This window comes from Streptosporangium sp. NPDC000509 (assembly GCF_042898365.1).
Lineage (GTDB): Bacteria > Actinomycetota > Actinomycetes > Streptosporangiales > Streptosporangiaceae > Streptosporangium.
The window spans coordinates 1-57,671 of sequence record NZ_JBIAYX010000027.1 but is presented as its reverse complement, the minus strand read 5'-3'; the positions used below and the strand labels follow the sequence as shown (position 1 = coordinate 57,671).

The following is a 57,671-nucleotide window of genomic DNA, read 5'->3' as shown; positions in this document are numbered from 1 at the left end:
TCCAGGGGGTTGGCGAGGAGCTCGGAGAAGGCGAGTTCGGCCGCGCCGACCAGGGTGGCGTCGTCCCCGAGAGCCGAGACGCGCAGCCGCACCCTCTCCCGGGAGATCACCAGTACGTTCGCCTCCACCCGCCTGTGCACCTGGGCCGCCGCGCCCGGGTAGACCTCGCGCAACATCCCGCCGAAGATCACCAAGCCGGGGTTGAAGAGGTTGATCAGGTTCGCCACCCCGATGCCGAGCCAGTCGCCGATCCGGAGCAGCGCCTCCGTGGCCGCGGGATCCCCTCGGTCGGCGGCCTCCACCACCGCCCGTACGCCCTCGCGGCCGGTGAGCTCGGAGGAGCGGCCGGCGGCGTCGATCAGGGCCTGCTCGCCGACCTCCGCCTCAAGACAGCCGCGCGAGCCGCACCCGCAGGGCCGCCCGTTGTACGGGTTCACCATCATGTGCCCGAGCTCGCAGCCGTACCCGCCGTCACCGTCGAGCAGCTTGCCGCCGACGATGATCCCGCCGCCCACGCCGACGTCCCCGTGCAGGTAGACCAGGTTCTGGAAGCCGACGCCCACCCCGCGTTCGAGCTCGGCCAGCGCGCCCAGGTGAGCCTCGTTGCCGACCGCCACCGGGAGCCCGAGTCCCAGCCTGAGACCGAGTTCGGTGCCGAAGGCCTGGTCCACCCAGCCCATGTTCGGCCCGAAACGCACCATCCCGTCACCGGGCCTGATCATGCCGCAGTAGGCGGCGCCGACCCCGACGCACACCGAGTCCGAGGGTGCCTCGCGGTCCATCTCGCGGGCGAAGGCGGCGAGGGTGCCGACCACGTCGTCGAGGTCGGCCCCGGCGCGGGGCCGGACCGCCTCCCTGCGGTCCAGGATCGTTCCGCCCAGCCCGACCCTGGCGGCGACCAGCCGGTCCACGCGCACGTCGAAGGCCATCACGTGGAACCGGCCGGACTCCGGGCGGACCACCAGCGACGGCCGGCCCGCCTTGCCGGTGTCCTTGGGGAGTTCCTCGCGGACCAGGCCCGCCGAGGCGAGGTCCCCGGTCAGCCCCATGATCGTGCTGCGGTTCAGGCCCATCCGGTCGGCCAGTGCCGTGCGGGAGAGCGGGCCGCCCAGGTGGACGTGCCGGAGCAGAACGCCAAGGTTGTGCCGGCGAATCTCCTCCTGGGAGCGACCGGCTTTCAGCATCGTGGGAATCCTGACGACTGAGGGCTTGCCAACGTGGTGCGCCACGACGGCGGGGCGGGGCCGCCACACCGACCTGTAGCACTGCGATAGATCCTGTCACACCGGGGGAACACCGGCCGATGGCCGCGGAAGCGTTTTCCTGTCCCACCCGGACGACGTCTCGGGCTCGCCGCTCGGAAGGTGCGGTGGCCTCGTGAGCACATATTATGAATCTACATTGTAAAGGTCGCGGCTGAACACATCCATGATCAGTGCAACGAAAAGCATCAACAGGGCGGGAATGACCGACACCTGGCGGTTACACGCTCGGGCAAGCGCGATTATCACTATCCATGTGTTCATTTGAACATGAGGCGTGTGTGCTTGGCAAGCGTGTGAGCCGCCCGGCCTCTCTCCCGTCGCTCCTGCGGGCAGGTGCACGGATGAGAGGTGAGGGGCGGGCCGAGGAGAAGGCCTCCGCTCGCACGCTCTGTCGCGACATGGAGGTTGTCGTCGACCGGGGGCCATGTCGTCAGGGATCCGCCGGGGCCTCTCCGGGCAGATCGAAGGGCCGGATAAGGTCCGTCTTTCACCGCATTTCTTTGTCTTTGCGGCCTGCTGCTGATAACGGATCGGTAAGACCGTACTGTCATGGGCCGCATACAGTGTGTGATTTCGCCAGGCTGGGAGGGCGATACGCGACAGCAGGAGGCGAGATGCACGGTGAGCACGATCGGACTCACAGCCACGGCCTCACGGTGAGACCGCGAGGACGCATGCCGTACGGCGATCCGCCGCCCCGGCAGCCGTCGTCGTCCGCAGGGCGGTCGCCCTCCGAACTCTCGCACGCTCCCGAAGCGCCGCGTGCCACCGGACTCTCGAAGCCCTCTGAGCCGTCGGATCTCCCTGAGCCGCCGGAGCCGGCCCAGCCTCCGCGCCCCGTGCGGCCTCCAGGGTCCCGGGCGCCCATAGGGCCGCCCTCTCCTCCTGAGCCGCCGGAGTGGCCGGAGTGGGAAGAGGCGATGGTGCCGCGCGGGCCCGCGCGGCACCGCAAGGACGAGTGGGACGGGGAGAGCGGTGGCCTCGTCCCCCGTTCGCCGGTCCGCGACTCCCGGTCATACCTCGACAGCAGGCCGTTCTCGATGCCCCCGCCTCCCGGTCCGTGGCGGCGGCCGTGGTCGCGTCTGTCGCGCGACCACCTCCTGAGGCCCGCGCTGATCGCGGGATTCCTCGCCGCGGCGGGGGTCGGTGTCTGGTCGTCGGGATGGTCCCCGTGGGACGGCGTTCCCACCGCGGGCACGTCGCCCGCGTCTTCCGGGGAGGGCGTTCTCCTGGGGCACGACATGGTGATCACCGCCTCGCGAGCCCCCGGAGTGGACGCGAAAACCCCGCCGGGGGCTCGCGAGGGCGACGAGGGAGGGGACGCGAAGGTCCCGAGAGGGAGAGCCTCCGAGGGAGGGGCGAGACCGGACACGAAGGGCCCGCGGGGTGGGGATCGCCGGGAAGGGAAGAGGCCGGGCCATGAGAGGGCCGGCGCGGCAGGCGGTGGGAATGGGAAGGTCTCCGCCCCCGCCCCGGTGGGGGTGCTCCCGGTGGACCGCGCCTCCTCCGCCAGGGACGCCAGAAACGAGTGGGTCGAGCGGGTGGAGCGGGCAGGAGCCGCCAAGAAGCCGGCCGAGCGGCACGCACGGCACCGCGAGGGCGATTCCGCGCGGGCCGCCGCCGGGGCGGAGACGGGGCGGGCGAAAGAAGGCGCGGGGCAGGAGAGCGGGCGCGGGGCCGCGTCGAAGGCCGGTGCGGGACGGGGGAACGCGAGCGGCGGGCGAGGGGACGGAAGCGCCGGGCGCCGAGCGGGGAACGCGAGGGACGCCGGGGAGACGGCGGGACGGTCGCGCTCCGGTGCGCGGGAGGACGGGGCACAGCCCCGGGCGGGCCGGACGGGGGCACCGGCCACCGGGTCGCCGCCGCCCTCGGCCTCCAGAAGCAGGCCGTCGCCCGGGGGCGGCATCAGCGCCGGCTACGCCTGCCGTCATCTGGCCTCCACGGACTGGCGCCACGCCTACTGCGTACAGGTATGGAACGACTACAGAAACAGAAAAGGCCTGCGTTGACCCGCTTTCCGCGGGTGACTTCGGTTGACGCGGAGTGATGATTAACCGCCGGGCCGGGTCGGACAAGAACGCTGACCCGCGACGATGCGGCACGCGAGGAAAACGGGCGTGAATATTTTTTCATCCTGAGCGCCGGGTGATCGTCACGTCGGTTCGCAGCCCCGATCTCATCGAAGGATCCGCCGCATAGAGGGGGGGAGGTTCGGGCGTTTCCGCGTTGGTGTGCCTGACCTGGGAAGCCTTGACAGGGGGTTTACAGGCAATTTCCGGCGTGTTAAAAATCTGTAACTCGTGCAGCGGGTCGCGAAAAACCAGATTGTTGGTTGTCGCGACATCGTTGGTTTTCACGGTTCCGTTCTCGGAGACGGCACCCTCCGAGAACGCGCGCACCACCGCACGAACCCGGTATCACCGCACCACCGCACGAACCCTGGTATCACCGGCAGCGCATGACAACGCCGCCGGCGGCATAAGCGCGGCGGCGCGCGCCTTGCCTGACTGTCCCCCCAAGTCAGGAAAGGACCCTCCATGTCCCCACGCCCTCGGCCGTGGGCCAGGCTGCTGACCGCAGTCCTGCTCATCACCACCGGCGTCGCGGCCACCGGATCGACGGCCCAGGCGGTCACCGGATCGGCCACCGGCGCGGCGGCCCGCGCGATGATCGACATCCCGGCCTCCGACTATCAGCAGGTCGCCCTGGCCAGGGGCTCCGGCTCGCTGGGCGAGGCGATGTCGCTGACGGTGCTGCCCGACAGGTCGGTCCTGCACACGGCGCGCGACGGCACGATCCGCCGTACGACCGCGGCCGGGAGCACCACCACGGCCGGCAAGCTCAACGTCTACACGCACGACGAGGAGGGGCTGCAGGGCATCGCGGCCGACCCCGCCTTCGCCACCAACCGCTACGTGTACGTGTACTACTCGCCCAGGCTGAGCACCCCGAACGGCGACGCGCCCACCACCGGCAGCGCGGCGACCTTCGACCAGTGGAAGGGGCACCTGAATCTCTCCAGGTTCACCCTCAAGTCCGACAACACCCTGGACATGGCGAGCGAGAAGGTCGTCCTGCAGGTGGCGAACGACCGCGGTCAGTGCTGCCACGTGGGCGGTGACATCGACTTCGACGCGGCGGGCAACCTGTACCTGACCACGGGCGACGACACCAACCCGTTCGAGTCGAACTCCTACGCCCCCATCGACGAGCGCACCGACCGCAACCCGCAGTTCGACGCCCAGCGCTCCTCGGCCAACACCAACGACCTGCGCGGCAAGGTGCTGCGCATCAAGCCGCAGGCCGACGGGACCTACACCATCCCCAGCGGAAACCTGTTCCCCCCGGGCACGGCCAAGACCCGTCCCGAGATCTACGCGATGGGCCTGCGCAACCCGTTCCGCATGTCGGTCGACAAGGCCACCGGCATCGTCTACCTGGGCGACTACGGGCCGGACGCCGGCAGCAGCAACTCCAGTCGCGGCCCGTCCGGCCAGGTGGAGTTCAACCGCATCACCGCCCCGGGCAACTACGGCTGGCCGTACTGCACCGGCACCAACACCACCGCCGAGACCTACAACGAGTACACCTTCCCGTCCGGCCCCTCCCAGGCGAAGTACAACTGCACCGGAGGCCCGACGAACAACTCGTTCCGCAACACCGGTCTGACCACCCTGCCCGCGGCCAAGCCCAGCTGGATCCGCTACGGCGGCGACGCCGGATCGCCGCCGGAGTTCGGCAGCGGCTCCGAGTCGCCGATGGGCGGCCCGGTCTACCGCTACGACGCGAACCTGAACTCAAGCGTCAAGTTCCCCCAGACGCTCAACGGACGGTTCTTCGCCGGTGAGTACGGCCGCCGCTGGATCAAGGCGATCGAGGTCACCTCCTCGGGGGCGCCCGGCGAGATCTCCGCCTTCCCGTGGACCGGCACCCAGGTCATGGACATGTCCTTCGGCCCCGACGGCGCCCTGTACGTGCTCGACTACGGCACCGGCTCGGGCAACCAGGCCCTCTACCGCATCGAGTACATCGGGGGCGGCAACCGCAGCCCGATCGCGAGGGCCGCCGCGAACAAGACCTCCGGGGCCGCGCCGCTCGCCGTCACCTTCTCCTCGGCCGGCAGCTCCGACCCCGAGGGCGGCGCGCTCACCTACTCGTGGAACTTCGGCAACGGGGCCACCTCCACCGCGGCCAACCCCACCTACACCTACACGACCAACGGCACCTACACCGCCACACTGACCGTGCGGGACCCCGGCGGGCTGACCGGCACCGCCAACGTCACCATCACGGTCGGCAACACCGCGCCCACGGTGAACTTCGCCCAGCCCGTCAACGGGCAGCTGTTCTCCTTCGGTGACACGGTGCCCTTCCAGGTCAACGTGAGCGACCCCGAGGACGGGACCATCGACTGCAGCAAGGTCACGGTCACCTACCTGCTCGGCCACGACAGCCACGCGCACCAGATCACCAGCAGGAACGGCTGCTCGGGAAGCATCGTGGTCCCCACCGACGGTGAGCACGACAGCGCCGCGAACATCTACGGCGTCTTCGTCGCCAGCTACACCGACAAGGCCGGCCTGACCACCGAGAGCACGCGCACCCTGCAGCCTCGCCACCGTCAGGCCGAGCACTTCGGCGCCCAGTCCGGCGTCCAGCTCGCCGACCACGCCACGGCCGAGGGCGGCAAGACCGCGGGGTTCATCGACAACGGCGACTGGATCTCCTTCACGCCGTACGCGCTCGGCAACGCGACCTCCATCACCGCCCGCGTCTCCTCCGGCGGTGCCGGCGGAACACTCGAGGTGAGGGCGGGATCGGCCACCGGCACGCTCCTGGGCACGGTCACCGTGCCGGTCACCGGCGGCTGGGACACCTTCAGGGACGTCTCGGCCAACCTGAGCAACGTTCCCTCGGGCACCACCACGCTGTTCCTCGTCTTCAAGGGCGCGACGGGCCAGGGCAACCTCTTCGACCTGGACGCCTTCACCCTGAACACCGGTAGCAGCGGTACCAGCACCACGGTGGAGGGGGAGGCCTACACCTCCAGCTCCGGCGTGCAGTCGGTCGCCCACGCCGGAGCCAGTGGTGGAAACACGATGGGCCACATCGAAAACGGCGACTGGGCCGGCTACAGCACGCTGAGCGCGTCCGGGGCGAAGACCTTCACCGCGCGCATCTCCTCGGCGGGTTCGGGCGGCACCATCCAGATCCGCGCCGGTTCGCAGACCGGGACGATCCTCGGCTCGGTGGCGGTACCGGTCACCGGCGGCTGGGAGACCTACCAGAACGTCACCACCACCCTCACCGGGACGGGCTCAGGGGCGATCTTCCTCACCTTCACCGGTGGCTCCGGCTCACTGTTCGACGTCGACACCATCACGATCACCAAGTGACGAATCCCCGGCGCGGCGCTTCGCCGCGCCGGGGATTCTAACGTACCCGAAAGGACAGCGATGCGTAGTCTCATCGCACGCGGGCTCGCGGTAGCCGCGGCGGCCCTCACGGCGGCAGCGACCGTGCTCGTCCCCGGCGCGGCCCAGGCCGCCGCCCCGTTCGACGTGCTGGTCTTCTCCAAGACGGCCGGATTCCGGCACGACTCCATCCCGACCGGCATCCAGACCATCAGGGATCTGGGTACGGCTAACGGCTTCACCGTCACCGCGACCGAGGACGCGGGAGCCTTCACCACGGCCAACCTGGCCACGTACGAGGCCGTGATCTTCCTCAGCACCACCGGTGACGTCCTCAACAACACCCAGCAGAGCGCGTTCGAGAGCTACATCAACGGCGGCGGCGGCTACCTCGGCATCCACGCGGCGGCCGACACCGAGTACGGCTGGGCCTACTACGGCCAGCTGGTGGGCGCCTGGTTCAGCAGCCACCCCGCGATCCAGCAGGCCACCGTGAGGACCGAGGACAACACGCACCCGGCCACCTCCCACCTCGGCGCCACCTGGAGCCGCAGCGACGAGTGGTACAACTACGGCACCAACCCCCGTTCCAACGTGCGCGTCCTGCAGAACCTCGACGAGGGCAGCTACAGCGGCGGCAGCATGGGCGGCGACCACCCCATCACCTGGTGCCGCACGCAGGGTTCGGGCCGCTCGTTCTACACGGGCCTGGGGCACACCATCCAGTCCTACGCGGAATCGGCCTTCCGCAGCCTGCTGCTCGGCGGCATCAGGTACGTGGCCGGGCAGGTGACGGCCGACTGCAGCCCGAGGACCTCCGGCACCAGCATCACGGTCGAGGGGGAGTCCTACACCTCCAACTTCGGCGTGCAGCCGGCGAACCACGGCACGGCGAGCGGCGGCAGGACGGTGGGCTACATCGAAAACGGTGACTGGGTCGGATACTCGTCGGTCAACGTCTCCGGGGCGAAGACCTTCAGCGCCCGCGTCTCCTCGGCCGGTGCCGGTGGCACCATCCGGGTGCGCGCGGGCTCGCAGACCGGGACGGTGCTCGGCACGGTGACCGTGCCGAACACCGGCAGCTGGGACACCTTCAGGACCGTCTCCACCACCCTCACCGCGACGGGTTCGGGGCCGCTGTTCCTCACCTTCAGCGGCGGCTCAGGTTCGCTGTTCGACGTCGACACCATCACGATCACCAAGTAGTGCCCGGCGGTCGGCGGGTGCCTCACACGACCGTGATCGGCTTGATCGGCTGCTCGCGGAAGTGGTCGCACCCGTCGGCCACGCCCGGCGGGACGTCGGGGCCGCGCTCCTCGCGGCACGCCGTCTCCGGCACCTCCCGCCCCGCGGGAGTGATCCCGCCGAGCGCGCTCCGCCGGTCGCGCTCGGCGGTGCCGCGCGCCACGTGACCGGCCGCCGCCGACCGTCGCGCCCCGCGGGAGCATGACACCGCGCCCGCCCCCGCGGGCGGACGCGGCGGGCACGGGGCCGTCTAGATGACGACGACGCCGGTCCAGAAGGCTTCGGCCTTCCGATAGACCTGGCACAACTCGGTGTCGAAGTACGGCGAGACGCCGGTGTCGTACCGGTTGTCGCCGTCGGTGTCGGAAACACTGATCGTGACGCCGTTGAGGTAGCCGGTACGGCTGTCGTCCGTGTAGCCGGTCAGCCACGAGGAACCGAGAGAACCCTCACCGGTGAACTGGGAGTCCACGCCGACGGGCCGGTCCATGGGGAGACCGGTGACGTTCATCGTGAGCGTCGGCCCGGTCGAGCGTTCGAGTGTCTCGCCCGTGTGGGGCCGGTCACCGTCGGGGTGGGGGCCGGCGGGGTATCCGAAGACGTCGGCCGCGGGCGCGAGCGGCTGGTTGAACAGGATTCCCTGGGCGCCGACGTTGTCGGCCAGCGACCCGACATTGGTCAGCACGTCCGGGGAAGGAGAGGCAACACCGCGGTACACGTTGACGAAGGCGAGGTCGCGGTCGTAGTCGCGGACGTCGTCGAAGTCCTGGTGAACGAAGCCGACCTTCCCGACGTACAGCCCGAACGGGGCGGTGCCCTCGGAGTAGGCCGGGACGAAGACCCAGTTGGCGAGCGTACCGGCTGGGGCCTCGGTGTCCAGCAGGCAGTGACCCGCCGTCGCGACGGCGTTCCGATACCTTGTGTGCACGACCGTGCCGGTGCACCAGTGCGGCTGGAGGTCGCTCCCGACGAAGAACACCTTGCCCGAGGTGGTGGGCATTCCCCCTTCCGGCGAGGCCGGTCCCTCCAGCGGCGGGATGGAGTACCGGGGGCCGTCCGGGACGATGTCCGTGCTCAGGCGTTCCCCGTCGGCCGCGGTCCGCACGGCGTACGGTGTGGCGTTCCTCAGGTTGGCGGCCCCGTCGGCGAACCAGAATCTCGCGACCTGCTGGGCCTCCGTCGTGGTGGGGGCCAGCCGGACCATCACCACGCTCGCGGCCTGCGCCGGTGTGACGACGGTGGAACCCAGCACGCTCAGACCGACACCCAATGCGATCAGTGCACGTCTCAAGCTTGATCTCCGATCCAGTCATGGGCGTCTTCGCGCCCTGTAGGTGTGGAGAACCGGCCGGTCGGCCCGGCCGGTGAACAGCAAGATCGTAACTTTGACCGCGACCTGTTTCCAGAAGTTTTAGATCACATGTTCGATACGGGGAGGGGGGTGGGTCGTCGTCGCACGGCTTCGGAAACTCCGACCACGGCCCCGGCGCGCCGGCCGGGATCAGCGTGTGGCTGAGCGCGGCCGAGGACACCCCCTGACGACCGTCCTCGCTCGCTCGGGGCGTTTCATGAGGGTATGTGGGCAGGGTTTTTTCAAATAGTGGACTGTTGTTTGGCGTCTCGTCTCAACCCTCGGTACCCTTGATCTCAAGGTCGAGAGGCGCTGCAACGGGCTCGGGTCCGCCACGCTCGGCCCTGATCTTCCGGTAAGGGCGCCTCCCACAACAGGGAGGTGGACCGATGAACGGATCCTTGAAGCACGTCGGCGAGCACGAGGGTGACTCCGCCTCGCACACATCCGGTGACGGCGCGCGTTCCGCGGACGGCGTCCAGGGAGCCGAGGCCCGCGCGCGGGCACTGCGCGAGCTTCTCGGGCAAAGAATCCTGGTGCTCGACGGAGCCTGGGGCACGATGCTGCAGGGGGCCTCGCTCACCCCGGCCGACTACCGCGACGATCGCTTACTCGACCATCCGCGTGACGTGACCGGCGACCCGGACCTGCTGAACCTGACGCGCCCCGACGTCATCCTGGACATTCACCGCCAGTACCTCGCGGCCGGCGCGGACATCACCACCACCAACACCTTCACCGCCACCAGCATCGGCCAGGCCGACTACGGGCTGGAGTCGCTGGTGCGGGAGATGAACCTGCGCGGCGCCCAGCTGGCCCGCCAGGCCGCCGACGAGGCGGGCGGACGCTTCGTGGCCGGTTCGATCGGCCCGCTGAACGTCACGCTGTCGCTCTCCCCGCGCGTCGAGGATCCCGCCTACCGGGCGGTCTCGTTCGACGAGGTCCGCGCCGCCTACGCCGAGCAGATCAGCGCGCTCGCCGAGGGCGGGGTCGACCTGCTCCTGATCGAGACGATCTTCGACACGCTCAACGTGAAGGCCGCGATCACCGCCGCGCGCGAGGTCGCCCCGCACCTGCCGCTGTGGATCTCGGTGACGATCGTCGACCTGAGCGGGCGCACGCTGTCGGGACAGACCGTCGAGGCGTTCTGGAGTTCGATCCGGCACGCCGAACCGCTCCTGGTCGGTGTGAACTGCTCGCTGGGCGCCGAGGAGATGCGCCCGCACGTCGCCGAGCTCGCGCGCCTCGCCGACACCTACGTCGCCTGCCACCCCAACGCGGGCCTGCCCAACGCGTTCGGCGGCTACGACCAGACCCCGGACGAGACCGCGGCGCTGCTCGACGAGTTCGCCAAGGCGGGAATGGTCAACGTCGTCGGCGGCTGCTGCGGGACCTCACCCGCGCACATCGCGAAGATCGCGTCCGCCGTGTCCGGCCTGCCGCCCCGCCAGGTGGCCGAACCCGCGGCCCGCACCCGCTTCAGCGGCCTGGAGCCCTTCGAGATCGGCCCGGACACCGGGTTCGTCATGATCGGCGAGCGCACCAACGTCACCGGCTCGGCGCGCTTCCGTCGCCTCATCGAGGCCGACGACCACCAGGGCGCCGTCGACGTCGCACTGGAGCAGGTACGCGGCGGCGCCAACCTGCTCGACGTCAACATGGACGCCGACCTGCTCGACAGCGAGCAGGCGATGACCACCTTCCTGAACCTGATCGCGACCGAGCCCGAGGTCGCCCGCATCCCGGTCATGATCGACAGCTCGCGGTGGAGCGTGCTGGAGGCCGGTCTCAAGTGCGTGCAGGGCAAGGGCGTCGTCAACTCGATCAGCCTGAAGGAGGGCGAGGAGGCGTTCCTGCGGCAGGCGCGGATCATCCGCGACTACGGCGCCGGCGTGGTGGTCATGGCCTTCGACGAGCAGGGACAGGCCGACACCGTCGAGCGCAAGGTGTCGATCTGCGCCCGCGCCTACGACCTGCTGACGCAGAAGGCCGGGTTCGCCGCCGAGGACATCGTGTTCGACCCCAACGTGCTCGCCGTCGCCACCGGCATCAGCGAGCACAACGGGTACGCCAAGGCGTTCATCGAGGCTCTGCCGCTGATCAAGGAGCGCTGCCCCGGAGCGCTGACCAGCGGCGGCATCTCCAACCTCTCGTTCTCCTTCCGAGGCAACGACATCGTGCGCGAGGCGATGCACTCGGCGTTCCTGCTGCACGCGGTGCGCGCCGGCCTCGACATGGGCATCGTGAACGCCGGGCAGCTCGCGGTCTACCAGGACATCCCCGCCGACCTGCTCGAACTCGTCGAAGACGTGATCTTCGACCGGCGCGAGGACGCCACCGACCGGCTCGTCGCCTTCGCCGACACGGTGAGCGGGTCCGGCACCCGCCGCGTCGTGGACCTCGCCTGGCGCGAGGCCCCGGTGGAGGAGCGCCTGTCGTACGCCCTCGTACACGGCATCGTCGACTTCATCGAGGCCGACACCGAAGAGGCCAGGCAGCAGCGGGCACGCCCCCTGGAGGTGATCGAGGGGCCGCTCATGGACGGAATGAAGATCGTGGGCGACCTGTTCGGGTCGGGCAAGATGTTCCTGCCGCAGGTGGTCAAGAGCGCGCGGGTGATGAAGCGCTCGGTCGCCTACCTCGAGCCCTTCATGGAGGCGGAGAAGGAGCAGGCGCGGCTGGAAGGACGCCTCGACACCAGCCGGGGTCAGGGGAAGGTGGTGCTCGCCACCGTCAAGGGCGACGTCCACGACATCGGCAAGAACATCGTCGGCGTCGTGCTCGGCTGCAACAACTACGAGGTCGTCGACCTCGGGGTGATGGTCCCCGCCTCGGTCATCCTGGACACCGCCGTCGCCGAGGGAGCCGACGTCGTCGGACTCTCCGGCCTCATCACCCCGTCACTGGACGAGATGGTCACCGTCGCCGAGGAGATGCGCCGCCGCGGGCTGAAGCTGCCCCTGCTGGTCGGCGGCGCCACGACCTCGCGCCAGCACACCGCGGTCCGCATCGCCCCCGCCTACGACCACCCCACGGTTCACGTGCTCGACGCCTCCCGCGTCGTCGGCGTCGTCTCCGACCTGCTGGACGCCGACCGTGCCGAGGCACTGGACGCGAGCAACCGCGCCGACCAGGAGCGCCTGCGCGAGCAGTACGCGAACAAGCAGCGCACCCCGCTGCTGAGCGTCGAGCGGGCCCGCGCGAACCCCGAGAAGGTCTCCTTCGAGGACCTGCCCGTCCCCGACTTCACCGGCATCCGCGTCGTGGAGCCGGAACTGGCCGTGCTGCGGGAGATGATCGACTGGCAGTTCCTCTTCCTCGCCTGGGAGCTGAAGGGCAAGTATCCGGCGATCCTCGACCAGCCGGTGGCCCGCGAGCTCTTCGACGACGCCAACACCATGCTCGACCAGATCATCGCCGAGGGGAGTTTCCAGGCCAAGGGCGCCTACGGCTACTGGCCCGCCCACTCCGAGGGCGACGACATCGTGCTCGAACACGGCCTTCGCCTGCCGATGCTGCGCCAGCAGACGGCCAAGCCCGACGGCCGACCCAACCGCTGCCTGGCCGACTACATCGCCCCGGCCGGAGACCACCTCGGCGGGTTCGCCGTGGCGATCCACGGCGCCGAGGAGCTCGCGGCCCGCTACGAGGCCCAGAACGACGACTACCGGTCGATCATGGTGAAGGCCCTCGCCGACCGCCTCGCCGAGGCGTTCGCCGAGCACATCCACCTGCAGGCACGGCGGGGCTGGTTCGAGCCGGACGCCGACCCCCTCATCGAGGACCTGCACGCCGAACGCTTCCGCGGCATCCGCCCCGCGCTCGGCTACCCCGCGAGCCCGGACCACAGCGAGAAGCGGGAGCTGTTCGACCTGCTGGACGCCGACCGCCTCGGCATGGGCCTGACCGAGTCCTTCGCGATGACCCCGGCCGCGAGCGTGAGCGGGCTCATCTTCGCCCATGAGTCGTCGCGGTACTTCACCGTGGGGCGGCTTGGCAAGGATCAGGTCGAGGACTACGCCGTGCGCCGCGGCCTGGACCTCGCAGAGGTGGAGCGCTGGCTGCGGCCCAACTTGGCCTACGACCCGGAGTGATCTGATCCGTCGGCCGGTGCCGTGGGGCGTTTACGGCCCCGGCCGACAGGATTCACCTCTAAAGCCAGGGAGGCTCTCCGGGACGGTTCCTGGCTGGAGCGGAGCCCAGTGCACGGGGGGCAGGCTTCAGCGGGGATCAGGGTGTCCCGGCTGCTGCTGAAGCAAGGGGGTATCGGGCGAGGGGAGGGGATTTTTTGGTCGTCCTTCCAGGTGTCTCGCTCGCCGTCGAGAGTGCCTGGGACGTCGTGGTCACCTGCCTGCTGCCTGGGTTGGTTGCGGGCCACGATGAACCGGAGGTCTGACCTTCGCAGTGGTCAGGTCTCGGAGAGTTGGAACCAGACCACCCGGCCGGTCGGGGTCTCGTACCAGCCCCAGGAGGCGGACAGTTCCTGAACCAGCCAGAGGCCGCGTCCGCTGCCGCTGTCGGGGTCGACGTCGGAGCAGATGCGGGGCGTCTGTCCTGTTGACCCGGCGTCGATGACATCGATGTGGAGCGTTCCATCTTGGTTGGTGACGGCGACGGAGACCCGGCCGTCGGGGTGGCGGCCGGAGTCGGAGTGGCGTACCGCGTTGGTGAAGAGTTCGCTGACCAGCAGTAGCGCGTCGTCGGTCTGTTTGTGGTCGATGCGGTCGAGCAGGTCGCGGACGTAGCGGCGGGCCAGGGGAACGGACTCCACCTCGGCAGGGAGGTCGGCCCGGCCCAGCGGCTCCGGCATCCTCATCGCGCCACCTCCAGGAGTCGCTCCGCCGCCATCCGCATCCTGCTCCGGCCCTGCCGGTCACGGTTCGCGCGGGCGGAGATCCGCTCCCAAGTGAACACCGAGGTACGGCCCCGCTGTGCGGTGACGACCCTCGACCGCCCTGGCGGCATGAAGATCTCCACACTCGGCCGACGGCCGGGCGAGAGCCGGACCACGGAGTCGAACCCGAGATCGTTCAACTCCCAGGCCAACTCCAGCAACTCACCACCCCACCCTTGAAGATCACGAATCTTCATCTTCCTGTCATCCCTCCGTCGGTCCTGAAGCCGCTCGGCGTTGGACGTGATGGGCCTGCGGCTTGCGCGGAACGGGCTACAAAGCCTGCGATTGCGACGTACTATCACTCTCGGTGAGCGAGCACGTGCTAAATCTGCACCTGCAAATCTGAACCTGCAAGCACTTTCGCACAACCAGTTAAAGATTCATTACGATGTGTGATCAAACAGGTGTCTTGGGAGGGAGACCCATGGCCAGCTTCTCGCCGACCGTCCGCCATCGACGACTGCTGCAGGAGTTGCGACAACTCCGCACCGCGGCCGGCCTCAAGCAGGAGGAAGTGGCTGATCATCTGAACTGGTCGACGTCGAGGATGACCAAAGTGGAAGGCGGGACGCTGCGGATCTCCGTCAACGACGTCCGGGCCATGTTGCAGCTCTACGGACTCCGTGAGGGCGCTGAGTACGACGCGCTCGTCCAGTTGGCGAAACAGGCGAAGGAGCGAGGGTGGTGGCATGCCTACAGCGATGTGATCCCGCAGTGGTTCCAGGTCTACGTAGGGCTGGAAGCGGAGGCGTCGTCACTTCGTAACTACGAACCCGAACTCGTTCACGGACTCTTCCAGACCGAAGATTACGCTCGCGCGATCTACCGGGCGGCACGGGTGACCGACGCACCCGACGAGATAGAGCGGCACGTCAGCCTGCGCATGGCTCGACAGAGTGTCATCACCCGATCCGAGCAGCCCATGAATTTCTGGGCGATCGTGAACGAGGCCGCTCTGCGTCGCCGCGTCGGTGGCGCCCGTGTCATGAAAGAGCAGCTCCAGCACCTCGCGGACATTTCGGCTCAGCCGAATGTGACCATCCAGGTCTTGCCCTATGTCATCGGCGCTCATGCGGCGATGCTCGGATCGTTCGCCATCCTGTCCTTCTCCGATGGAGCGAGTGAAGTCACCTACCTGGAGTACATAACCGGCAGTCTCTATCTGGAGAAGCCCGAAGAGATTCGGGCATATACGCTGGCATATGACCATCTGCGTGCTTCGGCTCTCGATCCTCGAGATTCAATCGATATGATCGCGAAGCTCGCAAAAGAAGATCTATAAACGCTGAAAGGGGCAAAGTGTCCCACGAAGAAATGGCTCTGGCGGTCTGGCGAAAGAGCAGCCTTAGTGGTGGGAACGGCGGCAGTTGCGTCGAAGTGGCCTCTTTGAACGGAGGACGTATAGGTGTTCGTGACAGCAAGGACCGGAGCGGGCCGGCGCTGACTTTCACCTCCACTGAGTGGCGAACCTTCATCAGCGGCATCAAGGACGGCTCCCTTGAGGATCCGGCCGCTTGACGGTCTATCCGAGGGATCAGCCACGGTCGCGGATTGGGCTGTCGAAGTGCTGTCTGTCGGCCGCGCCGTTGTGAAGAGTGCCGTTCCTGAGAGGGGGCGGCAACATGCCTGTGGCAGGCTTCGGGGCGTGCGTTATCGACTGGCAGGCTCGGGTGAGCGTCGGTGTCCTGAGGGTGACATCCGTGCTCCGCTGGAAGTTTCTGAAACGGCGGAGGCGAAGCAGCATAGTGCCTGACCTGCCAGGCGAGATTTGCGATGATGTCTCGGGCAGGGCTCGGATCACGGAGTGGGGGAGGGGTGAGGTGATGGCGTTCGACTCGAAGTTGGCGGCGGCGCTGTCGGGTGCCACGCTCCGTCAGCTCGCCCACTGGCGCAAGGCCGGAGTCAACCGTGGCGCGGTGCTGATCCCGGAGATTTCCAGCACCCGGCCCGTTCTCTATTCCTTCCGCGATGTCGTGGCGTTACGGACCTGCGTCAAGCTGCGCAATGACGCCTCGCTGCAGAAGATCAGGCGGGCGCTCGACACCCTCCGCGGCGACTTGCAGGAGCACGATCACCTTTCGTCATACACGCTGGTCGCCGACGGCAGCAGCATCTACCTGGCCGAGTCCGACCAGGCGGTCGACCTGGTCCGCAGGAAAGCCAACGTGGTCATCCACGAGATGGTCGATGTCCTGCAGCCGTTCTACCGCGACGGCAGACACATCCCGCCGCTGTTAAGGCCCCGTGCGCATGTGACGGTGAATCCGGCGGTTCGCGGCGGGGTGCCGGTGATCGAGGGCACTCGCGTCCCTTATGACGAGGTCGCCGCTCTCCTTCGAGATGGGCTCCCCCCGGAGCGGATCTCTGAGTACTACCCGAGCGTCACCCCTACGGCGGCTCTGGATGCCGCCGACTTCGCCGACTACGTCAATAGCTACGATCCCCCCAAGGAATCACGTGAGGCTGCTGCTGGATGAGAACGTGTCCCGGCCGCTTCACCAGGCCATCAACGCCTTCGTTCTGGGGCATGAGGTCGTCCATCTGCTGGATCTCGACCGCTGGTCCGGGACTCGGGACGAAAACCTCTACCCCCGAGCGGTGGCCGAGGGATTCCACGTCATCCTGACCAACGACGCCCGGCAGATGCAGCGCCCCCGAGAGGTCGAGGCGATCGCTACCTCCGGGCTGCACCGGGTCGAATACCCGCACAAGCACCCCGGCATGATCGGAATCGGCCTGGCGATCGCTACTGTCGCCGCCGGACTGCCCGCTGCCTTGAATCTCCTCACCGAGGCGGACGGGCAGCGCTTGGTGACCTTACGCGGCATCGACCCGGCCCCGGCCAGTCGCCTACGCGTCGTCGATCCCGCTGCCACTCCGCCCAAGTATTGGCCGAAGCTGTCGCAGGAATAACACTCTGATCGAATGGACCGATCCATGGCGGAATGCGCATTTGTCATTGGGGCTATTCCCGCGTGCGCGGGGAACACGTCCCCGGTCTACGAGTTCGTCGAGATTCCCTATGGAGCATCCCCACGTGGGGATGCTCCATAGGGAGGATGGGCTTTCTCACGACTTCAAGGTGCTCACCGCGCACGTGGGGATGCTCCGGATGATGGCGCCGCAGTCCGACCCGCGACCGCGCCGATGGCGACGGTGTCGTTCAAGGAGATGTGGTGAGACTCGGAAGCGTAAGCACCAGGGCATTGCTCTCGTTCACCGGTAGCAGCGGGAGTATGGTTCCAGAACTGCGTGAACGTGCCGCCCTGGTGGCGTTGTTGCGGTGTCCCGGGGCCAAGTGGCAGGACATCGGGCTTGAAGTGTTGGAAACCGGTAGTGCGGTGACGGCGCTCGAATCCCGGCGCAGGCTGCAGGAGACCCTGTTTCCCGCGTCCGATCCCGTGGTGTCCGCGATCACGGATGCGGCGGAGTCAGTGGAGAGTTGGGAAGAAGCGGGTATCGGGGTTCACGCCTGCTTTGACCTTGACTACCCGAGCAGGCTGCGCAGCATTCACCAGATGCCTCCGCTGCTGTTCTCGCGAGGCGATCTCGTTGAGGATCAGCGGGCGATCGCCGTCGTCGGCACTCGCCAGGCGAGTGAGCGAGGTTTGCGGATCGCCTCATCGGTGGCGAGGGAGCTGGCTCTGAACGGTGTGACCGTGGTCGGTGGGCTCGCCAGGGGCATCGACACCGCCGCGCACCAGGCGGCGCTCGAAGCCCATGGCCGTACGGTGGCCGTGATCGGAACCGGAATCAACCGGTTCTATCCGAACGAGAACCGCGCACTGCAGGAGCGAATCGCTCACGAAGGCGCGGTGATCAGCCAGTTTTGGCCGGACGCGCCGCCCAGCAAGCAGAGCTTTCCGATGCGCAACGCCGTGATGAGCGGTTACGCGGCGGCCACGGTGGTGATCGAGGCGCCATGGAAGAGCGGGGCGCGGATCCAGGCTCGGCTGGCCCTTGAGCACGGCCGCCCCGTGGTGATGCCCGACCAACTGCTGGAACACGACTGGGCCCGGGAGTACGCGAAGAAGCCCGGAGTTCATGTGGTCTCCAGCCTTGAGCAGTTACTGTCGGTGGTCGAGCAAGTGATCTCCGATCTCCAAGCCGGCCCTGATGCTCTTCCGGAGGCCCCCACCTTGTCTGGAGCAGTTGATCCCTGGGATGCCGTCCGCGCACGTGTCGCCCAGCAAGTCCACTACCTTCGCAATCCCCTCAAGCCCGCGCCTTCGATCTGTTACGTCTGCTGCGGTCCCGTCACCGGTCCATGGAGCCGTTGTTATCCCTGCGAACAGCACCTGAAGGCCGCTCAGTCCGGCGTCGCCGATGTCGTGGTCCCCATTTCCTACGCGGTCAAGGGAGCCCAGCACGCGCACGGCCTGGCCGCGTACAAAGCGGTGAGGGTTCCGCCGCTGGAGATCCGGGAAAACCTGCTTGATCTGCGCTGGTTCGTGGGTCCAATGTGCACGGGGTGAGCCTGGTGGGGGATTGGCTGGCGGAGGGATACTGCTCGCTTCCGGCCTCCAAGCTTCGAGAGCTGCCGCCGGGGGCGACGCAGGAGGCGATCCGGGCGGCGGTGGACGAGGACTACGCGCATGGCTCGTACAACGACCGGTTGAAGAAGACCGCCGAGTTCCACGCTTTCCTGTCGCGGATGCGCGAGGACGATCTGGTGCTCAGCAACGACGGGGGAAAGGTCTACCTCGGCTGGATAAAAGGTGGCCCGGCGTTCCGGGCGAGTGTGGAGAACCGGGCCAACCTGCAGCGGCCGGTCGAATGGTCGAACCCGCAGGCACCGCTCGACTTCGCCGACGACCTGCCGGATGCGATTTCGGCGAAGCTGGCTACGCAGCACGACGTGCTTGACCTGACGGAGTTCGCCGAGGAACTGGAGGCGCTGGTCGGGTCCGAGACGGCCAAGACGACGGTCGTCCGGGACCTGGTGCTGCCGGATGTCGATGCCGAGCTGGCCGAGGAGTTGCTCGTCGACCGAGACTGGTTGCAGGAGTGCGTGGAACTGCTCCGCGACCGCCCGCAGCTGATCTTCTATGGGCCGCCGGGGACCGGGAAGACCTACCTCGCGCAGCATCTCGCCCAGTTCCTGGTGGGTGGGAAACCGGAGAACGTCAAGCTTGTGCAGTTCCACCCGGTCTACTTCTACGAGGACTTCTTCGAGGGCTTCCGGCCGGTGCAGACCGCGGATGGGCAGGGCGTGACGTTCAAGCCGCTGCCCGGTCCGCTGCTGCGCCTGGTAGATGCCGCGCGGCAGCACCCCGAAGAGCCGTATGTCCTGATCATCGATGAGATCAACCGGGGCAACCTCGCGAAGATCTTCGGTGAGCTGTACTTCCTGCTGGAGTACCGGGATAAGGCGGTCGACCTGCTGTACTCCTCGGCGGAGGGGACCGGTCAGGCGTTCACGCTGCCGGAGAACCTGGTCATCATCGGCACGATGAACACCGCCGACCGCGCGCTCCGGCGGGGAGTGTTGCAGGGGTATCGGGAGGTGGAGGAGGCGCTGCCGGTCCTCCGGGGCCGGATCAGAGAGGCCGACCAGATCCGCCGACGGTACGGGCTGCCGTTGCCCGTCGAAGTCCGCTACGACGACTACACCGTCGACATCGCGGAGAACCGGCTGCTGCTGCCCGGCTTGGCCGTACCGACCCGCAGGACGCTGCGGCACGTCATCGCCAGGCTGGCGGGCGTCAGTGCGGCGGCGCCGGGGCCTGACATCCCACCCGGATCAACGCGCGCTACCAGACCGCCCTCGGCTTGGCGGAACTCGTGCTCCGCGGCGCCTCCTACGAGCTGGACGACGGTACGTCGATCCGGGTGAACGGGCTGCTGGTGGAGATGTGGCGGGTGTTCGAGGACTTCGTCACCGTGGCCCTGGCCGAGGCGTTTCGCCCGTACGGCGGACGCACCGAATCCCAGGACCGGCGTCACCACCTGGACCACGGCCGCCGAGTGCCACTGCGGCCCGACCTGATCCGCTACGTCATCGACTCCACCGGCAGGGAGATCCCGGCCACGGTGCTGGACAGCAAGTACAAGGTCTCCGCTGACAGTGCCGACCTCTACCAGATGCTGGCGTACTGCACAGCACTCGGCCTCGATCGCGGCCATCTGGTGTACGCCACGGGGGAACCGCACCGGCACGTGGTACGCGGCACGAGGACCGAGATCACCCAGGACACCATCGACTTGACCTTGTCCCCTAACGAACTGCTCGGTTCCGTAGAGCGTCTCGCCAAATCCATCGTCGGTCTTGGCCTCCCTGACCCGACTCATCAGCCCGTCGTTCCCAGCTGCTGACCGTCGGCCCGCATGCGTGCGTCTAGACCGACGCGCTGACGTAGAAGGTGCGTGAGAGAGGCCGGGACGATGAACGTGCACGCCTTGGCGCAGGGGACTTCTACTCAAAGCGGTGGCGAAAGACCGACTGGTGGGCGGGGCCAAGCCTAGCCCTCAGCGGCGCCGAAAAGGTTGCGTCCTGGCTCGTCTACTCATTCCCGCCACCACCGCTGTCGACCATGTGCTGTCCTGGTTGCATTTCCGACTCGTTCATCAGAGCCGGGCATTGATCAGCCACTACCGCAGCCGAGGCGACCCCCTACCTCAAGATCTGCGAATGTAGTGCCGGCGTTCCCCGGGAGGTTCGGCTCGATCGAAGACGCCCGTGTCTTCTGCGAACAGTTCTTTGATTATTACAGCAATGAGCATCGTCATTCGGGCATCGCGATGCATGGCCCGGCGTCCGTGCACGACGGCACCGCCGTCAAGATCCACGCCAAGCGGATCGCCACGCTGAACGCGGCCTTCCTGGCCCGCCCCGAACGGTTCCGTGGTCGACGCCCCTACCCGCCGTCGCTGCCCGCCAGGGTATGGATCAATAGGTCACTCACGACCCTTCAGGCCAATACCTCACCACAAACCACAAAAGTAAACTGATGTCTCATTGGGTTTGACAGGCACCGCGGACCACGCAAGGGAAAAAGCGCCCTTCCTGAACGGCAAACCATGAGCCATGATGTCAATGGCGCGCTCGAACGGTCGGGCCAGTAAAGGGGACCAGTAAAGGGGATTCGTCACATGAACCCGCTCGATGACGCCCAACCCGCCCTCGAATCCGAGCTATTTGATCTCGGTAGAGTTTCACTGACGGTACTGCGAGGAATGCCCCTTGCCGCACTCGGACCGACCCTGCCACATGTCGTTGAGGAAGCCGAGGACCCAACCAGAAGCAAGACCTCCTGCTCGAACGCAACCGGAGTTGGCTGACCCTCGGCTCGCCGCAGTCGATCACGCAGGAAGGCTTGCCATGCAGGCAGAATATCCTTTTGATGACCTGGACTTCCGAACGCACAAGGTTCCCCGGCGCGACTTCGATCAACTGGCGCACGGGCAGGCGACGCCTCGCGTAGTCCGCGGGATTCGGCAGGCCGAACACAGCCGGCGCCTGCTGCGTGCGGTTGACGAGAAAGTCAAGAAGCGGCCGGACCTCATGGGTCCTCTGCCGCATCGGGACCGCGCCTGGGAGCTACCCGACCGGGTGGAGCAGGTTTCCCGCCGCACCCTCGATCTGGTGCTCGCCCATCCGTACACCGGAGCGTGGGCCGACTACACGACCCGGCTGTTGCGGGCCCCACCGCCCCTTTGACGGACCGCGACGATGGGGAGGACCGTCGGATCTGCCGGGCGACCACGGGACTGTCCGCCAAAACGCGGAATTTTCCACCTCGTGTCCATCAAGTCGAAAAGGCTTCGTGTTATGCATTTCAGGATCCTTGGTTCGCTCGATGTTTCACTTGATCGAATTGCTCTGCAATTTCCGCACGGCCGCCAGCGAACCATATTAGCGATGCTACTCATGCAGGTAGGAAATCTCGTATCGCTCAACCGGATCACTGAGGGGATATGGGGAGAGGATCCACCCGTCACCGCCAAGGGCCAGATCCAGACCTGCATATCCGCCTTGCGGCGTCAGCTGCGGAAATTCGGCGAAGATCATGTGATCGTCACCAATCTGGTAGGCTATACCATCCATATTCCCGCCGAGTCGCTCGACTCTGCTGTATTCCGCCGGATGATCAACTCCGGCCGGGAGCTGGCTGCTGCCGGGAAGGTTAGGGATGCAGCAGCCGAGCTTCGTGCCGCTCTCGCGCTGTGGCGCGGCACGGCGGTCGCCTCGGACGTCGAGAGCGGGGTGGTCAGAACGATGGCGATTCGGCTTGAAGAGGAACGAATCAGGACCACCGAAGAGTGTATCGAGCTTGAGCTCAAACTCGATCGGCATCACGAACTCGTAGCCGAGCTGAGTGAGCTCGTCAGAGCTTACCCACTGCGCGAGCCGCTGAGAGCGTTGCACATGCTCGCCCTGTACAGGTCAGCCCGGCAAGCAGACGCCCTTGAATCATTCCAGGAAATCCGGGCCATCCTCAGAGAGGAACTTGGCCTGGAGCCATCCGACCATCTTGATAGGATACACAAGTCCATTCTGAAACGGGAAAATTCGCTTACAACCGCGCCCTGGAATGGTCTCGGATCGGAATCCACAGGCAAGGTTGGCACCATTATCCCCCGACAGCTTCCCAAGGCCGTTACGTTCTCGGCCGGTGAGACTGCTGCGTCCCTGGGGCGGGTGACCCAGTAAGGGCGCCCCAGTACGGAGATGACAAACGCGACCCCTGATGATCGTCGGTTGTCTAAGCCAGTCGATCAAGAACAGGGGCCGCGTTCGCGTGCCATCATCCCCGATCGACGTGCTCTCCAGCCACCTGGAGCACGTCGCCCTCCCCGCCCCAGCCGCTGACCTGCATACGCCGGCCGAGGTCCTCGATTCCGTGCCCGACCCGCGCAGCCGCCGGGGACGCCGCTACAGGCTCGGCCCGCTGCCGGCGTCAGCCCTGCTCGCTGTGCTCAGCGGGGATGCCCGCGCCCCTTCCCGTCCCTGCACTTGCCCCTGCCGGCCAACCGATGGGGTCGTCAACGCCGACCGAAACCGCCTCGCATATAACGTAATAGCGCGGCGTCATCGCTGACGGGTGTGCGGATAGCATGGCCATGCACCGTGCGTGAGCTTGTTCCGGCGTGCGGACGGAATCGGAAGCCTCGACGTACGCCACAAGCGGTTCGCCGGCTACCTGTGAAAAAATCCGCGCCTTGGCTGGTGCGAACGCGTCATCGAGAAGTCTCTGGATTTCAGTCAGCTCAACCCACTGGGCATCGGCCTTCACCCAGTTCGAGTCCCGGCGGACTGGCTCCATCTGAAGGACATCGATTATACCCTCGTGATCGAGGTTGCCGCCGGCTGCTGCTACCAGGAGGCGCTCAATGGCCTGCAGCAACGATATCAGGTGTTCCGTCGGCACTCGGCCGATGTCGGAACTCCAGCCACAGAGTTCCACCTCGCCTTCCAGCCTGGAAACATCGAATCGGACGGGTGTTGCCAGACGGTACGGCATAGGGTAATGGCGCAGTTGAGTCCGACTCAGCATGGCGGTCATGTGCTCGGGCGATGGTGCACGTTCATTCATTGGTATACCGCTTTCGATGACACTACAGTTGTAGATGGCCTCGAAATAGAAATAGACGCCGCGGTCATGCGATATCCGGTTGTGGATTTTTTCGAGCTCATAGACGTCGTAAACGCTGTGCATGCAACCTTCCAGCATGCCACGCCATGCCTGCCTTACCAATTCATCGAAGCTCGCAGAGCCGACATCGATAGCGGCGATGCCTGTTTGAGCAAGCGTACCGACGTAGTCGTAAAGGTGGCGCTCAAAGCGGTTTGAGGGCATCACGGGAAAGACTATCTCGCGATAGCCGGTACGCACTGAGAGCACGGCGCACAACGCGGCGAGCAGGCAGCTGGACCGGCTGGTTCGCGTGCGTGCGCTCACGCACTGCACGGCTAGTGCAGCGGCTGGTGATGACATGTAGACGCCCACCGTGTCGTCAGCGTTCGCCTCTGTGAGCTCGGACCCCGCGGAAGGCGTCAGGTAGAGAGGCGAGGGCATTACGGCAAGATTGCTGCTCCAGTATTCCAGCGCTCTATGACGTTTCTGACATTCACGCTCCGAGCGCTCGAGTTCCGCCTGATCCAAAGGCTGATGACGGGGCGGTCCTATGACTCGAGCAGCAGAATCGCTTATCAGTTCAGCCAGCTCATGCTCAAAGATTCGCGCGGCTGCCCTATCCACAGCCATGTGAGATAACTCCAGGAAGCCTGCGCATACCACTTCAGCGCTCATGGCCAGGGCAACTCGCAACTGTTGGCCGGCCAGCCGCTGCCCATCAGGCTGTCTTGGGGCTGTGATCTCCAGGTGCCTGGCGAGCTCGGCTTCAACGTCAACCCGATTGGCTCGGCCGCCTTCCAGCGAATAGATGTCAACCATCAATGTGCCAACGGAGGAAACACGCTGACATGGCTGCGGTCCGGCGGTGAAGGACGTCCGCAGCACTTCATGGCGGGCGATCAGGATGGCAAGGCTTTCAGTGACATCCTCCACACTCGCCGTTCCACTCAGGCTGATGGCACACGTTACGACAGGATACGGACGACCCTCTACCGAACTGGAATCATTAATCCACTTCAGAATGTTGAGCTGACCTATAGTCAGTGGTCCTTGCCGGGTGGTCTCGGTCGAGAAATGTACGGGTACTGAAGATCGCGGTGTAAGTTTGATGACTGACATACCACTTCTCCACACACGCTCACGGCGTGCAAGAATTGATGGTTCGACCATCGCCTTTGACTATTACTAGCGCAGGCATCTGTAATCGTCAATAAGCCAGAGAAACACCTTGACATCATGAACTGACGTACGATTATGTCTTCGCGTATGGCTGATGTGGTCATGCTTCCGAAAGGAGCGGCCAGGTGAGCGTCAACAAGGGGGTCAAACCGATCGGGTTCTTGATGAGGAATCCGAACTTCGGGACGTTGCTGGTCGTCAACCTGGTCTCGTCGCTGGTGGGATCGGGCGTGGGCATCGCCTTGAGCGTCCATATCTACCAGCTCACCCAATCGCCGATCTGGACAGCCGTGCTCGCGGCGGTCCCGACCGTGGCCGGGTTAGCCTTCGGGCACCTGGCCGGGAGTGTCGCGGACCGCTGGGGCAACCCCCTGCGGATCATACGGATCGCGCTCTTCCTGCGGGTGCTGGTACTGGTGGCCGTCTTCGCACTCGCCGACTCGCCGCTTGGCCTCGTCTCCGCGGTGTTCGCCCAAGCGGTCCTGCAGCAGCTCTACATTCCCGCCGAGCAGGTGCTCATTGCCGACTACGTCACCGCCGAGGACCTGGCCGAGGCCAACGGCCTGAATTCGTTCGCCTCCAATGCCACCAGGCTGGTTGGGCCGGCGCTCGGTGGGTTCGTCATGGGATGGGCCGGATTCCGCTGGACGGCCATCGGGGTGACGACGCTGATGCTGCTGTCCGCACTGCTCAGCCTGCTCCTGCGGGGCTCCAGGCGGAAGACGCCGACCGCCGGCGGCACGGTGGAGGAAGGCGAAGAAGGCGGCGGCGGGTATCTGGCGATGCTTCGACGCAGCCGTCGCGTCCGGGGCTTGGTACTCCTGCAAGTCCTTGACGCGATCAAGGAGGGGCCGCTGTCTTCCCTGTTTCCAGTGCTGATGCTGGGCGTGATCGGCGCCACGTCCGGGCAGATGGGCCTGGTCAACAGCGCGTTCGCGGTCTCGGCCGTGATCGCGGGCCCGGTGATCGGCACGGTGGTCCGCCGACTGGGGTACCGTCTTCCTGTCCTGCTCGGCGCCGCGATCTCCAATGGCGCGATCCTGGTGCTGGCGATCTGGCCGTCGCTGCCGCTGGCGCTGATCGCCTTCGTCGTGTCCGGGCTGCCCTTCACCATCTCCTGGGTGGGCGGGCAGACCTGGCTGCTGCTCAGCACGCCGCGCTCGCTGCGCGGCCGGATCGTGGGTACGACCGGCGCCATCTACGCCGGGGTGTCGCTCGTCACCATGCTCGCAAGCGGCGTGCTGGCGGAATGGTTCGGCCCGCGCTGGGTCATCGGCCTGGGATCCTTCATCGCGCTGGCAGGCCTGATCGCCGTCACCGCACTGCTCGACGAACGCTGGCAGCCGACCAGCACCAGCCAGGCGGCATAGACCACACCCGCGAAGTGACCAAGACGCCCCCGCCTCTGCCTGAGAGTCAGCCAGGGAGCTGTCAACTGGAAACTGCGAATTTGTTGTCCTGCCGGGCAGGACAACAAACATGCCGCGACGTTCCGCTACCTCGGAAGCCGACCTGCTGTCACGAGGGAAGGCTCTTCTGAGGCTGCCTCAGCGCTGGCATCACCAAAGCGTTGACAGCGGTAGATTTCGGAGGCCAACATTTCGACATGGACATGTCGATGCCTCCAACGGGGCTCAATTCTGCTCTGTTCTCCGACTCGGGAATCAGCGATCAATCACGTATTCAATCGCTCATGGAGGACATATTCCGGCATGTGCAAGGGCGCGCAAATGTATTGGATGACCGGGTTAGCTGCCTGTCCCAGGTCCTGTATCTCATGTATCTGGCGCGTGCCCGGAAGGCCATTTCCATAGCCGAGATAGGTTTTAGTATCGGCTTCTCGAGCATCGCCTTCCTTGAAAGCTCGCCCCAGGCGAAGGTCACATCCTTTGAAATCAACACCGAGACCTACGCCGGCTCGGCAAAGGAGTTCATCGACTCTCGTTACCCGGGTCGCCATCGCCTGATCTACGGAGATTCTACGCAAACGGTTCCGGCCTTCCAGGTAGCCGGCCCGATGGATGGTTTCGATCTCGTCTTCTTCGACGGAGGCGACGAGTACTCGTGCGTGAAGGCGGACATCGCGAACGCTCGACGGCTGGCCAAGCCAGGCGCCGCGCTCGTGGTCGATGGCATGACTCCCTGGTTCAAGTGGGGAATCGGCCCGACGACCGCATGGGAAGAGGCGGTCCGAGATGAAATCGTCACCCCGCTCGAGTACGTGTCCGACGCGCTTGCCGTCAGCCGGCTTCAGGGACCGACCGAGCGCGCGTGGGCAGTTGGACAATACCGGTAAGCGAAGGACCGCCAAGATCGGCGACGGTAGCAATATGTCCGCTTCCGGATGATCGATTTCCGAGTGACGCTGCGCAAATAAATCACTCCATCCCTACCGGGGGTACCTCGGTAGGGATTCTTGCTATGACGGCTCTTTTCGAAGTTTCCTCAGCGCCGGCAGCACCGAGGTGTTGACAGCGGAAGCTTTAAAAAGCCAACATTGCCGTATGGACATGTCGATGCCTCCAACGGGACTCAAGTCTGCCCTATTCCCTGACTCGGGAATCAGCGATCGATCACGTATTAACTCGCTCATGGAGGACATATTCCGGCATGCACAAGGGCATGGAAGCGCATTGGGCGAAGGAATTAGCTGCCTGTCCCAGGTCCTGTATCTCATGTATCTGGCGCGTGCCCGGAAGGCCATTTCCATAGCCGAGATAGGTTTCAATATCGGCTTCTCGAGCATCGCCTTCCTCGAAAGCTCTCCCCAGGCGAAGGTCACATCCTTTGAAATCAACACCGAGACCCACGTTAAGTCGGCAAAGGAGTTCATCGACTCTCGTTACCCGGGTCGCCATCGCCTGATCTACGGAGATTCCACGCAAACCGTTCCGGCCTTCCAGGTAGCCGGCCCGATGGATGGTTTCGATCTCGTCTTCATCGACGGAGGCCACGAGTACTCGTGTGCGAAGGCGGACATCGCGAACGCTCGACGGCTGGCCAAGCCAGGCGCCACGCTCGTGGTCGATGACATGATTCCTTGGTTCAAGTGGGGAATCGGCCCGACGACCGCATGGGAAGAGGCGGTCCGAGATGAAATCGTCACCCCGCTCGAGTACGTGTCCGACGCGCTTGCCGTCAGCCGAATTCAAGGGCCGGCCGAGCGCGCATGGGTAGTCGGACAATATCGGTGAACAGGGTAGAGGTGGAACACGTCGAGGATTTGCGGCGTCACCGCACAATTTTGCCGGTGACAACGAATCCCAGCGTCCGGGCGTACCAGCCGTATGCGTACCCGGTCTCCATCATCGAGGCGCATGCCCCCAAGAACCGTGACTGGATTCTCTCGAACTTCATACACCTGGCCTATGATGAGCACCCGATAGAGTCCCCGTCGTTGTGCTTCTATTCCTATGATTTCGCGGCCAATCCGTATCTGCACACTATCAGGGCAGACCGTGAGTGGATGCAAAGGTGGATCGGCCGCAGCTTCGCCGAGTTCGTTCATGCACAGATTCTCGATGGCTGGTATATCTACGCGTTTGTCGATGAGTTCTTTATTCCGAGACGGCCGACGCACGGGAAGAGTCCTTTTCATCACGACGTTCTTGTCCATGGATCAGACAGTGATGCAGGGATTGCGTATCTACTGGGTTACGACGAGTCGATTCGATTTGAAACCACCCGTGTTTCATGGGCGGAGCTTGACGCCGCTTACGAATCCTGCGTGAACGCGGACCGGCCGTGGACGCGATCATTCATTCTCTTCAAATTCAATGAAATGGCATCCTACCGGTTCGACCCACGGTTTGTGGTTGCTGAGATCGAGCTTTTTCTCGCTTCTGGGAATCCGGGTCGAGCTACCCAGGGTCTGGTCATGCCGGACGATCGCCTGTACGGCGTAGCGGCGCTTGAAGCGTACCGGGACGAGCTCCTGGACACGCCGCCCGAAGAAGATGCGGGGCTCGATCTCCATGCCCCGCGGGCGCTGTTCGAGCACAGCAAATTGATGTCCGAGCGGTTGCAGTTGCTGCTCGGCGATGATCTATGGCAACGCCATATCAGCGAACGATACAGCACGGTACTTCGATTTTATTCTGCTCTGCCCGTGGCGGTATTCAGTGCAAAGCAGAACAACGACCGCTCGGCACTGCATCGACTGATGGCCGAATTTCCCGAGGTCATCAGGCAACAGACAAGTGCGGTGACGGATGCACTGGACTGTCGACACGCCGGCTTCAGGCACGCGGAGCGCAGGGAAGAGCCGATGAGCCGTGATCGCGGCGATATGACTAATTCGCGTTACTCGACAAAGGACGCTGACGATGCGGGCGCGCAAGGTTCTTGAACAAGAGTTCCGCGAAGTGACTGGTCGCGAGCTGACGGACATGACGGTAGACGTATTCGGGCTTGGTCTCGACTCGCTAGGCATTCTTTCCCTGCTGGGAGGGCTGCGGGAGGCGGGATACGACGTTTCACTGGACGACCTGATGTCCGCGGCCAGCATGAATGAATTCGTGGCGACGATGGCGAACGCCGAGTGACCGGGGGGAAGCCATCATGATCAGCTCCGGTCCGGACGGACGGGCGGCGCTGGCCACGATCTTGGATGAGCGGATCCGTCGTGGAGTCGCCGAGACAGCCTTGGTGGACAGCACAGGCAATGTCTTGTCGTACGCCGACCTCGGTGCCCTTGCCTGCACATGCGATGAGTTCTTCGGTCAACGGCACGCGGAACGGGTCGCCATCGTCGGTGCGGCGTCGATTGAGGTCAGCGCGTTGATCGCGGCATGTTTCTGGGCGGGGCGGACCTTCATGGTCATCGACGACCAGGAAAGCAACGCCGTGCGGCGGCGGCTCATCGATCAGTTCGCCGCCGACGTGGTCCTCCTGGCCGGCCCATCCGCCGAAACCACGCCTGCGAACCTGATGGATGAACCGGTCACCGTTACCGGGCGGGACCTGAGTGAAGTCGCCCGGCAATGGGATGACCATGCTGTGCTCAAGCACAGCGAACGCATGGCGGTGCGGACACCGCAGGCGGCGGCATACTGTGTTCGGACTTCTGGCACGACAGCGGACCCGAAGCTGATCGAGATGAGTCGTGCGGCGATCGAGTCCTACTGCGCGGAGTTCAACGGCAGATATGGCCTCGCGCCGGGCCACCGCCTGGCGCTGTGGGCGGCCCCCACCTACGACGCCCTCTACTGCCAGCTGATCTCGGCCCTGGCCAGTGGCGCGACAGGCGTTGTCGCGCCGATGTCCATACGCAATGACGGGGACGCGGTGCTTCAGTGGCTGAGAGAGGCGCGCATCACCCACTTTGAGACCACTCCGTCGATCCTGAGGCGGGTGGCGTCCGCTGCGGTGCGGCCCGGGGCGTCGTGGCCGCCGCACCTGACGGAGGTGATGTGCAGCGGCGAGTGGTTCGACCCGCAAGTGGCAAGGCAGGTCTTCGACGCCGCGGAGCGCTGCGGGGCCAAGGTCGGACTGCACAATGAATACGGTCCTTCGGAGTGCATTCTGCTGACCTGGCACCAGATCACCCTGGAGGACGCAGACTCGGGCGACATTCCGGTTGGTAAAGCGATCGCAGGACGGACACTGTCCATCGAGCCGTTGGACGGCCGATCCGGATCCTCAGCGCAACACCCCGGCGAGATCGTGGTGGAGTCCGAGCACCTATGTCGCGGATACGGATCGGAGCAGGCCGGCTCGCTTGTGGCTTTCCCGGCACCCAATGGCGTCCCGGTCTTTCGGACAGGGGATCTCGGCTATCTGGACCACCGTGGTCGTCTGCGGTTGTCGGGACGGCGCGATCGAACCGTGAAACGACGCGGTGTACGGATCAATCTCGACCAGGTGGAGGCGGTGCTCCACGCGCTCCCGGCCGTGGGGCAGGCGGCCGCTCGAGCCGACGAGGCAGACGGGCAGGTGATGATCCACGTCTGGATCGTGCCGTCCGACAGCCGCCTCGATCGTGCCGCGGTCCTGACGCAGATCACCGAGACGGTGGAGGTCCGCCTTCTGCCCGACCGGGTGGTGATCCGTCCATACCTGCCGCGCCTGCATTCCGGGAAGGTCGACTACCGGTCGCTCAAGGTAGCCGACTCGGGCGACGAACAGGTGGAGGTGACGGCGGATGAGACGACGCTGAAGGCGGTCGCCGCGGCGTTCGAGCGGGTACTGCCCGATGTGGCCATAACCGGCTCGACTGACTTTTTCGCCAGCGGCGGACACTCCCTCCTGGCGCTCGAGTTGAGCGCTCACCTGGAGCGCGACCTAGGAGTCAGGCTGACGATTCGTGACTACCTGGCCCACCCCACGGTCGCCGGGCTCGCCGGCGTGGTGGACCGCAACCGTCGTCAGACTCCGCGATCCGTATCGACCGCTGCCCCCGTAACCTTCGGTGAGGAGCTGACCTCCACCGAACGGCCGATCTGGGTGTGGAGTCAGATGTTTCCCGGCGACGGCGCACTGAACGTCGTCGGGGGATTCACCACGCATGCGGCCATCACCGAGCAGCGCCTCCGGCAAGCGCTGTCGGACTTGCTCAAGGACGTAGCCCAGCTGAGAGTCCGGTACGTCCTGGGCCGCGATCGCCCGCGACGGGTTTTGCACGCAGCAGGCGTTGCGCGGGTCGACGTACTCCAGACCTCCGCATCCGCCGACACCTTCCCTCAACCGGAGGTTGACAGCAGTGCGTACCAGCCGTTTGACGTCGGGGCGGATCAGCTGGTCCGGGCCATATTGGTCCGCTCGCGCACGGAGCCCGCACCGGTGGGCGTCTATCTGATCGCCCACCACCTGGTATGCGACGGAGTGAGCATGGGACTGCTCGTAGCGGAGCTGCAGCACCGCCTTGGCACACCGGAACGCCGGACATCGCTGTCTTCGCTGTGTGTGCTGCCCCCAACAAGACCGGATGCCTGTCTCGTTCAGTCCGCGGCAGGGCACTGGTCCACGGTCAGGCGTGGGCTGAAGGCTCAGCCTTACGACGAGCGGCTGCGCCCGAACGATGCCGCCGCGGGAGCGTCGGTGGTCGATTGGCGGCTGCCGACGCAGCCGATCAGGGAACTCGCGGACCGCCTGTCAGTGAGCCGGGCGGCTGTCCTCATCACGTTGATCGCCAGGGCGGTCGGCCGGGTGCTGGACCGGGACCAGGTTGTCGTCGAGACACCGGTCTCAACGCGGACTCCAGATGAGGTCCGCTCGATCGGCAATTACGTGGTCGACGTGCCCCTGCTGGTCGATGCTGCCGGTCAGGACACTACCCGCGTCATCGAAGCGGTTAACCGCGACCTGTTGGCGGCTGTCGACTTCGCCGCGCTGGTCCCGGGATTCGGCAGCGTACGGCCGGGACAAGGGTGGGCACCCGTCGGCGACGTCGTCGTCGTCCTGGAGGATCACGTGCCTGCGCCGGCTGTCGAGATCGACGGCGTGGCGAGTTCGGCTACGCAGCTCATCGGCTCGCCCCCGCGCCATGCCCTCGCGTGCTACTTCCGGGCCGGCGCACTGGCCGAGGACATCACCTGCGTCGTCACGGGCCGCTCCGACGGTGAAATGGCACGTGCACTGTGTGCTGAGGCCGACGCCACTCTCACCACCATGACGAAACAGTTCTCAATGAGGAGGTTCGGCGATGGCCAACGTCGTGATTCGGCCCGATGAACGCTGGGAACTCGAGCAGCTGATGGCCGGGATCGATCCCGGCAACACAGTGGTCCTGGCGGATGAGGTCACCGAGGCGATCAGACGTTCGTCCAAGTGGGTCGATTCGCTCGCCGCGAGACCCGAGTTGCTGTACGGCGTCAACTCCGGCTTCGGCGCGCTGGCCAACGTCCGCGTCCGGCCCGGCGAAGAGGCGGAACTCCAGCGTCGCCACATCCTCTCCCACGCATGCGGCATCGGGAGCGGTGCGCCCGTTGAAGTCGTCCGGATGATGCTTCTGATCAAGCTGCTGACCTTCCGCAACGGCTACACCGGCGTGTCCCTGGAGGTCGCGGAAAGCCTGCTGAGGATGCTCAACAACGGCATCCACCCCGTGGTACCCGAGCGTGGCACCGTCGGTGCGAGCGGAGACCTCGCACCCCTGTCCCACCTGGCGCTTCCCCTCCTGGGCCTCGGCCAGATCATCCTGGACGGCCAGGTGTGCGACACCAAGGACGTCGAGGAGCAGCTGGGCCTGGGCCGGGTAGAGCTCGGTCCCAAGGACGGTCTCGCGCTGACCAACGGGACCCAGTACATCTCGGCCGTCGCGGTGATCGAACTGCGGCGCCTCCTTGAGCTCGCGCGCTCGGCCGACCTGATCGCGGCGATCAGCACCCAGGCATTCAGTTGCGCCGACAGGTTCTTCCACGAGCGATACCACCGCGATTCGGGGAACCGGTGGCGGGCGGTGGTCGCCAAGAACCTCTCCCACTACACCCGCGGCGGAAACCACGCAGCCTTGGACTCCGCTGCACCGTCGATGCAAGATCCCTACTCGTTCCGATGCATTCCTCAGGTCCACGGGGCCGTGCGCGAGCACATCGCATACGCCCAGAACTCGATCCTCAGCGAGATCAACACGACCGCCGACAACCCGTTGTTCTTCGTGGATGACGACCTGGTGCTCATGGGCGGCAACCTGCACGGCGAGTCGGTCGCCATGGCCGCGGACATGCTCGGCATCGCCGCCACCGAGCTTGCCGCCATCTCCGAGCGCCGGACCTACCAGCTGCTGTCCGGACGCCGCGGTCTCCCGGACTTCCTCACCGAGGATCCCGGCGTCAACTCCGGGCTCATGATCAGCCAGTACTCCGCTGCGGCGCTGGTAAGCGAAGCCAAGACCCTGGCGCACCCCGGCAGCGTCGACTCGATTCCAACCTGCCAACTGCAGGAAGATCACGTGAGCATGGGTGGCACCTCCGTGCTGAAGCTGCGGCAGATCGTGGACAACCTGGAGAACGTGCTGGCCATCGAGTTGATGACCGCATGCCAGGCCGCCGATCTCAAAGCCGGGCTGGTCCTTTCCCCCGCAGTCCGCGGCGCACACGAGCTTTACCGCACACGAGTGCCCCGGCTCAAGGACGACCGCGTCTTGGCCGACGACATCGAGCAAACCCGCCAATTCATCCGGCACGACCTGGCCGGCGACCTTGTCGCGGAACAGGCCGCCGCAGCCGGTGCTCGAGAAGAGGCGGGTCGATGAGGCCAATGGATTACCCGCGGGTCCTGGAAGAGGTTGAAGCCTGCTGGCGTGATATCGCGCCGGAGTCCGCGATGAAGCCGGCCCCGCACGACGACCTCTTCGAAAGCGGCGCCGACTCCTTCACCTTCATCCGGCTGGTGCGATCGGTTGAAGCCGCGTGCGATGTCACGCTGCCGATGCTCGAGGTCTTCGAGGCTCCGCAGCTGGCTACCATAACGCGTTGCGTTATCGCAGCGAGGCGACGCTGAGATGGCGACGGTTCTGCCTGCCACCGCAGCCGAGTTCGGCCTGTGGTATCAGGAGCAGGCGACCGAACTGCGAGGGCGTTACCTGTGCCTGGCGGCCGCGGAGCTATGCCCCGGGTCGCAGGTGAGCCTTCGCGACGCGGCCGGCGCCATGACCGCTGCCCTGGCCTGCCATCCCGAGGCGCTGGCACGGTTCGCGGTCGACGAGCAAGGCATACTTCACAAGTTTCTCGAGTCGCCTGCGGCTTCGCTGCCCGCGGAGGTCCTTGTGTTCCCGGCGGAATGGCGGCGCACGGACGTCGTCTCCCACCTGGCAGGGCTGCCGACCCCCCTCGCGACCGGGCCGCTGATCCACCTGGCCGCACAGGCCGATTGCAGGGGAAACGCCACGCGGCTGTTCGTTCTGGCCCACCACATCGTCTGGGACGCACATTCCGAGGTGATCTTCTGGACCGAGGTCGACCGCTGGCTTACCGGACCCGGGGCAGGCGACGCGGGACATCACCATCCCGGCTGCGGTCCTTCCGTGCACCGCATTGCCACGCGAGACCATGCCCCGCTCGTGACCGACCTGCAGCGGCACCTGGCGATCTCGAATGGCGACCGTGTCTGGGAGCAACTTGCGGCCGCGGCGCGGAGGGCCGGAGTCACCCCGTTCGCCTGGACAGTCGGGCACCTGGCGGCTGCCGCAGCGGCTTGGTCGGAGCCGGCGACGGTCATGGCGTACATCGACGTGGACCTCCGCCCGCTGGCCGGCACGTCCCAGGACACGATGGGATTCCACCTGTCTCAACTGGAAATCGCCACCGTCGACCGCGGCACGTCCGGTCCGGCCGCGGCCGCCGCCGTCCACACGGCTGTGATGCGCCGGCTGGCCGCCGCCATGCGGCAGGAGATCCGCCCGGTCAGCGAAGCCGCCGGCCACGGCGGTCACCCCTGCAAGTTCTATTTCCGTGACATCCGGCATCGGCGTCGTCTGCGTCACCTGCGGCCCGTCGACATCCGCTTGCCGGTGGCACGTAACCAGCTGTCAGTAGGCGTGACGGTCACCGATACCAGCCTTGAAGTGACGGTGACCGCACGACGCGGCACCGCTGACAGCACCGGTATCGCTCGTTTGGCGCAGTTGGCACGCCAGCACCTGATCTCGGCAGCGGCATACGGTGAAAGGGCGGCCCCCGATGCAGCACCTTAGGCTCGACGGCCCACCGGAAGTGTGGTGGCTCGCCAACTCCACGGCGGTTGCGGAGCACCTTCGCCGTAACGGTGCGGTCGTCATCGACGGCGATGGGTTGTGCCAGGACGTAGCGACTTTCCAGCGACTCGCCGCCGCGGCTTGCGGGCCGCTCGCCAAAGACAACCCGGAGCACAACAGCATCGACGATGACCCCACGGGCACGATCAACAGTCCGACCCCCTACTCACGGACCAGGAAGCTGCTGTGGCACAACGAGAACACGTTTGCGCGCATGTGGCCCAGGCGAATCATCTTCGGCTGCCAGGAGATCGGGGACGGTGGGCAGACACCGACTGCGGACATGACGGCCGTCTACGAGCGGCTTAGCAACTCGGCCAAGGACGTCCTCGCCACCGGCGTCACCTACGTTCGCCGACTGGGGATGGACCTCGGGCTCGACTGGCGCCAGGTCTACCGCACCACTGATCCAACCGTTGTCGAGCGCGCCTGCGAACGGGAGGGCGCCACCTGGAGGTGGGATGAGCGCGGCGGCATCCTTACCACCGAGCAGCGGCGGCCGGCTGTCATCCTCGACCCGGCCACCGGCCGACCCTCGCTGACAGCACAAATCCTGCATTGGCATCCTCGGGCACTGGACGAGGATATTTACGATTCGCTCAGTCTGCTTTACGAGCCTCACGAGTTTCCCAAAGGGTGCCGACGCGGGGACGGCAGGCCGATCCCCGACGCCGTCATCGACGAACTTGTAGAAATCTGCTCCGACCTGGAGGAAGTCGTGCCCTGGAAGGCGGACCGCACGATAGTCGTTGACAACCTGCGCCGCAGCCACGCTCGTAACCCCTATACGGGCGTGCGTCGTTTGCTGGTCGCCGTCGGCGACCTCGTCGACTGCGCAGAATTGGCAAGGCCGTGACCACGCGCGCGCACAGCCTTGTCGGCGAACTGACCGGTTCCACCGCCGCCGCGGTCATCGAGCAGGGCGCGGTCACCACCCATGCGCAGCTACTCTCGCACGCACGCGAGGTCGCCATCCATTTGCGCCGACGCGGGGCCGGACCCGGGGCGATCGTGCCTATCCAGGCGGCCCCGAGCACGACCGCCCTCGTCCAGATCGTGGCCATCCTGATGACCGGAGCCGCTTTTGCTCCGATCGATCTCCGCGTGCCGCCACGCACTGCCGCCAGGATCGCCCGTCTGTGCGGTGCCGCCTTCATCCTCGGGGACGCCGGCGGGACGACCGACGGCGTCGTCTGGCTCGGCCCCGGGGACGTGGCCAACGATCCAGGCGCCAACCGCCTCATACCAACCGTCCCGCAGGACACCGTGTACGTGATCTTCACCTCAGGCACCAGCGGCGATCCAAAGGGAGTCGTCGTACCCGAGCCTGCCGTGCGGGCCTACCTCGACTGGTCGATGCGCGAGTACGACTGCGCCCGAGGATGGGGGGCACCGCTGTTCACCTCGCTGGGCTTCGACCTGACGATCACCAGCCTCCTCGGACCGCTCCTGAACGGCAGACGGGTACAGGTTCTCGATCCCTTGCGTTGGCCGCTTCAGGTCGCCACCGACCCCGGCATCCTCCAGGGCTCCAGTTTCGTCAAGATGACGCCAAGCCAGGTCAACATGCTGTGTGAGCTGCTGGAGGCGCGTGGAGCCCGGTGCTCGATGCCACTCCTGGTTGTCGGAGGTGAGGCCCTCTACGGGCAAAGTATCGCCCGCTGGCGGCACAGTCTCCCCGACACGCTGGTGGTCAACGAGTACGGCCCTTCCGAGGCGACTGTGGGCTGCTGCCGCTACACCGTGCCGGCCGGCTTCACCGGTCACGAGATTCCGATCGGGACCGCCCCGCCAGGTGTGGAGTTGAGTATCGAGGGACAGCCGCCCCAGGCCGGAGAGGAGCTTGAGGAGGGTGAGCTGGTAATCGCCGGGGTGCAGGTGGCGACTGGTTACCTCACCGTCTCGAACTCGGACGACGCTGAGGATGGCCGCGGGCAGTTGCGACCTTTCCCCGGTTCCGCCGGCAAGCGCAGCTACCACAGCGGAGATCGCGTGCGGCGCGACCACGACGGAACCTACACCTACGTTGGCCGGCTGGGACGGGAGGCGAAGGTCGCCGGCTTTCGGATCAACCTGGCCGCTCTTGAGTCTTGCCTCAATGCCTTTCCAGGGGTGGTGAGCGCCGCCGTCCAGGCGGACGAGGTGCACGGCCTCCACTCGGCCGTGGTGACTCGGGACGGCGGGACGACCCAAAGCGATCTTCTCGCGCACCTGCGCCAGACATTTCCGTCCTATGCGCTGCCGCGTTTCATTCGGATCAACACACAGATCAACGTCACAGAACGTGGAAAGTCGAGCGCGTCATGGGAGTGACAGGAAAGATGCCGGACATCCCGATCACGCCAACCGACCTGAACGGTGACCTGACCGCCAGGCTGAATGACGAGCAGTCCCGGTATATCAACGAGCGGCTGATGTCAGCGGGCCGTGTCCTGTTCCGAGGATTTCCCCTCGAAAGCACAGCCGACTTCGCGAAGGCGGTTCAGGCACTGGGCGGCGACCCGTTGCCATACACGGAGCGCTCCACACCGCGAAAGCAACTCGAGTCCGGAATCTACACATCGACCGAGTACACCCGGGAGGAGGAAATATTCTTCCACAATGAAAACTCTTACCAGGCGACCTGGCCGGGCAGGCTCTTCTTCTTCTGCCAGCGGCCGCCCACTTCAGGCGGGGCAACGCCACTGGCCGACGTGCGTCAGATCACCGCCTCGCTTGACGTCGACCTCGTCGAAGAGTTCCGCAGGCGCGGCTGGCGGCACATCCGAAATTACCATCCACAGATCGGCCTGCCGTGGAGCGAGGTATTTGGAACCACAAGCCGCGAAGCCGTGGATCTCTACTGCGGAAACAACGGCATACAAACGCACTGGAACAGCGACGGGACTCTCCGCACTGTAGCCGATCGAGTGGCTCTTCATCGCCATCCAGAAAACGGCGATGAACTATGGTTCAACCACATAGCCTTCTTCCACTGGACAACCCTTCCCGAGCGTGTCATCGGAGTCCTTGAGGAGCTTTTCGGAAGGTCCGGCCTTCCCAATAACACCGTCTACGGTGACGGGGCGGAAATTCCAGCGGCGGTATGCGCACACATCCGCGAGAAATATCGTGAGGCAGCGACACGGTTCGACTACCAGCAAGGCGACCTGCTGATGATCGACAACATGCTGACGGCCCACGGACGCGAACCGTACGAAGGGGAGCGACGGATCGCGGTGGCGATGACCTGACCAGGCCAGGCCCGGCCCGGCCCGGCCCGGCCCGGCCGGGCTGGGTTGGAGCCGCCGACGAAACACCTGCCCAAGGTTCATCGAGATCGAAGAAACCGATGCGAACCGGCAGTGTCGACAAGAGAGGATCAGCAATCGTGCGGTATGTCCTGGGAATTAGCGGGCTGGGCCAGAGCCAGCCATACATGCGGCGGTCGTTTCCGGGGCTGGACGAGCGTGTATATCGGCTCGCCCAGGGGGCGGACTCGGCAGCGGCTCTCGTCACCGAGGATGGCATCGTGGCCGCCGCGGCCGAGGAGCGTTTCGTGCGACGCAAGGGCACCGGGGAATTCCCGCAGGCCGCGATCGAGTATGTGCTCGGAGCGGCCGGCATCACTCCGCGTGACGTGAGCGCGGTCGCGCACAACTTTGACTTCGGCCGGTACCAGACATACTTCGAATCCGAAGGGGCGATCGAAGAATACAAGCACGTGTACGCGCCAGAGGTCATACACCGCGATCTATTCGCAGCATTTCCAAGGGAACTCTGGAGCGATGACCTGAAGGTCATCCCGATATTGCACCACCAGGCCCACGCCGCTAGCGCGTTGCACTGTTCCGGCTTCGGCTCTGCCGATGTCCTGGTCGCCGACGGGATTGGGGAGTTCGAGAGCACGTCGCTTTACACAGGCGGATCGCAGGGACTGCGGTTGCGCGGCCAGGTGCGCGGACTGCACTCCGTGGGACTCGTCTACGGGCTGGTTACCATGCATTTGGGATTTTGGATGAACTTCGACGAGTACAAGGTCATGGGACTGGCGCCCTACGGGGACCCGCAGCGACTTCGTCCGGCGTTCGACACCCTTATCGTCCGCCAAAACGACGGCCGTTACACCACGCCTCTAACATACTTGAACGAAACAGCACAGGAACGCGCTACTTACCAGAGGTCATTGGAACATCTCGCCTCGGTTCTCGGCCCGCCCCGGGAACCGGGTGCGAACCTTGAGCAGCGTCACCTCGACATCGCCGCGGCGCTGCAGGCCGTGACCGAGGAGACCGTCGTTGGCTTCCTGGCGGCGCACCGGGATGAGCAGTCCAGCGAGAATCTATGCCTGGCCGGCGGCGTGGCCCTGAACTGCGTCGTCAACCAGGCCATCCGCAAGAGCGGGATGTACCGGCGACAGTTCGCCCAGCCAGCGGCCGGCGACGACGGAACGGCGCTGGGTGCGGCGCTGGTGGTGATGGAGGAGGAGGGCGCCGAGGTGCCCAGGAAGCGGGTTCGCCCGCGCATCGGGCTGCCCTACCTCGGTCCGGCATTCACCTCCGAGCGCATCCAGGCCACGCTGGAGCGCACCGACCTACGATGGCGGCGATGCGAACTCAACGACCTCGTCGCTGAGGTTGCTGGGCTTCTGAGTGACGGAAAGGTCGTCGCGCTCTTCCAGGGCCGGATGGAATACGGCCCGCGAGCGCTGGGGAACCGCAGCATTCTCGCCGATCCACGAACCGTCGAGATGAGGGACCGGATCAACTCAATGGTCAAGCAACGGGAGGAATTCCGGCCGCTCGCGCCGGCGGTCTTGCACGAGTACGCAGAGCAGTGCTTCGAGATCGACGATCCTGACGAGTATCTGTGGATGATCGAAACCGTCGATGTCCGTGAGGCTTGGCGTCCGAGACTTGGGGCGGTGACGCACGTCGACGGCACTGCCCGGATCCAGGTGGTGCGACGTGAGGACAACGAGCTCTACTGGCGGTTGATCGATGCCTTCCGGGCAATCACCGGCGTTCCGGTTTTGCTCAACACCTCGTTCAACTCGCGCGGGGAGCCGATCGTCTGCTCCCCCGAGGACGCGGTGGCGACGTTCTCTCGGATAGACATCGACGCGATGGTCATGGGAGACCATCTGGTGTCGCGATAGAAGGGCCAGCGGATCCGTGGATCCCCGTAGCCAAGGCAGGCTCTCGGACCTCAGGAGGCAGCCGTGAGAACCATCGATGAAACTCAAGAGCTGATCGGGAGCATCTGGGTTGAGCTTCTCGGCCTTGATGCACCGCCTGACCGCTCGGCGCGCTTCTTCGCCGTTGGCGGCGACTCAATCTTGTGTGTGCGCTTTGTCGCCATCGCGCGCACACGGGGTGTCGAACTCACCATTCGCGACGTACTAGAAGATGACGAGATCGAGTCCCTTGCGGCCCGAGCACGTCCAACGGGGGAGCAATCGTGACAGGTCGGGGCCGCGACACCATCTCCGAGTCTGTCCGCGCGACGCTCTACGCGGCAGCCGGAGGCAGCGAGGTGGAGGCATTCGAGGTTCCAGACGACCGATGGGTGCAGATACCCGCGCTGGGTCTGGTCTCGCCGGATGATCGCCGACGGCTGCCGGTCAGTGCCGTGGATGCCTTCCCGATGAGCGAGCAACAGGCCGTGATGGCCACCCGGATGCTCATGGCCGCTGCCCTCCGAGACCGCGGCGCCATCGGTGTCCCGGCCTATCACAACGTCGCGACCTCGCGTCTGACCGTACCTCGCGTGGAGCCCGCAGCCTTCGAGGCGGCCGGGCTTGGCTTGGTGCGGGAGCATGAAATGTTCCGCTCGCTGCTGGACTTGGACCGCTACTCGCGCCCGATGCAGATCGTACTGAGCCATGTCGACCGGCCATTGGTGAAAGTTTGCGACTTGCGAGGGCTCCACGACCGTGAACAGCAACAACGGTTGGCCGAGTTCGCTGACGCCGAGAACACGCGGACCATCGATCTGAAGGATCCGCCCCTCGTCACGATCACGGTCCACCTCCTGAGCGAGACGGCGATCACCTTGACCCTTACCGAGCCGCATGCGATTGCTGACGGGTGGAGCACCCATCTGAACCTCGTGGAATTCCTAGAGCGCTACGTCGCGGAACTTACCGGGCGGCCCCCCGAGCAGCCGGCGTCATCTGCCTCGAACGCCTCGCCCCGCTTCAGACTCCGCGAGCATAGCGCGCAGCAGCTCTTCCAGTCGCTCACGCTCGCCGACTCACAGTGGTGGAGCCGGTACCTGGACGGACTGGAAACGCAGTCGAGTGCCGAGACCACTCGCGACTGCCACACCTGGCAGGACTCGGTGGAGATCGCAGGCCAGGAGAATCGGATGCTGAGCCGACTTGCGGCGAGTTCCTCCTCCGGGTTGAAGTCCGTGCTTCTCGCGATCCACCTTGAGGCGCAGGCGCGATTGGTCGGCGGGCGGAGCATCTTGACCGGCGTCCCTGTCAATACCCGGCTCGCGGTACCGAACGGCGTGGATGCGCGGGGGATGTTCCTCAACGTCGCCCCGCTGCGAATCGACGTCGCAGCACCTGGTAAGGAGGCCGTTGCCCGGGCGCATCGGGAGCTGATGAAGGTCACCATGCGCGGCCGGACTCCGCTGGCCCAATTGGCCCGCACCGTTGGCAGGGCAGTAGTACCGGCTTCTCTGTTTGGTTTCAACAGCTTCCACAGCATCGCCGGCGCCGCGCTACGGCTCGGCCTAGACACGCTGGAGGCGGTCGAAGACTGGTCCCACACGGACTTCCCGTTCGAGGCCAGCTTCAATCGAAGCGAAGAGATGGGCGAGCAAATCCGCATTCTGCTCTACTCCGAGGGCTCCTCGCATACGCGCGCCGATGCGACTGCGGCGTACCGCGACGCCGTTCAGCGGTTCGCCCAGCTTGATCGGTGAGGGGGAGCAGGGCGACCTCACTTGTTATTCACCAGGCCGAGCTGCCGGCAGGCACCGTGTCGCTGTCCGCCGCCAAGTGTCAGCCGATGGCTCGCGTCACCGGGTTCGGGTCCCGCGAAGCGAATGCCAGAGCCGCGCGAGCGGCCTGCTCAAGCATCAGCTGCGCCCACGTTCCAACGGAGAGCTGAGACTTGCTGGCCGCCTCCGTGATCATGGCAAGCTGATCGTCGGTGACATCAAGGTGCAGTTTCAAGGCCATGGCGCTGTCGCCGATACCGGTACCTTCATGCCTGGCATGATCGTGACCCCTGGCGTGATCATCAGCGGTTGCCCCAGCCGCGATACCTCGGTCAGCCAGGTCCTCGCCGCGCGCGGCGAGGCTGGCGCGCACCTCGCGCCGCAGGTCGTTCCTCGACCAACCAAACAACTCCGCCTTCCGAAGCCAATAGTCCTGCTCCGGTTCGGGGAGACTGGCGACTGCGGCGTGATGCTCGAAGCTCAACCCCGCTCTTCGCCTTGCGTGCGCGAACTTCCTGGCGACCCACGCATAATTGCGAAGCGTCTTGTAATCAAGCGAGGTTTGCTCGATAGCACTGCGGTAGCGCCCGGTGAAGCGAGTTTCACCGTAAATCAGCCAGTCGCCTAGGCACCATGCCGAGCTGCTCACGGCCTCGGCCAACCCCTGGCCAATTCCAAGCCAATTATCAAATGGTATCCCACTGTCAAGGCGCAGTCCTGTTGAGGGCAGAACGGCGACACCGGCTGTGATATGACCTGCGGGCAGGGGCAGGAACTGCGAAGGCACTCCTGGCTTAGCTTTCATTACCCATCCTCCCTGAATATGGTGCAGTTAGCGGGAGTCGCCAGCAGCGTGATCCTATAAACATGGCCACGGTTGGCCATGAAGAAGTACATCCCAATCGCCGAATTATAGGGCGCGTGCCGGCGCGCAGAAGTAGTCAACAAGATCGAATTCAAGCCTGTACGCTCCAGGCGGTAGTGAAAGTTCCTACAAGCTCAAGACCTGCCCACTTTCGTCTGCTCGCCCGGTCCATCGCTGCACAAATTCACCATCGACCTCTCGACTGAGGCTAACCGTAAGTCCGGCGGCTGGCCTTCCCCAGATGCCGTTAATGACCCGGACGGAGACGCTCACGACGAGATTCGACCCTCCTTGTAATCATGAATCGAGAGCCGACCCTTTCGGCCACCTGGCTCACACATCCGACCATGGATGGCACCGGTCCTTCTTCGCTCTCACGGCGCTCTTATCGGACTCCTCTCGCGTCCACGCGATAGCAGCACAAGACACGTACCTACCTCTTCCAGACTTCTGTCAGCTTATGTAGCCGACTGTCCGGAATCTGCTGGGCACCTCAGTTCAAGAGGGCGTTCGACAGCGGCAGGCGGGCGGTGTGCCGGTGTCTTCGTCGCCGATGTGAGCGGCGCGGCTGAGCACGGGACGACTGCTTCAGCTTTCGTTCGCGGCCGAGTGCGGTTGCTGCCGTGCCTGGTTACGGAACTGTGCGGGCGATGAGCCGACCACGCGGCGGAACGCGGTGCTGAACGCGCTCTCGGACAGGTAGCCCGTGGCCCGTGCGAGCTCGGAGATCGACAGAGTGTCGCGGGCGAGGGCGTCGCGCGCGAGGCTCATGCGCCATTGGATCAGGTACTCCAACGGTGGGATCCCGACGTGGTTCTTGAATGCCTGGGCGAACGCGGAACGCGACATGTGGCTGATCTCGGCGAGCTCCTTGAGGCTCCAGGGGTGGGCCACGTCCGCGTGCACGGCACGCAGGGCGGCACCGATGCCGTCCTCGTTCAGGGCGCCCAGCCAGCCGGTGGGCCGGTCTGTCTGACCGGCGTGAGCACGCAGCATGTGCACGAGCAGGATCTGTGCGAGGTGGTTCTGCACCAGCGGGCCGCCGGCGGCGGCGACCCCGACCTCGGTGGCGAGGAGATCGATCAGCTGCGCGAGCCGGCTGCCGTGAGGATCGGCCCTGCGGACGATCACGAGCGGCGGCAGAAGATCGGTCAGCAGGGCCGCGTTCCTGTCGTCGAACGCGATGTGCCCGACGCAGAGGTAGAGGTCCTCCTCGGACTCCGGGCCGATCCGCACGAACCCGTCTTCGGCGCCCGCCAACACCGGCTCCGCGGGGCGCGGGCTCGCGTCGAGCGTGCCGGCCAGCACGTAAGGCGGCGGGTTGCCCAGCATGAAGGTGTCACCCTCCCGCAGGAACACCGGCTCGTGACCTTCGAGGATCAACCAGCACGTGCCGCGTACGAGGCCGCCGATCCGCACGTGCAAGAACGTGTCGAAGCGCAAGGCCCACTCTCCCGTGGCCCGGAGACTGGGCCCGATCACCGTGTGGGGCCGGAGCAGGCCGATCGCGTCGGCCACCGGATCCCGAAATCCGAGCACTGACGACACCTCCTGGACGATACGTAAAGAATGTCGGACTCTGCATTATGGATAGTATCCCCGATCTCCCGCAGTATCGACGTCGAACGGATCGGCATCGAGAGTGATGGAGATACCCGCATGGGACAGCTGGAAGGCAAGACGTCGGTGGTCACCGGGGGCGGCACCGGTATCGGTCTGGCCACCGCCGTACGGCTGGCGGACGAGGGCGCGTACGTGTTCGTCACCGGCCGACGCGGGCCCGAACTGGAGGCCGCCGTCAAGACCATCGGAGCGGACCGGGCCACCGCGGTCGTCGGCGACATCTCGAAGCCGGAGGACCTGGACCGGCTCTACGAGGCGGTCCGGGCGCGGGGCAGGGGTTTGGACGTGGTCGTGGCGAACGCGGCGATCGGTGCGTTCGTGACACTGGAACAGACCACCGAGGAGCATTTCGACCAGACCTTCGCGGTCAACGTCCGAGGCACGCTGTTCACCGTGCAGAAGGCGTTGCCGCTGCTCAACGACGGAGCCTCGATCGTCCTGGTCGGTTCGGCGGCCGGCGACCGTGGAGTGGAGGCGTTCGGCGCGTACGCGGCGTCGAAGGCGGCCGTCCGGTCCTTCGCGCGGACGTGGTCCAACGAGCTCAAGGGCCGTGGCATCCGGGTCAACGTGGTCTCGCCGGCATGGATCGAGACTCCCGGGGGCACCGCCGCTTTCGGTGACGAGGAGACCGCCCGGGCCGTCAAGGAGAATGTCGCCGCGACCGTGGCCAAGGGCCGCATGGGTCAGCCTGAGGAGGCCGCCGCGGTCGTGGCCTTCCTGGCCTCGGAACAGAGCAGCTACGTCGTCGGCGCGAACATCCACGTCGACGGCGGCGCGAACCAGATCTGAGCAGGCACCACGCGGTGGGTGGCATCCGAAGCGTTCGCTTTCCACTTGTCCGACCGCGAACGACGCTCGGCCAGGCGTCCCCGGCCGAGCGTCTCGCCATGCTTCTCACCGCCGACTCCGGAATGCGCCGGCTGCGGCGGGGCTACGCCGTGCCTACGAGGTCTGGCGCGTGAACTGGGTCAAGGCCCCGCGCCAGTGCACGCCCAGGCTGTAGAGCACGCGTGAGTCGGGGGCGAGGAGCGGGCCGGCGTGGTTCATCACGCCTGTCGGCCCGATCTCCCTGCACATGGCGGGCAGACCCTCTCCGACGCACCCCGCGTATGTGAGGTCGCCGTTGGAGGAGCGGCGCAGGTGAGTGGCCGCGCCCCACGTGAACGACGGGCCCTGGGTGCTGCCGTAGACGCTCGCGCCGTCGGCGGAGACGGCCACGTCCACGTACGCCCCCTGGGGGCCGGTGGGCCTGCACCCGGCGGCGAAGCCGATGCATCCCTGGTAGGCGAGGTCCCCGTTGCCCGTGAGACGGCGCAGATGGCTGACGCCGCCCGGGCCGGAGACGTACAGGCTGTCGCCGGCCGGGGTGATGGCGCCCCTGGTGATGCCGAGCAGGCCGTCGGTGGTGGGGACGTTGCAGCCGCTCGTCCCCGCCTCGGAGAGGCAGCCCGCCTCCGCCAGCGAGCCGGTGGCCAGGTCCCGGCGGAAGTGCGTCACCGAGCCGGGATTCCTGGCCACGATGTAGAGGCTGCGCCCGTCGGCGCTCAGCACCGCGTCGCCCGCGGAGGTCATCACGCCGGTGCGGCCGATCGTGGTGCAGCCGGGCATCGCCTCGCCGATGCAGCCGTGGAAGGCCAGGCGGCCGGTGCCGTTGTCGTGGCGCAGGTGGTAGACCGCGCCCTTGCCGGATCCCGCCGCGTACAGGTACAGGTCGCGGCCGTCGGCGGTCGCGGTCAGCGCGTGGTCGGCCGTGGACCAGGGGGCGAGTCCGGGCAGGGCGGCGACGCCACCGCAGTCGTGGTCCCAGGCGCAGAAGTCGGTGTCGAGGTCGCCGTTGGTCAACGTACGGAACCCGACCACCGCCGCGGGGGTGGAGGCGTACACGTGGGAGCCGGCGGCCACCACGGAGCCGGCGGCGTACAGGCGGTCGGGCAGCACCACGCCGCCCACCCTCGTCGACCGGCAACCCGTGACACCGCCCATGCATCCGGTGAAGGTCAGGGTGTCATCGGCGGCCCGGCGGAAGGAGGAGATCGCCGGTTTGGCCGTGCCCGACCCCCCGTCGCCGCCGGCCACGACGTAGACGGTGTCGCCGGTGGGCCGCATCGTCGCCGCGGACGCCCAGTCGAGGGGGTTGACCGGGCCGATGTGTACGGCTCCGGGCACGTTGTAGGAGATCGTCCGGACGAAGCCGATATCGCCCACCGCCGCCTGCGCGCCGGTGGGAAACGCCAGAACCAGTGTGAGTGCCACGGCGATGCCCGCGGCCCACCGTGATGTACGGCCGATTGCCAGCACGTTGTGCTCCTTTCGTCGGATCGACGATCGGCGACGCGCAGGTCGTCTGGGAACGCGTTCGGAGTTATCCGGACAAGGCCGTACAGCGGCGTGGTTCGGTGGAGTTCGAGTAAGTATCGTCTGGTGTGGTGCGGCCACCGAGATCCTGAGGACGCTTGAGGCGGGTGCTGCTCCAATGCGCCATCGACGAGGGGCGTTCACCTGCCGGTGGAGGCGACCGACCGGTGGAGGCGCTGTTCGCCGGCGTGTTCCAAGCAGGCTGCCCGAGCGCGGCGGCGTGTGCGGGAGATGTCGGGGGCGACCGCCGTCTCAATCCGTTCCACGGTGGGTGACGGCAGCCTAACGATTCCGATCACACCGTGCCCGCACACTTCGTATCGTTTCATGTGATCTTGTGGTCACGGAATGATGAGATTATGTCGGGACGCGTTCTGAAATGGGCGGGCATCATCGTGTTCATCGGCACGGTGAGTGCGATGGGCTTCTATCTGCTCACCCGGGACAAGCTGGAAGAGGCCGACCAGTCGGCGAGTGTGATCGGTGTGTTCATCGCGCTGAGCAGTCTTGCCCTGACGCTCTACGGGATGCTCACCGACCGCTTTGCCCGCTCACCCTCGACGCAGACCAGCCCCGAAGAGACCATCGCTGCGGCCAAGAAGACGCTGACCGGCCTGGTCTTCCAGCAGTGGCGTACCGAGGCGGCCATCCGGTCCTTGGATGATCCCGAACCGATCAGGATCTCCTGGCACCTGGTCACCGACGCCGGGGTGATGGACCATCCCCGGCTGGTCGGTGAGAACCTGTTGATGTTCAGCGGATCCAGTGACCAGATCCCCAAGCTGGTTCATGCTTTTCAAGGGTTGCGGCGTCGGCGGTTGGTCATCACCGGGGGACCCGGCAGCGGCAAGACCACCCTGGCCATACAGCTACTGCTGCACCTGGTGGCCCCGGGGCGTGACGCGGCCGACCCGGTGCCGGTGCTGGTACCGGTCAACGGCTGGGACATCGACCTCCACCCGCGGCTGCACGACTGGCTTGCCATGCGCCTGCCTTTGGACTATCCGGCGCTGACCGCCCCGCAGTTCGGGACAGGCGCCGCCAAGACCCTGCTCGATCACGGCCACATCCTGCCCATCCTGGACGGCTTGGACGAAATTCCTCCGCAAGCCCGCATCGCGGTGATCTCGGCGTTGAATCGGTGGCTGGCCTCCGGCGATCAGTTCATTCTCACCAGCCGCACCACCGAATACGACCAAGCGGTCAGGCAGGCCGGGGATGTACTGACCGCCACCGCGGTCATCGCCCCGGCCGCCATCACTCCTGACGCCGCCGAAACCTACCTGCGCACCACCCTGCCACCGACGCCCCGCCATGACTGGGCCCCAATCTGGGCCGCGCTGCATGACGGTTCCTGCCCAGGCCTGAGTCGGCTGGCAGAAACCGCGCTGGGACTGTGGCTGATCCGCACCGTCTACATCATCACTGCCGCCGACCCCGTCCCACTGACCGGCCCCTTGGCCCAGCAGGACGCGACGCTGCGGGCTCATCTGTTGGACCATCTCGTCGTCGCTGTCATCAACGACCGTCTCCCCAGCCGTGACCCCGCCGACCATTTCCGGCCCCGCATCGCCTGGAACCCCGACCGCGCTCGCGACCACCTGACTTACCTGGCCCGCGTGCTACAAGACCACGACACCTACGACTTGGCCTGGTGGCACCTCGCCCAACACACCATCCCTCACAGCGAACGCCGCCGCGTCACCTGGCGAGTCGGACTTCTGAGCGGTATCGCGGTCGGACTCGTGGTCGGAGTCGCGGGCGGGATCGTGGAGGGTATCGCGGCCGGACTCGGGTTCGGTATCGCGGCCGTGTTCGCGGGCGGTACATGGTTCAGCGAGCCCCCCGGATATGCCAACCTGTATCTGCCAGGAAGAACAGCCGACCTCATCAAACACATGCGAAACGTGCTCGCGGGCGGGATCGGGGGCGTGCTCGCGGTCGTCCTCGGGGTCGTCTTCGCGGTCGTGCTCCTGGTTGTGCTCGCGGACGGGCTCACGGTCGGGCTTACGGTCGGGCTCATGGTTGCGCTCGCGGCCGTGTTCGCGGCCGTGTTCGCGGCCGGAGCGATGGAGTGGGCGGAACAGCCCGCGTCCTCCACGGTCGCAACCACACCGCTGACGAGCTGGAAAGCCGACAGAACCCTGACACTGCTACGAACCGTAACGTTCGGGCTCCCGTTCGGGCTCGCGGGTGGGCTCGCAGGCGGGATCGCGGACGGGCTCACAGTCGGAATCGCGATCGGGATCGCTGTCGGGATCGCGTTTGGGATCGCGAAGGGAAACCACCATGCCTGGCTGGCCTACACCATCGCTGTCTGGCGACTGGCCAAGAAAAAGCATCTCCCCCGCAAGCTGATGGCGTTTCTCGACGACGCCCACCGCCTCGGGCTGCTCCGCACCGTCGGCCCGATCTACCAGTTCCGCCACGCCGAACTCCAAGACCACCTCGCGGCCCTCCCTCACCGATAGCGCGGCCACAGCGCTGAGATTCACCGGGAATGCCACCTGAATTCGAACAACCCCACCCCGGATCGTTCAGATCAACCTGACACCTCCCAGATCAGCGGCTTCGCCAGTGGTGGCCGCACCACCACCGGACAGGGACGTTCAGATCGCGCTGGATCGCCTCGCCGTCCTTGACGAGCGCATCGCCGTCCAGATCGAGGCGCGCGACCGGTTGGCGGCGACGCTGCGTCGGGTGGCCGGGGGGAAGATCCGCCCGGTTGCCTGACCTGCGTTCCACGGTCACGGCGACTCGTCGATGACGGCGGTGGCCTTTTCGCGTCTGTTCGCGCCTGCGATCGGGGGAGGATCCGCCAGGGGCACGGTCCGATGTGACAGGGAATGCGGTCGGATCGGCATCGGCGCAGTTCAGAGGCGCGATGGCGTGACGGCGTCGAATCCCGTCCTCATCGTTCGACGCGTCAGCGAGGCCGGGCGAGACCGGCGGAACGAGTACGGCGACGGATCCCCGTCGCGGCAGAGAGGAACGTCATGACCGCCTTGCACCCCGGACCCACCGCCACCGGTTCCGCCACCCCGGCGACGCGTGTGCTGCTCGCCTGCGCCGTCGCCGCCGCACCGCTCTTCGCGGCCGTGTCGCTGGCGCAGGTGTTCACCCGCGAGGGCTTCGATCTGACGCGCCACCCTCTGAGCATGCTGAGCACCGGTGACCTGGGCTGGCTGCAGATCACCAACTTCCTGGTCAGCGGGGCTCTGACGGTGGCCGGCGGAATCGGCCTGGGCCGCGCGCTGCGGGGTACGCCCGGTGGCACCTGGGCGCCCCGGCTGGTCCTGGTCGCGGGGGTCGCGATGGCCGCGGCCGGGGTGTTCGTCATGGATCCGGGTGACGGCTTCCCGGCGGGCACCCCGCTGGGTCAGACGGGCACGTTGAGCGCGAGCGGCCTCATGCACATGGTCGCCGGGTCCGTCGCGTTCACCGCGTACATCGTGGCGTGCTTCGTGCTGGGCCGCCACTTCTCCCGGGCGGGCCGCCCCGGCTTCGCCGCCGCCTCGCGGCTCAGCGGTCTGGTCTTCGCCCTCGGCAACGGGTGGGCGATGACGGGCGGAACGGCCGGATCGTTGACCCTGGCGATCGGCGCGCTCACCGGGATGATGTGGATCGCGGTGGTGGCGGCGGATCGGTGGCTCGCGCTCAGGTAGTGGGATCCGTACGGCCCGGTCTTCTCGCGTCGCGAGGGGGCCGGGCTTTTCGCGTTCCGAGGACTGAGGACGCGCCGCACCCCGCCCTTTTCATTTTGTACCAGATTCGCGCGCCTCATGAGACATCAAAAAGTACTTCATACTGCCCGTTGCGAACCGACCCGACGAACGATGGGGGCAACGGAATTGGGTTACGTACTGGGTTTCGAGGAGATCGACTCGACGGATATCGCGGACGTCGGAGGAAAGGGCGCGCACCTGGGCGAGCTCTCGCGAATCAACGGCATTCGCGTGCCGGACGGCTTCTGCGTCACGACGGAGGCCTTCCAGCGGGTCGTCGCCGAAGCACCGTCGATCAACGCTCAACTTGATCTGCTGTCGCGCGTGAAACCGGACGACCACGCGGCGATCCGCACCCTGAGCGCCGAGATCCGCCGCGTCGTCGAAAGCGTGACGATTCCCGCCGATCTCGTGGCGGCGATCGGCGAGTCGCTCGCCCGGCTCGGGGAGCAGGAATCCTACGCGGTGCGTTCCAGCGCGACGGCCGAGGACCTGCCGACCGCGTCCTTCGCCGGCCAGCAGGACTCGTACCTGAACATCGTGGGCCTGCCGGCGATCCTTTCGCACATCCGAATGTGCTGGGCCTCGCTGTTCACCGAGCGGGCGGTGACCTACCGGCGTCGTAACGGCTTCGACGACCGCAGGGTGCGGATGGCCGTGGTCGTACAGCGGATGGTGTTCCCCGACGCGGCAGGGATCCTCTTCACCGCCGATCCCGTGACCTCGAACCGGAAGATCGCCACCGTGGAGGCCGGCTGGGGGCTCGGTGAGGCGCTGGTCTCCGGTCTGGTCGCCGGGGACGTCTACGCGGTGCGCGACGACCAGATCGTCACCACGGCGGTCGCGACCAAGTCGCGGTCCGTCCAGGCGTCGCAGGCAGGCGGTACCAAGGAGGTACCCGTCGAGCCGGGGCGCCAGACGCAGCCGGCTCTGACGGACGCACAGGTCGTGCGTCTGGTGCGGCTCGGCCGGCGCATCGAAGCGCATTTCGGCAGGCCCCAGGACATCGAGTGGTGCCTGGTCGGCGACGGCTTCCACATCGTCCAGAGCCGGGCGATCACCACCCTGTTCCCCGTCCCGGAGACCGACGACCAGGACAACCACCTCTACGTCTCCGTCGGTCACCAGCAGATGATGACCGACGCGATGAAGCCGCTGGGACTCTCCCTGTGGCAGCTGACGACCCCGCGGCCGATGCACGAGGCGGGCGGACGGCTGTTCGTCGACGTGGCCCCCGTCCTGGCGACGTCCGCGGGACGCGCGAACCTCCTCGGGGCCCTGGGGAGGTCCGACCCGCTGATCCGGGACGCGCTACAGTCCGTCTTCGACCGCGGCGACTTCATCCGCTCGCTTCCCGACGAGGACTCCGTCGCCGCACCGGCCGGTGCGGCACCCGCCCCGATCGAGACCGATCCGGCCGTCGTCACCGAGCTGATCCGCCACAGCCAGGAGTCCGTCGCCACCCTGCGGAGCGAGATCCGGACACTGTCGGGGACGGCGCTGCTCGACTTCATCCAGACCGATATCGCGGAGCTGAAGCGCATCCTGTTCGATCCGCGGAGCGTTCAGGTGATCATGGCGGGGATGGAGGCGGCCTGGTGGCTCAACGACCACCTCGAGGCGTGGCTGGGGGAGAAGAACGCGGCCGACGCGCTCACGCAGTCCGTCCCGCACAACGTCACCTCCGAGATGGGGCTGGCGCTCCTCGACGTCGCGGACACGATCCGACCGCACGCCGACGTCGTGACGTTCCTGCACCGCGTCGCGGACGAAGGCCGGGAGGGCGACGGCTTCCTGAACGAGCTGGCCGGGCTCGCCGGCGGGCAGGAGGCACGTGACGCCATCCGGGGCTACCTCGACGAGTACGGCATGCGCTGTACGGGCGAGATCGACATCACCAGGACGCGCTGGAGCGAGCAACCCGCCACGCTCGTGCCCACCATCCTCGGCAACATCAGGAACTTCGAGCCGGGCGCCGGCAAACGACACTTCGAACAGGGACTCCTGGAGTCACGAAGGAAGGAGCAGGAACTTCTGACGCGGCTGCGCGCCCTGCCCGACGGGGAGCGGAAGGCCGAGGAGACCAAACGGATGATCGACCGCGTCCGCACCTTCGCCGGTTATCGGGAGTATCCCAAGTACGGCATGATCAGCCGCTACCTCGTCTACAAGCAGGCGTTGTTGCGGGAGGCCGATCGTCTCGTCCGCTCCGGCGTCCTGCGCGAGAAAGAAGACGTCTTCTTTCTTCGTTTCCCGGAGTTGCGGGAAGTCGTGCGTACCAACGACGCGGACGTCGAACTCATCCGGCAAAGGCGGGAGGCGTTCCGGTCGTACGAGGCGCTCACGCCGCCCCGGGTCCTCACCTCGGACGGCGAGGTCATCACCGGCCGGTATCGGCGTGAGGACGCCCCGCCCGGCGCGCTGGCCGGTCTCCCGGTCTCGGCCGGGACCGTCGAAGGCCGTGCCCGGGTCGTCACGGACATGGCGCGGGCCGACCTGGAGGCGGGCGACATCCTGGTCACCGCCTACACCGACCCCGGCTGGACCCCCCTGTTCGTCACCGTTGCCGGACTGGTGACGGAGGTGGGCGGCCTGATGACGCACGGGGCGGTGATCGCGCGGGAGTACGGCCTGCCGGCCGTCGTGGGGGTGGAGCAGGCCACCCGGCTGATCCGGGACGGGCAGCGGATCCGCGTCCACGGAACCGACGGGTACGTCCAGATCCTCGACTGAGCCGACGCGGCGTCCCGGCACCCTTCCTCGACTGAGCCGACGTGGCGTCCCGGCACCCTTGAATCTTTCAAGGGTGCCGGACGCGACTCGCGATCGGCGGACCGAAACATCAGACATACGCCTTCAGCGTCGGCGTCCGTGGAAATTTCATCAACGTCGCTGGTTGCACGTTCTCCCGCGCGGTCGTTTCCCTGCAAGACGACGAATCGACCGGCGATGGATTCGGACTTCGAGTTCCCCTCGCCGTAATGGTTGCGGCTCTGTTGAAATCGCTCGACCGTTGACCGTGCCGGGTGAGGATGCTGAATTCGCGGTGGCCGATGTCAGAAGTATTAAGGAGGAACGGAGATGCTCGCCGCGAAACTGCTTCGTCGAGGGCTGGCGCTCGGATCCGCGCTCATCGTCACCTGCGCGTTGGGTGTCGTGAGCCTGGCGCAACCCGCCGCCGCGACCAGCGCCGTACTGTACGGCAGGGTGGAGTGCACCAATTCCAACCACTATGGAAATGTCAGCAACTGGTATCCCTTGAACGTGAGGCTCTCCACCGGATCGTCCCAGATAGTCCCCGGCCTGGTCACCGTCCCCGGCACGTACGCGTTCCAGTTCACCCAGGCACTGCCCGCCGGGGCCACGGGCATGGGGGTCAGGGCCCTGTGCAGCAGCGGCCACTCCCCGTATGGCGACTTCGACGGAACGTCCGAGTACACCAGCATTCCCGCCGGGACAACCAGCATCACCGCGAGTTGGAGGTGCTCCACGGCACCGGTCAACCCTGGCCCGTGGATGACCAACTGCACCCTGCGGTCGGTGTCGTTCAGCTAGACCTCGTCCCGTTCCGGCGAGTTCGCGCGTCTGTGGTCAGGCCGGAGCCGGGTGAGGTGAGTGAGGACTCCCAGGCCGGTGAGCGAGCTTCCCGGAGCGGGCATCCGGGGTCATCGGCATCACGGGCGGCTCCCTCCGAGGGGCCGCCGGGGGTTTTGGCGGCCGGTTGCGGGTTTGTTCGACGGTTTGTTTGACGGTGTCCGACTGCTCGCGCTCGATCCCAGGCGCGCGTCACGCCGAGATACGTGAGACACGGCTTGACGGCCACGGCGCCAAGATGGTGCGGAAGACGTAAGATTGCAATCGACCCCAAATTTTCAGTAGGCTCCAAATATGTCTGAGGGCCTGCGCGAGCGCAAGAAGCGACAGACCCGGCAGCGTGTCTCCGATGTGGCCCTCGGTCTGTTCGTCGCGCGTGGCTTCGACAACGTCACGATCGCCGAGATCGCTGCGGCTGCCGAGGTGTCGGTCAACACCGTCTACAACTACTTCCACACCAAAGAGGACCTCGTCCTGCCACCGGAAGAAGCATCCCCGCAGCGACTGGCCGACATGGTGCGCGGGCGTGAGCCCGGCCAGTCGGCGGCCGATGCGGTCCTGGCGCGGCTGCGGCAGGAGGTGGGCGGGCAGGAGCGCAGGGTCGGGCTGAGCGAGGGGTTCGGCCGCGTGCTGGAGATGATGCGAGCCGCGCCCACGCTGACCGCCCGGCTTGAGCGGCTTGCCCACCAGATGACCGCCGAACTGGCCGCGCAGTTGGTCCAGGAGACCGGCGCCGAGCCCGGCGACCCGGTGCCGCAGGCTGCCGCCTGGCAGCTGGGGAGCCTGCACAGCATGGTCCTGTCGGAGATCGGCAGGCGGTCCACGGCCGGCGAGCGGCCGGACGTCATCGCCGCGGACGTGCTGAAGCTGATCGACGCCGCGGAGGGCCTCATGGGGGAGCGCCTGCTCGGCTATGCCGTACGAGAGGGATGAGCAGTTGTTCAGAGTGACGATCAGAGGGAAGTTCACCGGGCTCGACGACGCGGGGCGGGCGGCCGTCCTGGCCGCGGGCGACATCGCCTACACCGAGGCCGGGACGTTCACCCACGATCAAAGCGTGACGGTCTTCACCTTCCGCTGCCAGGTTCCGGCTGGTCCGGACGACGGCCAGGACGAGGCGGCGCTCGGCGCGATGGCCGCGCTGGAGGCGCACGGGCATTCGCATGAGATCCTGCAGATCGCGGTGACCGACATGCGCGAGATCAAGATTCGTCCCAAGGGGCGTCGGATGTGACCGCCGAGCCAGCCTCGGCATGGATCGCCTCCGACCGCAAGCCCGACAGTGCTGCCGCTTTCTGGTGACATCGCCGGCTACGTCGACAGCCGCGCCTCGGGCCGGTGCCTTCGGGCGAGTCATGACGGTGTCCACGCTCAGCGTGGTTGTCGCTCGTCGCGGTTGCCGATCATTTTCGGCGGGACGGGGTGAGAGCGTCACTCCGGGTGGATGTCGGGAACGGATGCCGGGGCTGTCTCCGGAAAAACATGGGAAATGAACCTTTCATCCGTTTTGGAGCGTATGGCCAGTTCCCGGGCGGTCGCCGTCCGGGGAGTGTGCGCCACTGTTGCTCCGGGGCCGGGGATTGGGCGACGGTGGTGACCCTCTGGCGTGAGGACTCCGCCCTCATTCGGCGCGCCAGGTCTCGTCACCCCGGCATTCGAAATCCCGGCCTTTCAAAAGGAGACCTTCACACGATGAGGTCACGTACGCTCCGACTTCTGCGAGATCAAGTGCACGTGTCCGACGGCGTCACCGTCCACCGAGTCTCGGTCTGGCGGATGGTCGTCGCGGCCGCCGTCGCGCTCGCGACCGCGCTCATGTTCACCACCGTGCTGGCGGGCCCCGCCTCGGCGCACGGCTCGATCAGCGACCCGCCTTCGCGCAACTACGGCTGCTGGGAGCGCTGGGGAGGTGACTTCCAGAACCCGGCCATGGCCCAGCAGGACCCGATGTGCTGGCAGGCCTGGCAGGACAACCCCAACGCGATGTGGAACTGGAACGGGCTGTTCCGCGAGAACGTCGGCGGCAACCACCAGGGCGCGATCCCCGACGGACAGCTGTGCAGCGGCGGCCGGACCGAGAACGGCCGTTACCGGACCATGGACACGGTGGGCGCGTGGAAGACCGTGGACCGTCCCTCCTCGTTCACGATGAACCTGCTGGACCAGGCCTCGCACGGCGCGGACTACATCCGCGTCTACGTCACCAAACAGGGCTTCAACCCCAAGACCCAGGCGCTGAAGTGGAGTGACCTGGAACTCGTCAACGAGTTGGGCAGGAGGCCGACGGGCACCACCACGGCCATCCCGGTGAACGCGCCCGGCCGTACCGGTCACCACATCGTCTACACCGTCTGGCAGGCGAGCCACCTCGACCAGTCGTACTACTTCTGCAGTGACGTCAACTTCACCGGCGGCACGAACCCCAACCCGACCCCCACGCCCACTCCGACCCCCACCCCGACGCCGACCCCGACTCCCACGCCCACCCCGACCCCGACCCCGGGTACGGGTGGTTGCTCGGCCACCTACCGCATCGCCTCCGACTGGTCCAACGGCTACCAGATCGACGTGAGCGTGAAGGCCGGCTCCAGCCCGATCACCGGCTGGACGGTGAAATGGACCTATGCGAACGGCGAGAGCATCCAGTCGTCGTGGAACGCGACCGTGACCAGCAGCGGGGCCGCGGTCACCGCCCGCAACGCCGCCTACAACGGCTCGCTGGGCGCCGGCGCCTCCACCACCTTCGGACTCGTCGTCTCCGGCTCCAGTAGGAACATCCCCACCCCCACCTGCACGACGACCTGACCCTCTCCCACTGAGCGGGCACACGTCGGGCCCCCCCCCCCCGGGGGGGGGGCCCCCCCCCCCCCCACCCCCCCCCGGGGGGGGCCCCCCCCCCCCGGGGGGGGCGGGCGGCAAACGGCGTGCAGTAAAACCACACCGGCACGGGCCCG

48 protein-coding genes (1 of these 48 running past the window's edge) are annotated in these 57,671 nt (G+C 66.3%); 37 read left to right on the top strand and 11 right to left on the bottom strand.

Annotated elements, in window-relative coordinates:
* Nucleotides 1-1,184, bottom strand: the 5' portion of a protein-coding gene (locus ACFY3D_RS35935) for an ROK family protein (protein ID WP_389988318.1). 61 nt of this gene lie to the left of the window's left edge; the window shows 1,184 of its 1,245 coding nt (coding positions 1-1,184); its start codon is at nt 1,182-1,184; its stop codon lies beyond the left edge, outside the window.
* A 1,001-nt stretch (nt 1,185-2,185) separates the two neighbouring features.
* Between ACFY3D_RS35935 and ACFY3D_RS35930 the strand changes: the two genes are divergently transcribed.
* Complete coding sequence (locus ACFY3D_RS35930) at nt 2,186-3,274, top strand: hypothetical protein (RefSeq protein WP_389988315.1); 1,089 nt, start codon at nt 2,186-2,188, stop codon at nt 3,272-3,274.
* A 120-nt stretch (nt 3,275-3,394) separates the two neighbouring features.
* Here ACFY3D_RS35930 and ACFY3D_RS35925 read toward each other — a convergent pair whose 3' ends face one another.
* On the bottom strand, nt 3,395-3,667 hold the full coding sequence (locus tag ACFY3D_RS35925) for a hypothetical protein (RefSeq protein WP_389988312.1): 273 nt from the start codon (nt 3,665-3,667) through the stop codon (nt 3,395-3,397).
* Nucleotides 3,668-3,802: 135 nt separating this feature from the next.
* Between ACFY3D_RS35925 and ACFY3D_RS35920 the strand changes: the two genes are divergently transcribed.
* Together ACFY3D_RS35920 and ACFY3D_RS35915 are read left to right on the top strand one after the other, a co-directional pair.
* A complete protein-coding gene (locus ACFY3D_RS35920; protein ID WP_389988309.1) occupies nt 3,803-6,661 on the top strand; it encodes a carbohydrate-binding protein in 2,859 nt (952 codons plus the stop codon).
* A gap of 60 nt (nt 6,662-6,721) precedes the next feature.
* Nucleotides 6,722-7,885, top strand: a complete 1,164-nt coding sequence (locus tag ACFY3D_RS35915) for a ThuA domain-containing protein (protein ID WP_389988306.1) — start codon at nt 6,722-6,724, stop codon at nt 7,883-7,885.
* Between the two features lie 22 nt (nt 7,886-7,907).
* On the opposite strand, the gene ACFY3D_RS35910 is transcribed toward ACFY3D_RS35915, so the two are convergent.
* Both ACFY3D_RS35910 and ACFY3D_RS35905 read right to left on the bottom strand, forming a co-directional pair.
* On the bottom strand, nt 7,908-8,087 hold the full coding sequence (locus ACFY3D_RS35910; protein WP_389988303.1) for a hypothetical protein: 180 nt from the start codon (nt 8,085-8,087) through the stop codon (nt 7,908-7,910).
* 87 nt (nt 8,088-8,174) lie between these two features.
* The gene (locus ACFY3D_RS35905; protein ID WP_389779559.1) at nt 8,175-9,215 is read right to left on the bottom strand and encodes a trypsin-like serine peptidase; all 1,041 of its coding nucleotides are present in this window, start codon (nt 9,213-9,215) and stop codon (nt 8,175-8,177) included.
* A 449-nt stretch (nt 9,216-9,664) separates the two neighbouring features.
* Here ACFY3D_RS35905 and metH point away from each other — a divergent pair, with 449 nt between their 5' ends.
* A complete protein-coding gene (metH, locus tag ACFY3D_RS35900; protein WP_389988301.1) occupies nt 9,665-13,369 on the top strand; it encodes a methionine synthase in 3,705 nt (1,234 codons plus the stop codon).
* Nucleotides 13,370-13,683: 314 nt separating this feature from the next.
* Here metH and ACFY3D_RS35895 read toward each other — a convergent pair whose 3' ends face one another.
* A complete protein-coding gene (locus ACFY3D_RS35895) occupies nt 13,684-14,091 on the bottom strand; it encodes an ATP-binding protein (protein WP_389988299.1) in 408 nt (135 codons plus the stop codon).
* Entirely contained in the window at nt 14,088-14,366 is a 279-nt protein-coding gene (locus tag ACFY3D_RS35890; RefSeq protein WP_350948764.1) for a hypothetical protein, read from the bottom strand. The genes ACFY3D_RS35895 and ACFY3D_RS35890 overlap by 4 nt, the downstream gene beginning before the upstream one ends.
* Nucleotides 14,367-14,596: 230 nt before the next feature.
* On the opposite strand from ACFY3D_RS35890, the gene ACFY3D_RS35885 reads away from it, so the two are divergent.
* The 10 genes from ACFY3D_RS35885 to ACFY3D_RS35840 all read left to right on the top strand — a co-directional run bounded on the left by ACFY3D_RS35885 (nt 14,597) and on the right by ACFY3D_RS35840 (nt 22,825).
* Nucleotides 14,597-15,454 (top strand): helix-turn-helix domain-containing protein, encoded by an 858-nt coding sequence (locus ACFY3D_RS35885; protein WP_389988296.1) that lies wholly within the window; start codon nt 14,597-14,599, stop codon nt 15,452-15,454.
* Nucleotides 15,455-15,486: 32 nt separating this feature from the next.
* Complete coding sequence (locus ACFY3D_RS35880; protein ID WP_389988449.1) at nt 15,487-15,690, top strand: DUF397 domain-containing protein; 204 nt, start codon at nt 15,487-15,489, stop codon at nt 15,688-15,690.
* Between the two features lie 305 nt (nt 15,691-15,995).
* Nucleotides 15,996-16,649 carry a DUF433 domain-containing protein gene (locus ACFY3D_RS35875; protein WP_389988446.1) on the top strand — a complete coding sequence of 218 codons (654 nt, stop codon included), beginning with the start codon at nt 15,996-15,998 and terminating at the stop codon, nt 16,647-16,649.
* The gene (locus ACFY3D_RS35870) at nt 16,630-17,085 is read left to right on the top strand and encodes a DUF5615 family PIN-like protein (RefSeq protein WP_389988293.1); all 456 of its coding nucleotides are present in this window, start codon (nt 16,630-16,632) and stop codon (nt 17,083-17,085) included. The genes ACFY3D_RS35875 and ACFY3D_RS35870 overlap by 20 nt, the downstream gene beginning before the upstream one ends.
* A gap of 323 nt (nt 17,086-17,408) precedes the next feature.
* Nucleotides 17,409-18,647 carry a DNA-processing protein DprA gene (locus ACFY3D_RS35865; protein ID WP_389988290.1) on the top strand — a complete coding sequence of 413 codons (1,239 nt, stop codon included), beginning with the start codon at nt 17,409-17,411 and terminating at the stop codon, nt 18,645-18,647.
* A gap of 5 nt (nt 18,648-18,652) precedes the next feature.
* Complete coding sequence (locus ACFY3D_RS35860; RefSeq protein WP_389988287.1) at nt 18,653-20,008, top strand: AAA family ATPase; 1,356 nt, start codon at nt 18,653-18,655, stop codon at nt 20,006-20,008.
* Entirely contained in the window at nt 19,945-20,487 is a 543-nt protein-coding gene (locus tag ACFY3D_RS35855; RefSeq protein ID WP_389988284.1) for a hypothetical protein, read from the top strand. The genes ACFY3D_RS35860 and ACFY3D_RS35855 overlap by 64 nt, the downstream gene beginning before the upstream one ends.
* Nucleotides 20,488-20,808: 321 nt before the next feature.
* The gene (locus ACFY3D_RS35850) at nt 20,809-21,123 is read left to right on the top strand and encodes a hypothetical protein (protein ID WP_389988281.1); all 315 of its coding nucleotides are present in this window, start codon (nt 20,809-20,811) and stop codon (nt 21,121-21,123) included.
* 370 nt (nt 21,124-21,493) lie between these two features.
* Nucleotides 21,494-21,832, top strand: coding sequence for a hypothetical protein (locus tag ACFY3D_RS35845; RefSeq protein WP_389988278.1), 339 nt, complete (start codon nt 21,494-21,496; stop codon nt 21,830-21,832).
* Nucleotides 21,833-21,913: 81 nt separating this feature from the next.
* Nucleotides 21,914-22,825, top strand: a complete 912-nt coding sequence (locus tag ACFY3D_RS35840; protein ID WP_389988275.1) for a BTAD domain-containing putative transcriptional regulator — start codon at nt 21,914-21,916, stop codon at nt 22,823-22,825.
* Between the two features lie 247 nt (nt 22,826-23,072).
* On the opposite strand, the gene ACFY3D_RS35835 is transcribed toward ACFY3D_RS35840, so the two are convergent.
* Nucleotides 23,073-24,869, bottom strand: a complete 1,797-nt coding sequence (locus tag ACFY3D_RS35835) for a condensation domain-containing protein (RefSeq protein WP_389988272.1) — start codon at nt 24,867-24,869, stop codon at nt 23,073-23,075.
* 185 nt (nt 24,870-25,054) lie between these two features.
* On the opposite strand from ACFY3D_RS35835, the gene ACFY3D_RS35830 reads away from it, so the two are divergent.
* From ACFY3D_RS35830 to ACFY3D_RS35760, 15 genes are all read left to right on the top strand, one after another.
* A complete protein-coding gene (locus ACFY3D_RS35830) occupies nt 25,055-26,299 on the top strand; it encodes an MFS transporter (protein WP_389988269.1) in 1,245 nt (414 codons plus the stop codon).
* Between the two features lie 236 nt (nt 26,300-26,535).
* On the top strand, nt 26,536-27,225 hold the full coding sequence (locus tag ACFY3D_RS35825; protein ID WP_389988266.1) for an O-methyltransferase: 690 nt from the start codon (nt 26,536-26,538) through the stop codon (nt 27,223-27,225).
* Nucleotides 27,226-27,520: 295 nt separating this feature from the next.
* Nucleotides 27,521-28,123 carry an O-methyltransferase gene (locus ACFY3D_RS35820; protein WP_389988263.1) on the top strand — a complete coding sequence of 201 codons (603 nt, stop codon included), beginning with the start codon at nt 27,521-27,523 and terminating at the stop codon, nt 28,121-28,123.
* An 11-nt stretch (nt 28,124-28,134) separates the two neighbouring features.
* Complete coding sequence (locus ACFY3D_RS35815; RefSeq protein ID WP_389988260.1) at nt 28,135-29,277, top strand: hypothetical protein; 1,143 nt, start codon at nt 28,135-28,137, stop codon at nt 29,275-29,277.
* Entirely contained in the window at nt 29,255-29,473 is a 219-nt protein-coding gene (locus ACFY3D_RS35810; protein ID WP_389988257.1) for a phosphopantetheine-binding protein, read from the top strand. Before ACFY3D_RS35815 ends, ACFY3D_RS35810 begins: the two co-directional genes overlap by 23 nt.
* A 16-nt stretch (nt 29,474-29,489) precedes the next feature.
* The gene (locus ACFY3D_RS35805) at nt 29,490-32,600 is read left to right on the top strand and encodes an AMP-binding protein (protein ID WP_389988253.1); all 3,111 of its coding nucleotides are present in this window, start codon (nt 29,490-29,492) and stop codon (nt 32,598-32,600) included.
* The gene (hutH, locus tag ACFY3D_RS35800; protein ID WP_389988250.1) at nt 32,572-34,122 is read left to right on the top strand and encodes a histidine ammonia-lyase; all 1,551 of its coding nucleotides are present in this window, start codon (nt 32,572-32,574) and stop codon (nt 34,120-34,122) included. Before ACFY3D_RS35805 ends, hutH begins: the two co-directional genes overlap by 29 nt.
* Before the next feature lie 5 nt (nt 34,123-34,127).
* On the top strand, nt 34,128-34,370 hold the full coding sequence (locus ACFY3D_RS35795) for an acyl carrier protein (protein ID WP_350948748.1): 243 nt from the start codon (nt 34,128-34,130) through the stop codon (nt 34,368-34,370).
* 1 nt (nt 34,371) lies between these two features.
* Entirely contained in the window at nt 34,372-35,562 is a 1,191-nt protein-coding gene (locus ACFY3D_RS35790) for a hypothetical protein (RefSeq protein ID WP_389988247.1), read from the top strand.
* On the top strand, nt 35,549-36,478 hold the full coding sequence (locus ACFY3D_RS35785; protein WP_389988244.1) for a TauD/TfdA family dioxygenase: 930 nt from the start codon (nt 35,549-35,551) through the stop codon (nt 36,476-36,478). The genes ACFY3D_RS35790 and ACFY3D_RS35785 overlap by 14 nt, the downstream gene beginning before the upstream one ends.
* Entirely contained in the window at nt 36,475-37,935 is a 1,461-nt protein-coding gene (locus tag ACFY3D_RS35780) for an AMP-binding protein (RefSeq protein ID WP_389988241.1), read from the top strand. The genes ACFY3D_RS35785 and ACFY3D_RS35780 overlap by 4 nt, the downstream gene beginning before the upstream one ends.
* Nucleotides 37,936-37,943: 8 nt before the next feature.
* Complete coding sequence (locus ACFY3D_RS35775) at nt 37,944-38,855, top strand: TauD/TfdA family dioxygenase (protein WP_389988238.1); 912 nt, start codon at nt 37,944-37,946, stop codon at nt 38,853-38,855.
* A 137-nt stretch (nt 38,856-38,992) separates the two neighbouring features.
* Nucleotides 38,993-40,759 carry a carbamoyltransferase gene (locus tag ACFY3D_RS35770; RefSeq protein WP_389988235.1) on the top strand — a complete coding sequence of 589 codons (1,767 nt, stop codon included), beginning with the start codon at nt 38,993-38,995 and terminating at the stop codon, nt 40,757-40,759.
* A 63-nt stretch (nt 40,760-40,822) separates the two neighbouring features.
* Nucleotides 40,823-41,065 (top strand): phosphopantetheine-binding protein, encoded by a 243-nt coding sequence (locus ACFY3D_RS35765; protein ID WP_389988232.1) that lies wholly within the window; start codon nt 40,823-40,825, stop codon nt 41,063-41,065.
* Complete coding sequence (locus ACFY3D_RS35760; protein WP_389988229.1) at nt 41,062-42,537, top strand: condensation domain-containing protein; 1,476 nt, start codon at nt 41,062-41,064, stop codon at nt 42,535-42,537. The genes ACFY3D_RS35765 and ACFY3D_RS35760 overlap by 4 nt, the downstream gene beginning before the upstream one ends.
* Nucleotides 42,538-42,616: 79 nt before the next feature.
* Here the strand turns inward: ACFY3D_RS35760 and ACFY3D_RS35755 are convergent, their stop codons facing one another.
* Both ACFY3D_RS35755 and ACFY3D_RS35750 read right to left on the bottom strand, forming a co-directional pair.
* Entirely contained in the window at nt 42,617-43,360 is a 744-nt protein-coding gene (locus ACFY3D_RS35755; RefSeq protein ID WP_389988226.1) for an LmbU family transcriptional regulator, read from the bottom strand.
* 648 nt (nt 43,361-44,008) lie between these two features.
* The gene (locus ACFY3D_RS35750; RefSeq protein ID WP_389988223.1) at nt 44,009-44,968 is read right to left on the bottom strand and encodes an AraC family transcriptional regulator; all 960 of its coding nucleotides are present in this window, start codon (nt 44,966-44,968) and stop codon (nt 44,009-44,011) included.
* Nucleotides 44,969-45,079: 111 nt separating this feature from the next.
* Here ACFY3D_RS35750 and ACFY3D_RS35745 point away from each other — a divergent pair, with 111 nt between their 5' ends.
* On the top strand, nt 45,080-45,832 hold the full coding sequence (locus tag ACFY3D_RS35745; protein WP_389988220.1) for an SDR family NAD(P)-dependent oxidoreductase: 753 nt from the start codon (nt 45,080-45,082) through the stop codon (nt 45,830-45,832).
* 153 nt (nt 45,833-45,985) lie between these two features.
* Here the strand turns inward: ACFY3D_RS35745 and ACFY3D_RS35740 are convergent, their stop codons facing one another.
* The gene (locus tag ACFY3D_RS35740) at nt 45,986-47,341 is read right to left on the bottom strand and encodes a hypothetical protein (RefSeq protein WP_389988217.1); all 1,356 of its coding nucleotides are present in this window, start codon (nt 47,339-47,341) and stop codon (nt 45,986-45,988) included.
* 416 nt (nt 47,342-47,757) lie between these two features.
* Between ACFY3D_RS35740 and ACFY3D_RS35735 the strand changes: the two genes are divergently transcribed.
* A complete protein-coding gene (locus ACFY3D_RS35735; protein ID WP_389988214.1) occupies nt 47,758-49,869 on the top strand; it encodes an NACHT domain-containing protein in 2,112 nt (703 codons plus the stop codon).
* 91 nt (nt 49,870-49,960) lie between these two features.
* Here ACFY3D_RS35735 and ACFY3D_RS35730 read toward each other — a convergent pair whose 3' ends face one another.
* Complete coding sequence (locus tag ACFY3D_RS35730) at nt 49,961-50,149, bottom strand: hypothetical protein (protein WP_389988211.1); 189 nt, start codon at nt 50,147-50,149, stop codon at nt 49,961-49,963.
* 245 nt (nt 50,150-50,394) lie between these two features.
* Between ACFY3D_RS35730 and ACFY3D_RS35725 the strand changes: the two genes are divergently transcribed.
* The 6 genes from ACFY3D_RS35725 (at nt 50,395) to ACFY3D_RS35700 (ending at nt 57,522) form a co-directional block, all read left to right on the top strand.
* Entirely contained in the window at nt 50,395-51,063 is a 669-nt protein-coding gene (locus tag ACFY3D_RS35725) for a DUF998 domain-containing protein (protein ID WP_389988208.1), read from the top strand.
* A 171-nt stretch (nt 51,064-51,234) separates the two neighbouring features.
* Entirely contained in the window at nt 51,235-53,856 is a 2,622-nt protein-coding gene (gene rph, locus ACFY3D_RS35720) for a rifamycin-inactivating phosphotransferase (RefSeq protein WP_389988205.1), read from the top strand.
* 348 nt (nt 53,857-54,204) lie between these two features.
* Entirely contained in the window at nt 54,205-54,678 is a 474-nt protein-coding gene (locus ACFY3D_RS35715) for a hypothetical protein (protein WP_362921671.1), read from the top strand.
* A 333-nt stretch (nt 54,679-55,011) separates the two neighbouring features.
* Nucleotides 55,012-55,650 (top strand): TetR/AcrR family transcriptional regulator, encoded by a 639-nt coding sequence (locus tag ACFY3D_RS35710; protein WP_389988202.1) that lies wholly within the window; start codon nt 55,012-55,014, stop codon nt 55,648-55,650.
* Nucleotides 55,651-55,654: 4 nt separating this feature from the next.
* Nucleotides 55,655-55,951, top strand: coding sequence for a DUF6204 family protein (locus ACFY3D_RS35705; RefSeq protein ID WP_389988199.1), 297 nt, complete (start codon nt 55,655-55,657; stop codon nt 55,949-55,951).
* 500 nt (nt 55,952-56,451) lie between these two features.
* Nucleotides 56,452-57,522 (top strand): lytic polysaccharide monooxygenase, encoded by a 1,071-nt coding sequence (locus ACFY3D_RS35700; RefSeq protein WP_389988196.1) that lies wholly within the window; start codon nt 56,452-56,454, stop codon nt 57,520-57,522.
* Nucleotides 57,523-57,671: the final 149 nt, after the last annotated feature.

What these genes read in the sequence shown, in the direction of transcription:
- ACFY3D_RS35735 (WP_389988214.1), top strand. Translation starts at nt 47,758, where the DNA reads ATGTCGGGACGCGTTCTGAAATGGGCGGGCATCATCGTGTTCATCGGC.
- ACFY3D_RS35785 (WP_389988244.1), top strand. Translation starts at nt 35,549, where the DNA reads ATGCAGCACCTTAGGCTCGACGGCCCACCGGAAGTGTGGTGGCTCGCC.
- ACFY3D_RS35825 (WP_389988266.1), top strand. Translation starts at nt 26,536, where the DNA reads ATGGACATGTCGATGCCTCCAACGGGGCTCAATTCTGCTCTGTTCTCC.
- ACFY3D_RS35820 (WP_389988263.1), top strand. Translation starts at nt 27,521, where the DNA reads ATGGAGGACATATTCCGGCATGCACAAGGGCATGGAAGCGCATTGGGC.
- ACFY3D_RS35890 (WP_350948764.1), bottom strand. Translation starts at nt 14,366, where the DNA reads ATGAAGATTCGTGATCTTCAAGGGTGGGGTGGTGAGTTGCTGGAGTTG.
- ACFY3D_RS35795 (WP_350948748.1), top strand. Translation starts at nt 34,128, where the DNA reads ATGGATTACCCGCGGGTCCTGGAAGAGGTTGAAGCCTGCTGGCGTGAT.
- ACFY3D_RS35745 (WP_389988220.1), top strand. Translation starts at nt 45,080, where the DNA reads ATGGGACAGCTGGAAGGCAAGACGTCGGTGGTCACCGGGGGCGGCACC.
- ACFY3D_RS35805 (WP_389988253.1), top strand. Translation starts at nt 29,490, where the DNA reads ATGATCAGCTCCGGTCCGGACGGACGGGCGGCGCTGGCCACGATCTTG.
- ACFY3D_RS35725 (WP_389988208.1), top strand. Translation starts at nt 50,395, where the DNA reads ATGACCGCCTTGCACCCCGGACCCACCGCCACCGGTTCCGCCACCCCG.
- ACFY3D_RS35790 (WP_389988247.1), top strand. Translation starts at nt 34,372, where the DNA reads ATGGCGACGGTTCTGCCTGCCACCGCAGCCGAGTTCGGCCTGTGGTAT.
- ACFY3D_RS35755 (WP_389988226.1), bottom strand. Translation starts at nt 43,360, where the DNA reads ATGAAAGCTAAGCCAGGAGTGCCTTCGCAGTTCCTGCCCCTGCCCGCA.
- metH (WP_389988301.1), top strand. Translation starts at nt 9,665, where the DNA reads ATGAACGGATCCTTGAAGCACGTCGGCGAGCACGAGGGTGACTCCGCC.
- ACFY3D_RS35875 (WP_389988446.1), top strand. Translation starts at nt 15,996, where the DNA reads ATGGCGTTCGACTCGAAGTTGGCGGCGGCGCTGTCGGGTGCCACGCTC.
- ACFY3D_RS35845 (WP_389988278.1), top strand. Translation starts at nt 21,494, where the DNA reads ATGCAGGCAGAATATCCTTTTGATGACCTGGACTTCCGAACGCACAAG.
- ACFY3D_RS35920 (WP_389988309.1), top strand. Translation starts at nt 3,803, where the DNA reads ATGTCCCCACGCCCTCGGCCGTGGGCCAGGCTGCTGACCGCAGTCCTG.
- rph (WP_389988205.1), top strand. Translation starts at nt 51,235, where the DNA reads ATGGGGGCAACGGAATTGGGTTACGTACTGGGTTTCGAGGAGATCGAC.
- ACFY3D_RS35810 (WP_389988257.1), top strand. Translation starts at nt 29,255, where the DNA reads ATGCGGGCGCGCAAGGTTCTTGAACAAGAGTTCCGCGAAGTGACTGGT.
- ACFY3D_RS35915 (WP_389988306.1), top strand. Translation starts at nt 6,722, where the DNA reads ATGCGTAGTCTCATCGCACGCGGGCTCGCGGTAGCCGCGGCGGCCCTC.
- ACFY3D_RS35885 (WP_389988296.1), top strand. Translation starts at nt 14,597, where the DNA reads ATGGCCAGCTTCTCGCCGACCGTCCGCCATCGACGACTGCTGCAGGAG.
- ACFY3D_RS35775 (WP_389988238.1), top strand. Translation starts at nt 37,944, where the DNA reads ATGCCGGACATCCCGATCACGCCAACCGACCTGAACGGTGACCTGACC.
- hutH (WP_389988250.1), top strand. Translation starts at nt 32,572, where the DNA reads ATGGCCAACGTCGTGATTCGGCCCGATGAACGCTGGGAACTCGAGCAG.
- ACFY3D_RS35930 (WP_389988315.1), top strand. Translation starts at nt 2,186, where the DNA reads ATGGTGCCGCGCGGGCCCGCGCGGCACCGCAAGGACGAGTGGGACGGG.
- ACFY3D_RS35865 (WP_389988290.1), top strand. Translation starts at nt 17,409, where the DNA reads ATGGTTCCAGAACTGCGTGAACGTGCCGCCCTGGTGGCGTTGTTGCGG.
- ACFY3D_RS35710 (WP_389988202.1), top strand. Translation starts at nt 55,012, where the DNA reads ATGTCTGAGGGCCTGCGCGAGCGCAAGAAGCGACAGACCCGGCAGCGT.
- ACFY3D_RS35715 (WP_362921671.1), top strand. Translation starts at nt 54,205, where the DNA reads ATGCTCGCCGCGAAACTGCTTCGTCGAGGGCTGGCGCTCGGATCCGCG.
- ACFY3D_RS35835 (WP_389988272.1), bottom strand. Translation starts at nt 24,869, where the DNA reads ATGTCAGTCATCAAACTTACACCGCGATCTTCAGTACCCGTACATTTC.
- ACFY3D_RS35880 (WP_389988449.1), top strand. Translation starts at nt 15,487, where the DNA reads ATGGCTCTGGCGGTCTGGCGAAAGAGCAGCCTTAGTGGTGGGAACGGC.
- ACFY3D_RS35895 (WP_389988299.1), bottom strand. Translation starts at nt 14,091, where the DNA reads ATGAGGATGCCGGAGCCGCTGGGCCGGGCCGACCTCCCTGCCGAGGTG.